Origin of the sequence: Serratia ficaria, from assembly GCF_900187015.1 — a bacterium.
Lineage (GTDB): Bacteria > Pseudomonadota > Gammaproteobacteria > Enterobacterales > Enterobacteriaceae > Serratia > Serratia ficaria.
In genome coordinates this window covers 3574446-3632116 of the sequence record NZ_LT906479.1, presented here as the reverse complement: position 1 = coordinate 3632116, position 57671 = coordinate 3574446, and the positions used below count along the sequence as shown (strand labels likewise).

Sequence of the window (57671 nt, the reverse complement as noted above, 5' to 3'; positions counted from 1 at the left end):
ACCTGATCCTGTCGGCGGCCAGCTTCGCCGAGAGCGACGGCACCCTGGTCAACCAGGAAGGCCGCGCGCAGCGCTTCTTCCAGGTTTACGACCCGGCCTATTACGATGACGCCAAGAAGAATCAGTTCACCGTGATGCTGGAAAGCTGGCGCTGGATGCACTCGCTGCACTCCACCTACACCAGCCGCCACGTGGACTGGACCCAGCTCGATGACGTGATTGCCGCCTGCGTTGAGGCGTTGCCGCAGCTGCAGGGCATCGTCGACGCGGCGCCGGACGCGGCCTTCCGCATCCGCGGCCAGAAGCTGGCGCGCTCTCCGCATCGCTCCAGCGGCCGTACCGCCATGCGCGCCAACATCAGCGTGCACGAGCCGCGTCAGCCGCAGGACAAAGACACCATGTTCTCCTTCTCGATGGAAGGGAACAACAGCCCGCTGGCCGATCGTCAGCAGATCCCGTTCGCCTGGGCGCCAGGCTGGAACTCACCGCAGGCGTGGAACAAGTTCCAGGCCGAAGTGGGCGGCAAGCTGCGCCACGGCGATCCGGGCGTACGCCTGATCGAAGCGGGGGAGGGCAGCCTGGGCTACTTCACCGAGGTGCCTGCCGCGTTCAATGTGGCCGATGGCTGGCGCGTCGCGCCTTACTACCATCTGTTCGGCAGCGATGAAATGTCGCAGCGCTCCAACGTGATCCAGCAACGCATGCCGGAAGCCTACGCGATGGTCAACCCGGCCGACGCCGCCGCGCTTGGCGTTAACGCCGGTGCATTGGTGGAGTTCAGCTGTGCGGGCCAGACGCTGCGTCTGCCGGTGCGTCTGAGCGAAACCCTGACCCAGGGCCAGGTTGGTTTGCCGCTCGGCTTGCCAGGGATCCCGCCGATTTTGGTGGGTGCAACGGTTGAAAATCTGCGGGAGGCGGCACGATGAGCTGGTTTACCCCTGAGGTGATCGACATCCTGATCGCCATTCTTAAAGCGGTAGTGATCCTGCTGGTGGTCGTGGCCTGCGGCGCCTTCATGAGCTTCGGCGAACGCCGCCTGCTCGGCCTGTTCCAGAACCGCTACGGACCTAACCGCGTCGGCTGGGGCGGCTCGCTGCAGCTGGTCGCCGACATGATCAAAATGTTCTTCAAGGAAGACTGGGTACCGAGATTCTCCGACCGGGTGATCTTCACCCTGGCGCCGATGATCGCCTTTACTTCCCTGTTGCTGGCATTCGCCATCGTGCCGGTCAGCCCGACCTGGGCGGTGTCCGATCTCAACATCGGTATTTTGTTCTTCCTGATGATGGCCGGCCTGGCGGTATACGCCGTGCTGTTCGCCGGCTGGTCGAGCAACAACAAATACTCGCTGTTGGGCGCGATGCGCGCCTCCGCGCAAACCCTGAGCTATGAAGTGTTCATCGGCCTGTCGCTGATGGGCGTGGTGATGCAGGCTGACTCGTTCAACATGCAGGCCATCGTTGAATCTCAGGCGCACGTCTGGAACGTCATACCGCAGTTCTTCGGCTTCGTGACCTTCGCGATTGCCGGGGTTGCGGTGTGTCACCGCCACCCGTTCGACCAACCGGAAGCCGAGCAGGAACTGGCCGACGGTTACCACATCGAATATTCCGGCATGAAGTTCGGTCTGTTCTTCGTGGGGGAATACATCGGTATCGTCACCGTGTCCGCCCTGATTGTGACGTTGTTCTTCGGCGGCTGGCAGGGTCCGTTCCTGCCGCCATTCATCTGGTTCGCACTGAAAACGGCCTTCTTCATGATGATGTTCATTCTGATTCGTGCTGCCTTGCCGCGCCCGCGCTACGACCAGGTGATGTCTTTCGGCTGGAAAGTGTGCCTGCCGCTGACGCTGCTGAACCTGCTGGCAACCGCCGCGGTCATTTTGTACAACGCTCAATAAGGGGTGAATAAACCATGACATTGAAAGAGTTATTGGTTGGTTTCGGCACCCAGGTGCGCAGCATTTGGATGATTGGCATGCATGCCTTCGCCAAGCGCGAAACCCAGATGTATCCGGAAGAACCGGTTTACCTGCCGCCGCGCTACCGCGGCCGCATCGTGCTGACGCGCGATCCGGACGGCGAAGAGCGCTGCGTCGCCTGTAACCTGTGTGCGGTTGCCTGCCCGGTCGGCTGTATCTCGCTGCAAAAAGCGGAACAGAAAGACGGCCGTTGGTACCCGGAATTCTTCCGCATCAACTTCTCGCGCTGCATCTTCTGCGGCCTGTGCGAAGAGGCTTGCCCGACCACCGCTATCCAGCTGACGCCGGATTTCGAACTGGGCGAGTACAAGCGTCAGGATCTGGTGTACGAAAAAGAAGATCTGTTGATCTCGGGGCCGGGTAAATATCCGGAATATAACTTCTACCGGATGGCCGGTATGGCGATTGACGGCAAAGCCAAAGGCGAAGCCGAAAACGAAGCCAAACCGATCGACGTCAAAGGTCTGTTGCCCTAAGGAGCCAGCAAGCATGGAAATCGCATTTTATCTGGCAGGCTTGATTGCGGTGGTCGCGACGATTCGCGTGATCACCCATACCAACCCTGTGCATGCGCTGCTGTATCTGATCGTCTCGTTATTGGCGATCTCGGCAGTCTTCTTCTCCCTCGGCGCCTACTTCGCCGCCGCGCTGGAAATCATCGTTTATGCGGGCGCCATCATGGTGTTGTTCGTGTTCGTGGTGATGATGCTGAACCTCGGCAACGTGCAGCAGCAAGAGCGCGACTGGATGAAGCCGAGGGTATGGATCGGGCCTGGCCTGATGTCGCTGGCGTTGCTGGTGGTGCTGATTATCGCTATCCGCAGCGTCTCCGATCAGGGTATCAGCGGCGAGATGGTGGACGCGAAGGCGGTGGGCATCAGTCTGTTCGGTCCTTACGTGTTGGCGGTTGAGCTGGCTTCAATGCTGCTGTTGGCGGGCCTGGTTGTCGCCTTCCACATCGGCCGTGAGCACAAGCCCGGCGAAGTGCTGAGCAACGCGCCGGCGAGTGGCGAAATGGCGAGAAGAAAATCGGAGGAGCAAGCATGATCCCTCTTCAACACGGCCTGATCCTGGCGGCTATCCTGTTCGTGCTCGGGCTGACCGGGCTGCTGGTGCGCCGCAACCTGCTGTTTATGCTGATCAGTCTGGAAGTGATGATCAACGCCGCGGCGTTGGCGTTTATCGTGGCGGGAAGCTATTGGGGCCAGGCGGACGGGCAGGTGATGTACATCCTGGCGATCAGCCTGGCGGCAGCCGAGGCCAGTATCGGCCTGGCGCTGTTGCTGCAGCTCTACCGTCGTCGTCATACCCTGAATATCGATACTGTCAGTGAGATGCGCGGATGAACCTATTATATTTAACAATTCTGCTACCGCTGATCGGGTTCCTGCTGTTGGCATTTTCCCGCGGTCGCTGGTCCGAGAACACCTCGGCAACCGTCGGCGTGGGCTCCATCGGCCTGGCCGCGCTGGTGACGGTTTATGTGGCGATGGACTTCTTCGCCCAGAAAGCCGCCGGCGTGCAGCTGTTCGAACAAAGCCTGTGGACCTGGATGTCGGTCGGCAATTTCAATATCGGCGTAACCCTGACGCTGGACGGCCTGTCGCTGACCATGCTGTCGGTGGTGACCGGCGTCGGCTTCTTCATCCACATGTTCGCGTCCTGGTACATGCGCGGTGAAGAGGGCTACTCGCGCTTCTTCGCCTACACCAACCTGTTTATCGCCAGCATGGTGGTATTGGTGCTGGCGGACAACCTGCTGCTGATGTACCTGGGTTGGGAAGGCGTGGGCCTGTGCAGCTACCTGCTGATCGGTTTCTACTACAAGGATCCGGCCAACGGCGCGGCGGCGATGAAAGCCTTCATCGTGACCCGCGTCGGCGACGTGTTCCTGGCGTTCGCGCTGTTCATTCTCTACAACGAGCTGGGCACCCTGAACATCCGTGAACTGATGATCCTGGCGCCGCAGAAGCTGGCGGTAGGGGATACGGCCATCACCTGGGCAACCCTGATGCTGCTGGGCGGCGCGGTCGGCAAATCGGCGCAGCTGCCGTTGCAAACCTGGCTGGCGGACGCGATGGCGGGCCCGACCCCGGTTTCCGCTCTGATCCACGCGGCGACCATGGTGACCGCGGGCGTTTACCTGATCGCCCGCACGCACGGCCTGTTCCTGATGGCGCCGGAAGTGCTGCACCTGGTGGGCATCGTCGGTGCGGTGACCCTGCTGCTGGCCGGCTTCGCCGCGCTGGTGCAGACCGACATCAAACGCGTGCTCGCTTACTCCACCATGAGCCAGATTGGCTACATGTTCCTGGCGCTGGGCGTACAGGCGTGGGACGCGGCGATCTTCCACCTGATGACCCACGCGTTCTTCAAGGCGCTGCTGTTCCTGTCGTCCGGTTCGGTGATCCTGGCCTGCCATCACGAGCAGAACATCTTCAAGATGGGCGGCCTGCGCAAGAGCATTCCGCTGGTTTACGCCTGCTTCCTGGTGGGCGGCGCGGCGCTGTCGGCCTTGCCGCTGATTACCGCCGGCTTCTTCAGTAAGGATGAGATCCTGGCGGGCGCGATGGCGAACGGCCACATCAACCTGATGATTGCCGGTCTGGTCGGTGCGTTCATGACCTCGCTGTACACCTTCCGCATGATTTTCATCGTGTTCCACGGCGAAGAAAAAATCAAAGCGCATGCCGGTAAAGGCATCACTCACCACCTGCCGCTGCTGGTGCTGCTGGTGCTGTCCACCTTCGTCGGCGCGATGATCGTGCCGCCGCTGCAGGGCGTACTGCCGGACACCACCGAGCTGGCGCACGGCAGCGTGCTGCAGCTGGAGATCGCTTCCGGCGTGGTGGCTGTGGTCGGCATCTTGCTGGCGGCCGCGCTGTGGCTGGGCAAACGCAGCCTGGTCACCCGCATCGCCAACAGCGCGCCGGGCCGCTTCTTCTCGACCTGGTGGTTCCATGCCTGGGGCTTCGACTGGCTGTACGACAAAGTCTTCGTCAAACCTTATCTGGGCATTGCGAAGCTGTTGCAGCGCGACCCGCTGAACTCGCTGATGAACCTGCCGGCCATCTTCTCCCGCTGGGGGAACCGTGGCCTGACGGTGAGCGAGAACGGCCAGGTGCGTTGGTATATAGCGTCTATGGGTGTGGGTGCAGTGGTCGTATTGGCTCTGTTGATTTTGGTGTAACAGAACAATTCGAATACGGTTATCGGGCGTAGCGCTCCTTATAGTCAGCGCTATGTACAATGTTTTTGCTTTATACCCAAGGATTTCGGGGTGTGGCCAGGCGGCAAGTGCGTGAATCCCCGGGAGCTTACTGAAGTAAGTGACCGGGGTGAGCGAACGTAGCCAACGACGCCACAGCGTGAAAGACAAAGGTAGAATAAGGGACACAAAACGCCATGCTATTACCTTGGCTAATTCTTATCCCCTTTATCGGCGGTCTGCTGTGCTGGCAGCTGGAGCGCTTCGGTACTAAGGTGCCGCGCTGGATAGCGCTGATCGCAATGGGGCTGACGTTGGCGCTTTCCCTGCAGCTGTGGTTGCAGGGTGGCTACACATTGACTACGCCGAAAGGCATTCCGCAGTGGCAGAGCGAGTTCCTGCTGCCGTGGATCCCGCGCTTTGGCATTTCCATCCACCTGGCGCTGGACGGCCTGTCGCTGCTGATGGTAGTGCTGACCGGCCTGCTGGGCGTGCTGGCGATCCTCTGTTCCTGGCGTGAAATCCAGAAATATCAGGGCTTCTTCCACCTCAACCTGCTGTGGATCCTGGGCGGCGTTATCGGCGTGTTCCTCGCCATCGACATGTTCCTGTTCTTCTTCTTCTGGGAAATGATGTTGGTGCCGATGTACTTCCTGATCGCCCTGTGGGGTCACAAGGCGTCGGACGGTAAAACCCGCATCACCGCGGCCACCAAGTTCTTCATCTATACCCAGGCCAGCGGCCTGGTGATGCTGATTGCGATCCTGGGCCTGGTGTTCGTGCACTACAACGCCACCGGCGTGTGGACCTTCGATTACGAAGACCTGCTGCAAACCCCGATGTCCCACAACGTGCAGTATCTGCTGATGCTGGGCTTCTTCATCGCCTTCGCGGTGAAAATGCCGGTGGTGCCGCTGCACGGCTGGCTGCCTGACGCGCACAGCCAGGCGCCGACCGCCGGCTCCGTCGACCTGGCGGGGATCTTGCTGAAAACTGCGGCCTACGGCCTGCTGCGTTTCAGCCTGCCGCTGTTCCCGGAAGCTTCGCACGAGTTCGCGCCCATCGCCATGTGGCTGGGCGTGATCGGCATCTTCTACGGCGCCTGGATGGCGTTCGCGCAGACCGACATCAAGCGCCTGATCGCCTACACCTCGGTTTCCCACATGGGCTTCGTGCTGATCGCCATCTACACCGGCAGCCAGCTGGCTTACCAGGGCGCGGTGATCCAGATGATCGCGCACGGCCTGTCCGCCGCCGGTATGTTCATCATCTGCGGCCAGCTGTACGAGCGTCTGCATACCCGCGACATGCGTCAGATGGGCGGCCTGTGGGGGCGCATCAAGTTCATCCCCGCGCTGTCGCTGTTCTTCGCCGTGGCGACGCTGGGGATGCCGGGCACCGGTAACTTCGTCGGTGAGTTCATGATCCTGTTCGGCAGCTACCAGGTGGTGCCGGTGATCACCGTGATCTCTACCTTCGGTCTGGTGTTCGCTTCGGTTTACTCGTTGATCATGATGCAGCGCGCCTACTACGGCAAAGCCAAATCTGACCAACCGTTGCCGGGCATGACCGCGCGCGAACTGTTCATCATTCTGCTGTTGGTGGTATTGCTGGTTCTGCTGGGGTTCTACCCGCAGCCGATTCTGGATACCTCACATGCGGCGATGAGCAACGTGCAACACTGGTTTGGTTCGTCAGTTTCAGCAATTTCAACAACAAGGCCGTAATTCGCCATGACAATAACTCCTCAACAACTGATCGCACTGTTGCCGCTGTTGATCGTCGGATTGACGGTGGTGGTTGTGATGCTAGGCATTGCGTGGCGACGCGACCACTTTATCAACGCCACCCTGACGGTGATCGGTCTCAACCTGGCACTGCTTTCGCTGTACTTTGTCGGCCAGGCCGGCCCAATGGACGTCACCCCGCTGCTGCGGGTTGACGGTTACTCGATGTTCTATACCGGGCTGGTGCTGCTGGCGAGTCTGGCGACCTGCACCTTCGCCTACCCGTGGCTGGTCGGTTACCCGGACAACCGCGAAGAGTTCTACCTGCTGGTGCTGATTGCCGCGCTGGGTGGCATTCTGCTGGCGAGCGCCAACCATCTGGCGTCGCTGTTCATCGGTATCGAACTGATCTCGCTGCCGCTGTTCGGCCTGGTGGGCTATGCCTACCGCCAGAAGCGTCCGCTGGAAGCCGCCATCAAGTACATGCTGCTGTCCGCCGCCGCCTCGTCATTCCTGCTGTTCGGCATGGCGCTGCTGTACGCTGAGTCCGGCGACCTGTCGCTGGCCGGCCTGGGCAAAAGCCTGCAGGAAAACATGATGCACCAGCCGCTGATCCTGGCCGGCATGGGCATGATGATCGTCGGCCTGGGCTTCAAGCTGTCGCTGGTGCCGTTCCAGCTGTGGACGCCGGACGTGTATCAGGGGGCGCCTGCGCCGGTCTCGACCTTCCTGGCCACCGCCAGCAAGATTGCGATCTTCGCGGTAGTGATGCGCCTGTTTCTGTACGCCCCGGCGGCCGACAGCGAGGCGCTGCGCCTGGTGCTGTCGATCATCGCCTTCTGTTCGATCCTGTTCGGCAACCTGATGGCCATCAGCCAGACCAACATCAAGCGTCTGCTGGGCTACTCGTCGATCGCTCACCTGGGCTATCTGCTGGTGGCGCTGATTGCGGTGCAAACGCATCAGCTGTCGCTGGAAACCGCCGGGGTTTACCTGGCCGGTTACCTGTTCAGCAGCCTGGGCGCGTTCGGCGTGGTCAGCCTGATGTCCAGCCCGTACCGCGGGCCGGATGCGGATTCGCTGTTCTCCTACCGCGGCCTGTTCTGGCATAAGCCAATCCTGTCCGCGGTGATGACGGTGATGATGCTGTCGCTGGCCGGTATCCCGATGACCCTGGGCTTCATCGGCAAGTTCTTCGTGATTGCGATGGGCGTCAGCGCGCACCTGTGGTGGCTGACCGGCGCGGTGGTGGTGGGCAGTGCCATTGGCCTGTACTACTATCTGCGCGTCACCGTCAGCCTGTTCCTCAGCGCGCCGGAATCGCTGCAGCGCGATACCCCGAACAACTGGGCGTTGACCGCCGGCGGCGTGGTGGTCTTGATCTCCGCGGCGCTGGTGCTGCTGCTGGGGGTTTATCCGCAGCCGCTGATTACCCTGGTGCAGATGGCGCAGCCGATGTTCTGATCGGGGTTCAGACAGCAAAAAGGTCGCTTCGGCGACCTTTTTTTGTCAGCCCTAAACCACCTCCTGGGGAGGTGGTTTAGGGCTGACAATCAAACTCTGCATGTAGCCAGATGGCCAGCATGACGATGCAAGAGATGAACATCGTCTCAGGCCAACGGGTGAACCCCGTCGCAACAGATAGCGCAGAAAGTAAGCCGGCAAACCTGACGAAACCACGTTTAGCCATGGACTAAATAACCTCGGCGTAAAAAAGGCCCATCTGCGTGGGCCTTATTGGGGGGATACCCTGGTGTTGGAGTGTTTACCTATTAATACCATTGATTCGATCGAAATTGACAATCGATTACACAGATCAATATTTCGATTTCGATCGGTTTTGGCGATCAACTAGGCCCACCGTACAAACAAAAAAAAAGCCGGCATTTCGCCGGCTTAATTTTCATGTAACTATTTATTTTCTATCTTTTTTGTCGGATATAAACCAAGTTAAACCGTAGATGGCCAGGGCAGCAATGAAGATAACCACCGGCCACACGACACGCATAATGCCTTCGCTCAGGAACCCAGTCATGAACATCCCTAACACACCGACGGATATCACCAGCGCCCCGGAGACCTCAGCAATAACCTTCCTGATGACTCTAAATATTTTCGATAGCACTGATAAATTTCTCCGTGTTTTGCGGATTATTGCGCAGTTCGCGCCCAGCAGCGATGTAAGGCTTCAACGGCTCTTCAAAGAGGAAGTACAGCATATCGTAGTCATGCACCGACAAGCGCCGCCACAGGCCAGGGTTTTCATGCTGCAAGCGACGCGAGGTAGAGCATGCGCGGGAGATAAGCCCTTGGGTTACTATGCCACCCAGCATAGCGCCTGTGGTTCCACGCACGGCTAATTTCGTCATCACCGGCAAGAGCATGCCGCCTAAAACTTTGGTGCCCAGGTAGGTAGATATGGCGATTTGCAGGGCTGCACGAGAGGCGAATGTAATACCGCCACCAACCAATTTATCATGGATTTTTTGCAGTGTTGGCTGGGGGAGACGGTCGAGAACATCATTGACAATGAGTTCAGCAACTTTTCTTATCGTATTCCTGTCGCGGATCAGATTCCGGAGAGCGCGCATGACCCGTAAGTCATCAGCCATATTCCTGCGCTGCGTGAATGATCTGCCGTCCGACAGGCCGAAATCCTGTAGCGTTCGCTCAACACCGAGGTAGATATCTTCAGGTATGGAGATTAGGCCTGAGGCAATCGCCTGGACGGTCATCTTAGCATCCATTGCTTTTCCTTATTGGTTATCCTCCCGTTACGATAACCAATGGCTCCAGTCGATTCAATTACCTTGCGGCGTTTTGTTTCGGACTGTCCAGTATCGCCTATTTTTTGAGGTGTTCGCAGTCCGGATTCTATTGCAATTCAGTCCGAAATTTTTCGCCGCGCTACAGGGGCGGGGATTATAAGATCGTCTGCGCCGGGCGGCAGCGATATAGCACCGCCAGCTTTTCCCGGGTTTTCTTCTGCGGTTTAGAATCTACGGCTTCCCATTGGGACACGGCCGATTGGGTGGTACCCAAGCGTTCGGCCACCTCATGCTGCGACAAGCCGCGGAAAAGTCGCCACGCGGCGATCAGGCTGACGTCTTGATCCAACATGATGGCGACCACCTCGTGAGGCACCGTCTCATCGTCGTTCTCGTCAGCTTGATAGGAAATGGCTTTATATTCATCTCGCTGGTTCACCAGCTTTTTATATTCATCGAGAGGCAGCACCACATACAAGGGTTTGCCCGATTCATCATGGATATACTGCAACTTGGCCATCTGGCACACCTCGGGTCATGTATTTCTACTTATCGCGGCTCAGTAAGTCGTCGATGTTCTGCGCTTGATCTGCTGGATTAGGCACACTGTCGGTTTACCATCGATTATATCGAAAATAACGCGATAACTGCCGACGCGTAGCCGGTATTGATTATCGATGCCCTGCATTTTTTTAATGTCTACTCTGGCGGGGGGAAACGTACTCAGCACATCGACTCTGTCTTTAATGGCTGAGCGATCCTGTAAGGCAGCGTCATCAATTGTTTAAGTGCCTTGCGCGACCAGTCAATCTTTACCATCGTTCCCTCGGCGTCGGCGGCACGTCCTGTGCGAAAATTAGATAATAAGATTATTATCTAATAATGACAATGCAAATAGAGCAAGAAAGGGAACGGGGGTCAGGCATGCTCCCCCCGAGTGGGCGCCATCAGCCGGGGTTGCGGGTGAACGACTCTTCCAACGCGCTTACCACCGCGCGCACCCGGGCGGCGCGCTGCAGATCGGGGTGCAGCACCAGCCAGATATCCACCCAGTCCTTATTCTCCGGCAAGATGCGCACCAGGTCCGGATCCTTGTCCGCCAGGAAGGCGGACAGCAGGCCGATGCCCAGCCCGTTGCGGGTGGCCGAGCGCAGCAGCAGCTGCGAATTGCACTGCAGCACCACGTTGGGGTCGAGCAGCGCTTCGCCGCAAAAATCGTTCCAGTGGCGCGGCACCAGCTCGCGTGGGAACATCAGCAGGTCGTGGCCGCGCAGATGATCGCCCTGGGTCGGCATGCCGTGCCTGTCGAGATAATCCTGAGTCGCGTACAGCCCCATTTCGATGGTGGCCATGCGTTTGATGATCAGCTCATCGGCATCCGGGCGTGCGCCGCGGATCGCCAGGTCGGCGCCGCGATACGAGATATCGGAGATATTGACCGCCGTCAGCAGCGTGACGGTGATCGACGGATACCGTTCGCGCAGCTGTTTCAACGCCGGAATGACAAAGGCTTCGGCCAGGGTATCGGTGGTGGCGATGCGCACGTTGCCGCGCAGGCTGTCGTCTCCGCTGGTGGCCTTGCGGCCTATCGCCTGCACCGAATTTTCCATATTCATCACGTCCGCCAGCATCTCTTCGCCCAGCGGGCTGAGGGAGAAGGCCTTCGGCGTGCGGATAAACAGTTTTGAGCCCAGCGCCTCTTCGAAGGCGGCGATACGCCGCCCGACGGTGGCCTGGTCGACGTGAAGTTCGTTGGCGGCTTTCCGTAGCGTACCGCAGCGGGCGACGGCCAGAAAGAAGCGTGCATCATCCCAATTCATCATGCCATTTCCTTTATGCCGGCTGGTCGGGGGCGATCATTTTCACCCGGCGCACAGGCCGGTTTATGCTGAAAATAACGCCGGTATATCATAATTATTTATTCTGTTTCAGGCTGTTAATAAATGCATCAGCCTGCCGCTGAACGTCAATGTTACCTTAACGCCAGCATCGGCGATGCACTAATGAATCACCCCGATGCATTCTTGGCTATTCTGCGCGTCATGGCCGGGCGGTATGATGCATGCCTTTTCGTTCAGAGCAGGGTAATCATCAGGCTGTTGCCTGAGAGGCCCGGGAGTAATGATGTCAAATACCGCCGCCGTTGAAGAAACGGCTAAAACGCAGCTGGGCGCGTCGCATTGCGCCATTCTGCTGTTTTTGGCGCTGGCGCTCATGTCGGCGCTGCTGAACAGCAGCGCCCCTACGCCGCTATATCCGCTTTATCAACATCAGTTGGGGTTGAGTTCAGTCAGCCTGACGATGATCTACGGCGCCTATGCCGCCGGCGTGCTGATTTCGCTGTTCGGCGTGGGCAACATGGCCGGCAAGGTGAAAGATCTGCGCGGCATGATCGTGCCGGCGCTGTTGGTGGTGCTGGCCGGCGCCTGGCTGTTCGCGCTGGCGGATTCCTTCTTCATGCTGCTGATGGCGCGGCTGCTGGCCGGGATCGGCACCGGGGCGCTGACCGGCGCGGCGAACATTGCGCTGGTGCGCTTCGGGCCGAAAGACGGCGGCAAAAGCGCCGCCCTGATCGCGACGTTGTCCTTCACCACCGGCCTGGCGCTGGGGCCGATTTTTAGCGGCGTCGCATTGCAAACCGGCTTTCACGCCACCTCGACGCCGTTCGTTATCATCATGGGCGTGGCCGCCGTCGCCGCCCTGGGGGTGATGCTCAAATGGCCGCGCGCGCCGGAGACCGCCGCGGCAGCGGGGGGGCAACTGGGGGAGCCGGCCGCGAAAAGCGCATTGGCCGACGGCCTGCGCGCCACCGGCGGCAGGTTTTTCCTCTGCGCCGGCGCCTTGTTCATCTGTTGGGCGATAGCCGCCAGCATTCTGGCGATTGGCCCGAGCGTGTCGGAAAAGCTGCTGGGCATGCACAGCCGCGGCGCCTTCGGCTATGCGATCGCGGTTTACCTGATCATCGCCGGTATCAGCCAGCTGCTGAGCCGCCGCATCAACGCGCGCCACTCGCTGCTGTGCGGCTGCCTGACGCAGGCGCTGTCGGTGGGCATATTCGCCGCAGCGATCCAGCTCCATTCATTGGGGCTGGCCGCCGTCGGCATGGCGATTGCCGGTTACGCCTACGGGGCCATTTTCGTCGGCAGCGCCACCCTGGTGAACCTGATCTCGCCGCCGGCCAGCCATGCGCGGCTGATATCGTTGTTCTATGTTATCGCCTATATCGCCAATTGGGTGCCGATCCTGTTGGGCGTGGTGATCGACCATGCCGATCTGCAGCTGGCGGCCAACCTGCTGTTCCTGGCCAGCGCCGCAGTTTGCCTGCTGTTGAGCCTAATGGTGACCCGTGCGGGGTTCTCGCGCTGATGCTGGTTCTGTTTTGTGATTTACAGCACTATTTTGAAATTTAGTTTTCCGTTATTGCATTGTTTGTGTGACTCATATCACTTGATGTTGCCGGTTTTCGCGTAAACTGCGCGCTTTCTCTGCTGCGGGTCGGTGTATGAACGTTCTTTTCGCCATTGCTGTGACTACCGGGATCCTTTCCGGCGTTTGGGGATGGGTGGCCGTCAGCCTGGGATTGATCGGCTGGGCCGGTTTCCTCGGCTGCACCGCCTATTTCGCCTGCCCGCAGGGTGGGTTGAAAGGGTTGTTGATCGCCACGCTCACCTGCTGCAGCGGGGTCTTTTGGGCGATGGCGATCGTTCACGGCAGCAAACTGGCGCCGGAATGGAATATGCTGGGTTACCTGTTGACCGGCGCAGTGGCTTTTCTGATGTGCATCCAGGCCCGGCAGCAGTGGCTGAGCTTCGTGCCCGGCACCTTTATCGGCGCCTGCGCCACCTTCGCCGGCGGCGGCGACTGGCCGCGGGTGACGATGTCGCTGCTGGTGGGATTGCTGTTCGGCTATGCGATGAAAAACAGCGGCCTGTGGCTGGCGGCGCGCGGCGAAAAGGCGCGGCGGTCGCAGGCTACGCAGCGAGGCGCCGAATCAAATAGTGCCGCCGAGTGAGATGCGGTAGTGCAGGTCGACGCGCTCGATGCAGGGCACGCCTTTAATGCGTTTCAGCAAGATTTCGGTGGCCACCTTGCCCATATCAAAACGCGGGGTGATCACGCTGGCGATGCCCGGGGTGGTGGCCTGGCCGATCTCCAGGCCGTGAAAGCCAGACAGGGCGATATCCTGCGGCACCCGCAGCCCCAGCCGCAGGCAGGCCTGCAGCACGCCTACCGCCAGATCGTCGTTGGTGCACAGGATGGCGTCCAGCTCAGGATAGAGGCGGCGCGCCGTCGCCAGCATGTCGGCGCCGACCGACACCGAAGAAACCCGGTGCGGGGTGATCTGCCGCGGCGTCAGCCCCTGGCTTTCCATCGCCCGGCAATATCCCTGATAACGCTTGTTGTCGCGCGCGTCTGACATGGCGCCGAAATAGACCACCTGCCGCTTGCCGCTGGCGAGCAGCGCTTCGGTCATGTCGTAACCCGCCTGATGGTTGTCGAAACCTACCGCGATCCGCCCCGGCGGCCCGTCCAGATCCATCACCTGCGCCACCGGGATTTTCGCCGCGGCGAGGTATTTCTCCGCCCGCAGGGTATGCGCCGAATCGGTGAGGATCAGCCCGGCTATCGGGTAAGCCAACAGCTGGGCGATATGTTCTTCTTCGCGTTGCTGGCTGTAATCATAGTTCACCACCAGCGTCTGATAGCCTTGTTCCAGCGCGATGGATTCGATGCCCGCCAACAGGTCGGCGAAGATTTGATTATTGAACGACGGGATCAGCACGCCGATGCGCGGTTTCTGATTGGCGCGCGCGCCGTCGCCGTCGGTAAAGTTCACTTCCTGCATCACCTGAGCAATGCGCGCGGCGGTGTCGGCCGCCACCTTTTCCGGCGTACGCAGATAGCGGCTGACGGTCATTTTGGTCACGCCGGCGAGCAGCGCAATATCCTGCAGCGTAACGCGTTGGTTTTTCATTCGGCGCCTTAACGGGGTGAGGCATGGCTGATAGGCCATGTTAACAAATCGATCCGGTGATAACAATCGATGCCGATAACTATAAAAATCATATAATTCAATAAGGTGTAAGACATTGCCGGCGCAATTCACTGCGCGGCTTCACGTTAAGGGTAACAGGGTTTAGTAACATGATTTTAAGTGATCTCAATCACGTTTTTACCGGTAACAATCCGCTGAGATAGACGCCTGTCCTAATCAGAACGAGATTGCCGGGGAATGTTATGAACAACCTGTTTTCGCTGGATAATAAAAAAATATTGATTACCGGCGCTTCGCGCGGCATCGGTTTCCTGCTGGCGCGCGGTTTGGCGCAGTATGGCGCGCATATCCTGGTCAACGCGACCACCGAAGAGAACGCCCTGCGCGCGGTCGACAGCCTGCGCAGCGAGGGATTCGGCGCCGACGCGGCGGCTTTTGACGTTACCGACACCCAGGCGATCCACGCCGCCATCGAGCGCATCGAGGAGAAGGTCGGCGCGATCGACGTGTTGATCAATAACGCCGGCATCCAGCGTCGCCATCCCTTTACCGATTTCCCGGAACAAGACTGGGACGACATTATCGCCGTCAATCAGAAGGCGGTGTTTATGGTGTCGCAAGCGGTAGCGCGCCATATGGTTCAACGCCAAAGCGGCAAGATTATCAATATCGGTTCGATGCAGAGCGAGCTGGGCCGCGACACCATCACCCCTTACGCCGCTTCCAAAGGGGCGGTGAAAATGCTGACGCGCGGCATGTGCGTTGAGCTGGCGCGCTACAATATTCAGGTGAACGGCATCGCCCCCGGCTATTTCAAAACCGAAATGACCCAGGCATTGGCCGACAATCAGGAATTCACCGCCTGGCTGACCAAGCGCACCCCGGCGGCGCGCTGGGGCGATCCGCAGGAACTGATCGGCGCGGCGGTGTTCCTGTCTTCCAAAGCGTCCGATTTTGTCAACGGCCACCTGCTGTTTGTCGATGGCGGCATGTCTGCGGCGGTGTAACGCGCCCACTTTGGAGAGCTGAGATGAAAATTCAAACCCAGTCCTGCGTGGTCAACGGCAAATATGACGTGGCGGTGGTGGCGCAGGAGGTGAATTACCGGGGGCAGGGCACGCTGGTGAAAATCAGCCGCGGCGGCATCTGCGGATCGGACCTGCATTACTATCAGGAAGGCAAAGTCGGCAGTTTTCAGGTGCGTCAGCCGATGGTGCTGGGGCACGAAGTGATCGGCGAGGTGGTCGCCAGCGATTCGCCGCGGCTGACGCCGGGGCAGAAGGTGGCGCTCAACCCCAGCAAACCCTGCGGACAGTGCAAGTACTGCCTGGCGCAGCAGCAAAACCAGTGCACCGGGATGCGCTTCTTCGGCAGCGCGATGTACTTCCCGCACGTCGACGGCGCCTTTACCCAGTACAAGATCGTGGACAGCGCGCAATGCATCGCCTTCGACGCCGATCGCGACGACAAGGTGATGGTGTTCGCTGAACCGCTGGCGGTGGCGATCCACGCCGCGAAACAGCCGGGCGACGTGGCGGGCAAGAAAGTGTTCGTGTCCGGCGTCGGTCCGATCGGCTGCCTGCTGGTGGCGGCGTTGAAAGCGCTGGGGGCCGGCGAGATCGTCTGCGCCGATCTCAGCCCGCGCTGCCTGGCTATCGCCGGCGAAATGGGGGCCGGCGTCCGCCTGCATGCCGCCGAGGCGGATTTCAGCGGTTATCTGCAGGACAAGGGGTATTTCGATATCGCCTTTGAGGTGGCCGGCCATCCGTCTTCCCTGCAGCGCTGCCTGGAAATCACCCGCGCCAAAGGCACGGTGGTGCAGGTGGGCATGGGCGGCAGTTTCCCCGACTTCCCGCTGATGCTGCTGATTGCCAAAGAGCTGAACCTGTTGGGGTCATTCCGCTTCGTCGAGGAGTTTGAGCTGGCGGTGGCCTGGCTGGCGCAAGGAAGGATCGATCCGCTGCCGCTGTTGTCCGCCGAGTTTGACAATCATCAGCTGGCGCAGGCGCTGGAATTTGCCGGCGACAAAAGCCGTGCCGCCAAGGTACAGCTGGTGTTTTAGGGCAAAAGTCTGATGGCCGCGGTCGGCGATCCTTGTCTATAGTTAAGGAATGTTTAATTTTTCAACCACGGAGAACTCACTATGGCGAGAAATACGGATGCCGATCAAACCACGCTCGACGACGATCTGAGAATGTTGACCGACACGCTGGAGGAGGTGCTGCAGTACTCCGGCGATCGCGCCGATCAGGCTTACGTCGACATCAAGGCACACGCCGAGCAGGCGCTGAGTGAGGTCAAGTCGCGGCTGGCGGACACCACCGAGTCTTATTATGCGCGGGCCAAAGACGCGGTGTATCGCACTGACGACTACGTGCGTGAAAACCCCTGGCACAGCGTAGGCATTGGCGCCACCCTGGGGCTGGTGTTAGGCCTGCTGTTGGCGCGCAAATAGCGAAAACGGGCGCAGCGATGCCGCGCCCTCGTCATCACCGCCCCAGCGTCACCTCAACCTGATGGACCTTCCCATCGTCGACCAGCGTGATGGTCGGCTCCGGCTGCACGGCGCCGTCTACGCTGACCTGAGTTTCCCCCTCGCCCTGACGCACCACCAGCCGATATTCGCTGCCGCCTTCGCGGTAACTGAGCGTCACCTGCGGCCAGTCGGCCGGCAGGCGGGTGTTGACGGTGAGCCGATCGCCGCGGCGTTTCAGCCCCAGCAGCGACTCCAGGATCAGCCGATACATCCAACCGGCCGAGCCGGTATACCAGCTCCAGCCGCCGCGGCCGATGTGCGGTTCTACCGCGTAAATATCGGCGGTGACCACGTAAGGCTCGACCTTGTAACGCTCGGCGGCGGTGCTGTCCAGGCTGTGGTTGATCGGGTTAATCAGCGCCATCAGCTGCCAGGCGCGTTCGATATCGCCCATTTCGGCGAACGCCATCACCGCCCACACCGCGCCGTGGGTATATTGACCGCCGTTTTCCCGCACTCCGGGCAGATAACCGCGGATATAGCCGGGGTTGGGGCCGTTGCCGTCGAACGGCGGCGTCAACAGTTTGATCAGCCCGGCCTGTGAATCGACCAGGTGTTTATCCAGCGATTGCATCGCCTGCCGGCTGCGCTGCGGTTCGCCCGCGCCGGACAGGATAGACCAGCTCTGCGCGATGGCGTCGATGCGGCACTCCGCCGCCAGGTGCGAGCCCAGCGGCTCTCCGCCGTCGAAGTAGCCGCGGCGATACCACTCGCCGTCCCAGGCGTGCTGGTGCAGATTGCCCTTCAGCGTGGCGGCCTGCTCGCGGCACTGTGCGGCCAGCTCGGCGTCTTTGCGGCGTTCCGCCAGCGCGGCGTAACGCTGCAGGATATGGAACAGGAAGAAACCCAGCCAAACGCTCTCGCCGCGCCCCTCCAGCCCGACCATGTTCATGCCGTCGTTCCAGTCGCCGGCGCCCATCAGCGGCAGCCCGTGCCCGCCGAAGGTCAATCCGTGTTTCAGCGCCCGCACGCCGTGCTGATACAGCGATTCGCGGGTGGCGCTCTGCGCCGGCTGTTCGTAAGAAGACTCTTCGCCCGGCGCCAGCTTGCGCGCTTCCAGGTAACCGACCTGCTCTTCGAGTATGCCGTGATCGTCGGTGGCGTCCAGATAGTGGCAGATCGCCAGCGGCAGCCACAGATAATCGTCGGAGCAGCGGGTGCGTACCCCGTTGCCCTGCGGCGGATGCCACCAGTGCTGCACGTCGCCTTCGATAAACTGACGCGAGGCGCACAGCAGGATTTGTTCGCGCAGCCGCTGCGGCGCGGCGTGGGTCAGCGCCAGCGTATCCTGCAGCTGATCGCGGAAGCCAAAGGCGCCGCCCGACTGATAATAACCGCTGCGCGCCTGAATGCGGCAGGAGAGGGTCTGGTACAGCAGCCAGCCGTTGGCCAGCAGATCGACCGCCGGGTGCGGCGTACCGATCTGCACCTTGTTCAGCATGCCGTCCCAGTGCGCGGCGACCCGTTGCCGCTCGTCCTGCAGTGCGTCCTCGCTCAGGTAGCGCTGCAGCAATGCTTCGGCCTCGTCGGCGTTTTGCCCCAGCCCCAGTGCGAACACCAGGCTGCGCTGGTCGCCGTCGATCAGGCTGAGCGCCGACTGCACCGCGCCGCAGGGATCCAACCCGGCGCCGACCTTGCCGGACAGCCGGCGCAGCTTCAGCACCGCCGGATTGGCCAGCGAGCCGTTGCGGCCGATAAATTCGCGCCGATCGCCGCTGAAGGAACAGTGCGCACCGGTGACGCCAAAGAAGGCGGTGCGCTCGGAGCCGCTGCCGCCGTAGTGGTTGGTGGCTAAAATACCGCAGCCGCCTTCCGGCGCGGCGGCCTGGGTGACGATATGCATGGCCGATTTGTTGCGCAGGTCGCCGAGGATGAACTCCATATAGCCGGTGGCGGACAGCTTGCGGGTGCGGCCGGAGTTGTTGGTCAGCGTCAGCAGGAACAGTTTCACCGGCGCCTCTTGCGCCACCAACAGGGTGAGCTGGCTGTCGATGCCGCCTTCGCGGTGCTCGAACAGGCTGTAGCCGAAGCCGTGGCGCGTCAGGTAGTGGCCGCGGCCGCGGGCCGGCAGCGGCGTGGGCGACCAGACGTGGCCGCTTTCTTCGTCGCGCAGGTAGAACGCTTCGCCGCCGCGATCGCAGACCGGGTCGTTATCCCACGGCGTCAGCCGGTACTCATGGGCGTTTTCATACCAGGTATAGGCCTGGCCGCTCTCCGAGACCACCGTGCCGAACAGCGGATTGGCGATGACGTTCGACCAGGGCGCCGGGGTTACCTTGCTTTCGTTCATCGCGATGACGTATTCGCGCCCGTCGGCGGAGAAGCCGCCCAGCCCGTTATAGAACTGCAGGTCGTCGATGGCCGGCAGCTGCGGCGAATGCAGATTGCGCGGCAGATTGTCCACCGTCGCCAGCTTCGACGAGGCGGTGACCGGCGACAGCGGCTGCTGCAGGGTTTGCGGCAGCTGCAGGCGCTGATTGAGCTGCTCGGTCAGCCCGCCGCGGCGATCGTCGAGGTAAATGTGAGCGACGCTGAGCAGCAATCGGTGATCTTCCACCGACATGTGTTCGCTGGTGCGCACAAAAATACCGCCCGGCTTGTCGGTCAGCGTGGATTCCATGCCGGCGGCGATCAGGCCCATGATCTGATTTTGCAGATCCTGCCGGTAACCGCCGGAATCTTCGTTGAGGATCACCAAATCCACCAGCAGCCCCTTCAGCCGCCAGTAGTTGTGCGCCTGGATCAGCTGTTGCACCAGCGCGATGTTCTCGCCGTCGCTGACCGTCAGCAGCACGATCGGCAGATCGCCGGAGATCGAATGCCCCCACAGCCCGGACTGGCCGCGGCGATTGCTGATGATTTCGCTGCTGGCGGCGCGCATTTCCTGCGCCGGGAACACCACCGCGCCGGCCAGCCGGTTGAACAGGTTGGCGTCTTCCTCCGTGGCGTTCAGCTGGCGCAATACCACCTGGCTGTGCGACCAGGCCAGTTCGAAGACGCGGTCCGCCAGGTGGCGATCGCGATATTTCTCCAGCATCGCCAGGCTGGCCGCGCGGTCTTCGCACACGCCATAGAAAATATCCAGCGTCAGCGGCACGTTGGGCTCCAGCACCACCCGCTGGCGAATGGCGATGATCGGATCGATGACCGGCCCGGCGCTGTTGGTCAACGGCGCATTCTGATACAGCGCCTGCGGATTGGCCGGCGTGCGGCCGCGGCCGATGAACCTGGCGCGGTCGGTTTCGAACGAGGTCTGGCTGCTGTTGCCCTGCACGGTCATCATATGCAGCAGCCACGGGCTTTTCTCCTTGGGTTCGCGCGGGCGGCGGTGGCACAGAATGGCCTCCTGTTCCGGCAACAGTTCGGTTTGCACGAACAGGTTGCTGAACGCCGGGTGGGCCAGATCGTTGTTCGCCGGCGCCAGCACCACTTCGGCATAGCTGGTGATCTCAAGGGTGCGCGGCTGTTTGCCGCGGTTTACCAGCGTCAGGCGGCGCAGCTCGATATCATCTTCCGGCGAAACCACCACCTGGGTTTTGACCGACAGCGAACCCTGCCGGCGCTGGAACTCGGCGCCGGCGTCGTTGAACACCGCGCGATACCCCTTGGCGGCGGCGCCGATCGGCTGCCAGGTATTGCTCCACACCTCGCCGGTCTGCGGATCGCGCAGATAGCAGAAGGCACCCCAGTTATCGCAGGTGGCGTCTTCGCGCCAGCGGGTCAGGGCCAGGTTCTGCCAGCGGCTGTAGCTGCCGCCGGCCTGGGTCAGCATCAGGTGATAATTGGCGTTGGACAGCAGCTGCACTTCCGGCACCGGCGTGTCGACGCGGCTGAACTCGCGCGCGCTGAAGCTGGCCGGCTGAATGGTGCCCTCGTGCGTTTCGAAGTGGCGGCGGGTGCTGTACAGTTCGACCGCATCCGGCACCCGTTCCTGCAGCAGCAGGCGCGCCGACTGGAACGCCGGGTAATGCGCGAAGCGCTCCACCATCGGCGCATCCAGCAGCAGGTGCGACAGCGCCAGGAAGCTCATGCCCTGGTGGTGCGCCATATAGGAACGAACAATCACGTACAGCTGGCCGCGGCTCAGGCGCGCGGTGGTGTAGTCCAGCGCCTCATAGAAACCGTAGCGCCCCTTGGCGCCGTTTTGTTCCAGCGCGATCAGGTTGCTGCAGGCGGCATGCGGATCGACGATCAGGGCCATCACCGTGGCGTAGGGGGCGATGACCATGTCGTCGCCGAGTCCGCGCCTCAGGCCCAGCCCCGGCACGCCAAAGGCGTGGTACTGGTAGTTTTGCTGGGCGTCGAAGCCGAAATAGCCGGATTCGGAAATGCCCCAGGGCACGCCGCGCTCTTTGCCCCAGGCGATTTGCCGTTCTACCGCCGCCCGGCACATTTGCACCAGCAGCGAGTCGGGGTAGGCGGGCATCACCAGCTGCGGCATCAGGTATTCGAACATCGAACCGCTCCACGACATCAGCGCCGGTTCGTTTTCGATCAGGGTAAACAGCCGGCCGAGCGCAAACCAGCTGCGCTGCGGCACCTGGTTGGTGGCGATGGCGACGTAATTGGTCAGGCGAATCTCCGACGCCAGCAGGTCGTATTTGCTGCCGTCCATGCGGTTTTGGTCGCAGTTGAAGCCGACGGCCAGCAGGTGGGTCGATTCGTCGTACAGGAAGTTGAAGTCCATCCGCGCCATGTTTTCCAGCCGCTGCCGCAGGCTGTCCATCTGCGCCAGGCGTTCCTGCGCCAGCGCGCCGGCGGCGTCGAGCCGGCTCTGCTGCTCGGCCGACAGCGCAAGCGGGACGGGCGGGTTGGCCAGCCAGCGCAGGCTGGGCGCCTGCTCCAGCTCGGGCTGGGTATCGCTCAGCCAGCCGAACCACTGCGCCCATTCTGCGCACAGTTCGCCAAGCTGCTGATGCAGCGCGGCGGCCCAGCGTTTGGTTTCTTCGCCGTGATTCAGCGCCGGCTCCTGCAGGCCGTTGCTGTAGTTGCGCATGGCGTTCAGCTCCGCCAACAGGCCGGCTAGCGGGCTGTTTTGCGCTTGTTCCCAGTGTTTGCGCAGCTTGGGCAGGTTTTTCGGCGCGGCGTCTCCCCAGTGCTGCTCCAGCAGCTCCAGGCTGTCGCCGAGCCCGGCCAGCACCCGCTGCGGGTCGATCACCGGCTGGTTGGCCAGCGCGGGCAGCCCGGCGCACAGCGTCAGCAGGTGGCCGGCCAGGTTGCCGCTGTCGACGCTGGAAATATAGCGCGGGTTCAGCGGCTCCAGGGTGCGGGTGTCGTACCAGTTGTACAGATGGCCGCGGTAGTGCTCCATACGATCCAGGGTATTGAGCGTCAGCGCGATGCGCCGCAGCGCCTCGCTCAACGTCAGGTAGCCGAAGTCGCAGGCGGTGAGGTTGGCCAGCAGCGACAGGCCGATATTGGTCGGCGAAGTGCGGTGCGCCACCACCGGCTCAGGGATCTCCTGGTAGTTGTCCGGCGGCAGCCAGTTTTCCTGTTGGTTGACGAAGGTGTTGAAGAAATCCCAGGTCTGGCGGCTGGTGTGGCGCAGGAAGCGGCGCTGTTCGTCGTTCAACGCCGTTTTGCTGCGCTGCGGTTCCAGGCTGAGGTAACACAGCAGGAACGGCGCCAGGATCCACAGGGTAGCAAACGGCAGGGTGATCAGCAGCGCCATGGGGTTATGCAGACAGGTGAGGATCAGCAGCGCGACGCCGGCCAGCGGGTTGATCCACATCGCCCGGTAGAAGTTGGCCGGCGTCACCTGCTGGCGCGATTTGCTCCGATCGTAGCTGGTCCACTCCTGCAGGTTGCGCCGGGTGACCAGCAGCCGCCACAGGGTGACGGCGATCGCCTTCAGGCTGAACAGCGACTCGTGCGGCAGCGTCGCCAGCCGCAGGCCGACCTGCGCCAGCCGGTGCAGCGCCCCGTTCAGCGCCAGCCGCAGGTGCTGGTGGAACGGCCGGCGCGGCGGCTTGCGCACCACATCCTGCAGCAGCGCCAGCAGGGTCGGCAGCAGCAGAATGATGGCGAATACCGCCAGCCAGTAACGGGTGTTCGGCAGCCAGACGAAGCCGCAGAACAGCAACAGCAGCAGGCTGGGCGCCGCCAGGCTGCGGCGCAGGTTGTCGAACAGTTTCCAGCGCGACAGGGTGCTCAGCGGGTTGGCGCAGCGGCTGCCGTCGGCCGTTTTCACCCGCGGCAGCAGCCAGTTGAGCAGCTGCCAGTCGCCGCGGATCCAACGCGAACGGCGCGCCACGTCGACCAGATAGTTGCTGGGATACTGCTCGTACAGCAATACGTCGCTCAGCAGCCCGGAGCGGGCGTAGCAGCCTTCCAGCAGGTCGTGGCTCAGCACCAGGTTTTCCGGACAGGTGCCCTGCAGGCTGCGTGAGAACACGTCCACATCGTAGATGCCCTTGCCGATAAACGACCCTTCGCCGAACAGATCCTGATAGATGTCCGACGCCATCAGCGTATAGGGATCGTTGCCCGGCGTGCTGCTGCACAGGGCGGCGTAGCGGCCCTGACCGTAGCTGGGGATCTCTTCGGCCATGCGCGGCTGCAGAATGGCGTAGCCTTCCACCACCCGTTGCTTGTCGGCATCGTACTGCGGCCGGTTGAGCGGATGCGCCATGGCGGCGATCAGCTGATGGGCGCTTTCGCGCGGCAGCACGGTGTCGCTGTCGAGCGTGATGACGTATTTGACGTTTTTCAGCACCTCCATCCCGATGCCAACCTGGCTGCAAAAGGCGTTGTCGCGGTTGCGCAGCCAGTCGTTCAGCGCATTGAGCTTGCCGCGTTTGCGCTCCAATCCCATCCACACGCCCTGCTTTTCGTTCCATTGGCGGTCGCGGTGGAACAGGAAAAAGTGGCTCGGCCCTTCGCAGGGGTAGCGCGCATTCAGCGCTTCGATTTTTTCCGTGGCGTAGGCCAGCAGCGCGGCATCGTCGGCATGGTGCTGCTCAGGTCCGTCGTTGAAGTCGGTGAGCAGGGCAAAGTGCAGGTGTTTCATCGCGTTGCCCAGGTAACAGACCTCAAGCGCATTGGTCAGCTTGTCGATGCCGCCTTTGCCGTCGAGCAGGGTCGGTATCACCACCAGCGAGCGGAACTCGGACGGAATGCCGCAGGAAAAATCGAGCCGCGGCAGGGGCTGCGGCGCGCGGCTGCGGGTGGTCACTTCGCTGAGCAGGTTGAGCACAAACTGGCTGACGACGATCGCCAGCGGGAAAAACAGCAGCGCCAATCCCCAACCGATGCCGCTGCCGTAGGCGTGGCGCAGCAGCTCCGCGCAGCAGGCGGTGGTGATCAGGCTGAGGCTGCCGAGCCAGGACAGCAGCGGCGCCTGGCTCAACGCATGGCGCAGCCGGGTGATGCGATCGAGCCGCACCTCGAGCTGCTGTTCCAGCTCCGGCCGGCCGTCGTCGATCAGGTAGTAGCCGATGTGATGCAGGCGCGGATCGGCGGCGGGATCTTCGGCCGCCACGCGCGCCATGTTGAGCACATGCCGGGCCACCTGCACCTCGTTGTGCCGGCTGTGGCGCGCCAGCATCTCGATCACGTGGCGGTAGTGGTCGCGGGTGTCGAAGTGCATCATCGGGTAGACCCCGGCCGGATCCTCGCGCAGCGTTTGATCGACCTGGCTCATGGTCTCGACAAATTCCGCCCAGTCCATTTCGCTCAGTTGGCGCAGGCCGGCGATGCTGTTGCTGACCGACAGCTGGCTGGCCGCCAATTGCTGGTTGAAGCGGTGGATCAGTTCGTCGGAGGTCATGCTGACCTCCGCCAGACGCTGTTCCACCCAGGTGAGCGGCAGCGCCAGCATGGTGCCGTGCCCCTGCAGCCGGCGCACCAGCTCGGCGACGAAGGCGCTGGTGCGCGGCGGGTTGGAGCGCGCCATGTCGGCAATCACCACGATCAGGTTGGCCGGATCGTTTTCCGCCGACTCGAGCATTTTGGTCACCCAGTCGTCGGCCAGGTTGCGTTCCCGCTGCGCCTGCGCCACCTCAACGCTGACGCGCCGCAGGTTCTCGATCAGCGCCAGACGCAGCATGCCGGGCAGCGCCCAGAGCTCACCCAGCGTCAGGTTGGTTTCCTTTTGATAGGCGGCGATATAGCGCGTCAGGCTTTCGGCGTCCCAGCGGCCGTCGCCGTGGGCGATAGCTTCGGCGGCGACGTCGTAAATGCGCGGGCAGTTGTGCGGGGCGGCCAGCTGCGGCAGGCCGCGGCCGAAGGTTTTCGGCAGATGGTGGCGTACCACGCGGATCTGCTCTTCGATCAGATAGTAGTTGTCGAGCAGCCATTCTCCGGCGGGCGTCATGCTGGCCTTTTTACCGTTGCTGAGCTGGCGGCAACTTTCCGCCAACACCCGTTCGTTATCATCCAGACGTTTCAGTAAATAGTAGGGGGTCTTACGTGTTGCCAGCTTGTGTGAGCGCGCCAGACGTTGGCCGTAACGTTCCATTTGGTCGACGGAAAACAGTTCGGCCTTGATGGTGCCGCCGAGGGGCTCGGGTTCACCCTTGCCTCGCCGGTCGGCCGACGGTTTTATCCTGGGTGACTTGCGCTGTTTTTTTAACCAATTGATAAGTATTTCTTTCACACAAAAGCTCCTTACATCTGACCAAAAGGGCAGCCGGTGAAACCGCTGGGAGATCGTGAACATCCTGTTTTTCGCGCTGGGCAGATCTGATATGGGTTCGCAGCAGGCAGGAACATGCCTTCTCAGTATAGCCGCTTAATGCCGCGCTGGCTGTTTTTTGAGCTAATTGTTTAGCGTTAATAAACAGTTGTTGGGTGAGGGCCTTGATTCCGCGCCTTTATTTTTTCGCCCGTCTGCGCGGACGGCCCTTTTTTATCGGCGGGCCTTTGGCCTGGACGGCGGAGCTTGTGATGTTTATGTGATTTTTATGTTTTGTTGTTGTGATGAATCTGCGTATTGACCGGCATAAAGTCGCGGAGATATACGGCGTTCTTGCGCTGGCGCAAAAGTTGGCAAAACAACACCCCATATAATACCGGGCATAACTTTTGGCGCGGCAGCGCCAGAGAGGGCCTCAGCCAACTGACCTGTGAGCGAACTATGTCGACAAGTGTTTTTAATCGCCGATGGGCGGCATTGCTGTTGGAAGCGCTGTCCCGCCATGGGGTGCGGCATGTCTGTATCGCTCCGGGCTCGCGTTCCACGCCGCTGACGCTGGCTGCGGCGGCCAACGGGTCTTTTATCTGCCATACCCATTTTGACGAACGCGGGCTGGGCCATTTGGCGCTCGGCCTGGCGAAGGCGACGCGTGAGCCGGTGGCGGTGATCGTCACCTCCGGCACCGCCGCGGCCAATCTTTACCCCGCGCTGATCGAAGCGGGGCTGACGGGCGAAAGGCTGGTGTGCCTCACCGCCGATAGGCCGCCGGAGCTGATCGACTGCGGCGCCAATCAGGCCATTCGCCAGAATGGCCTCTACGCCAGCCACCCCGCATTGCATCTCGATCTGCCGCGCCCGACGCCGGATATTCCGGCCAGTTGGCTGGTGTCCAGCGTTGACAGCGCCATGGCGCGCCTGCAGCACGGCGCATTGCACATCAACTGCCCGTTTGCCGAACCGCTGTACGGCGGTGATGAACGGCGTTATGCCGAGTGGTCGGCGGCGCTGGGCAGCTGGTGGCAAGACGGCGCCCCCTGGCTGCGCGAGCAGGACGCGCGCGCGGTGCAGCCTGAGCCTGACTGGTTCTTCTGGCGGCAGAAACGCGGCGTGGTGGTGGCCGGGCGGATGAGCGCCGAAGAAGGGGCGATGCTGGCCGAGTGGGCCGCCATGCTCGGTTGGCCGGTGATCGGCGACGTGCTGTCGCAGACCGGGCAACCGTTGCCCTGCGCCGATCTCTGGTTGGCGCGGCCGCAGGCTCAGCGCATTTTGCAGGAGGCGCAGCTGGTGCTGCAGTTTGGCGGCAGCCTGACCGGCAAACGCCTGCTGCAGTGGCAGGAAGGGTGCCGCCCCGAAGAATATTGGCTGGTCGACGCGCTGCCGGGGCGGCTCGATCCGGCCCATCACCGCGGGCGCCGCATCTGCGCGGCGATAGCCGAGTGGCTGCCGCTGCATCCGGCACAGCCGCGCAGCCCCTGGGCCGGCGAATTGGCGCGGCTGGCGGAGCAGGCGCTGGACGCGGCTTCCTCCCATCTGATTCATCGCTTCGGCGAGGCGCAGCTGGCGCATCGGCTGCCTGAGCTGCTGCCGGAAAACGGCCAGCTGTTCCTCGGCAACAGCCTGGTGGTGCGTCTGGTCGATGCGTTGACCCGGCTGCCGGCCGGCTATCCGGTCTACAGCAATCGCGGCGCCAGCGGCATCGACGGCCTGATATCCACCGCCGCCGGCGTGCAGCGCGCCACCGCCAAACCGACGCTGGCGCTGGTGGGCGACCTTTCCGCACTGTATGACCTCAACGCGCTGGCGCTGCTGCGGCAGTGCTCCGCGCCGACGGTGCTGTTGGTGGTCAACAACAACGGCGGCCAGATTTTCTCGCTGCTGCCGACGCCGGAAGACGATCGTCAGCGTTTTTACTGCATGCCGCAGGACGTGGAATTCAGCCACGCGGCGGCGATGTTCGGGCTGCGCTACGCGCGGCCGGAAAGCTGGGACCAGCTGCAGCAGGCGGTGGCTCAGGGGTGGCGCCACGTTGGCGCGACGCTGATCGAGCTGCAGGTACCGCCCAGCGACGGGGCCGAGAGCCTGCAGCAGCTGATACGACAGATGGCGGTGCAATGATGCTGGCGACACGCGTTTTACAGCGGGGCGAGGCGGATCGTCCCTGGCTGGTTTGGCTGCACGGCCTGCTGGGCAACAACAATGAATGGCGGGTGATCGCCGCGCGCTGCCCCGAATGGCCGTCGCTGGCCATCGATCTGCCCGGCCATGGCGATTCGGTCGCCGTGGCTTGCCGCGGCTTTGACGATATCAGCGCGCAAATCAGCGCCACGCTGCAGCTGCATGACATTGAACGCTACTGGCTGGTGGGGTATTCGCTGGGCGGGCGCATCGCCATGTATCACGCTTGCCATGGCCGGCTTCAGGGCCTGCAGGGGGCGATCATCGAAGGCGGCAATCCGGGGCTGGACAGCGAAGCACTGCGCGGCCGCCGCCGCGAACAGGATGCCGCCTGGGCCGAGCGTTTTCGCCATCAGCCGGTCGCCGAGGTGCTGGCGGACTGGTACCGGCAGCCGGTGTTTACCGAGCTCAGCCAGGTGCATCGGCAGGCGCTGATCGCCGCGCGCTCCGGCAATAGCGGCGCGGCGGTGGCCGATATGCTGGAGGCCACTTCGCTGGGCCGGCAGCCCTGTCTGGCGCCGCAGCTGCGGCAGCTGGCGGTGCCGCTGCGGGTGTTGTGCGGTGAGAACGACCCCAAATTTCAACGGCTGGCGCGCGACGCCGGGTTGCCGTTGCGCATTGTGCCGCAGGCCGGACATAACGCGCACCTGGCCAATCCGCAGGCGTTCGTCGCCGAGCTGCAGGATTTTCTCGTTAACCCAGGTTAAGGAACCGAATATGCGCTATCCGAATGAAGAACAGCTGTACGCCGCCGTCGACTGGCGGGATTGCTCCGGCGATTTCACCGACGTTCTGTATCACAAGTCCGCCGACGGCATCGCCAAGATCACCATCAACCGGCCGCAGGTGCGCAACGCATTTCGCCCGCACACGGTAAAAGAGATGCTCGACGCGCTGGCCAACGCCCGCTATGACGACGGTATCGGCAGCATTATTCTCACCGGCGCCGGCGATCGGGCCTTCTGCTCCGGCGGCGATCAGAAAGTGCGCGGCGATTACGGCGGCTACCGCGACGACAGCGGCGTGCATCACCTCAACGTGCTCGATTTCCAGCGCCAGATCCGCACCTGCCCGAAACCGGTGGTGGCGATGGTGGCCGGCTACGCGATCGGCGGCGGCCACGTGCTGCACATGATGTGCGATCTGACCGTCGCCGCGGACAACGCCATTTTCGGCCAGACCGGGCCTAAGGTCGGCTCTTTTGACGGCGGTTGGGGCGCATCCTACATGGCGCGCATCGTCGGCCAGAAGAAGGCGCGTGAAATCTGGTTCCTGTGCCGCCAGTATGACGCCGCCGCCGCGCTGGAGATGGGGTTGGTCAACACCGTGGTGCCGCTAGCCGATTTGGAAAGGGAAACCGTGCGCTGGTGCCGTGAAATGCTGCAGAACAGCCCGATGGCGCTGCGCTGTCTGAAAGCGGCGCTGAACGCCGATTGCGACGGCCAGGCCGGGCTGCAGGAGCTGGCGGGCAACGCCACCATGCTGTTCTACATGACCGACGAAGGCCAGGAAGGGCGCAACGCATTCAATGAAAAGCGCCAGCCGGACTTCAGTAAATTCAAGCGTAACCCGTGATGCGTAGCGCGACGCTGTACCGCTACAGTGTGCCGATGGATGCGGGCGTGGTGCTGCGCAATCAGCGGCTGAAAACCCGCGACGGCCTGCTGGTTCGGCTGCGGCAGGGCGAACGGCAGGGCTGGGGCGAAATCGCGCCGCTGCCGGGGTTCAGCGAGGAAACCCTGGCGCAGGCGGAACAGGCCGCGCTGGCCTGGCTGCCGCACTGGCAGGCGGGAGATGACCCGGTCGACAGCCCGCTGCCGTCGGTGGCTTTCGGCCTCAGCTGCGCGCGGGCCGAGCTGGAGCAGCGGCTGCCGCCGCAGGCGGATTACCGCAAGGCGCCGCTGTGCACCGGCGATCCCGATGCGCTGTTCGAGGCGCTGGCCACGCTGCCGGGCGAGAAGGTCGCCAAGGTGAAGGTGGGGCTGTATGAGGCGGTGCGCGACGGCATGATTGTCAACGTGCTGCTGGAGGCGTTGCCGGAACTGCGCCTGCGGCTGGACGCCAACCGCAGCTGGAGCCGCGCCAGGGCCGACGGCTTCGCCAAGTACGTTAATCCGGCGTTGCGCGATCGCATCGCCTATCTCGAAGAACCCTGCCGGACCCGCGCGGAATCGCGCGCATTTGCCCGAGATACCGGCATCGCCATCGCCTGGGACGAAAGCGTGCGCGAGCCCGACTTCGTGGTGCGGGCCGAGCCGGGCGTGGCGGCGATCGTCATCAAGCCGATGCTGACCGGCAGCCTGGAACGTTGCCGCGGGCTGGTGGATCAGGCCCATGCGGCGGGGCTGACGGCGGTGATCGGCTCGAGCATCGAGTCCAGCCTGGGCTTGACCCAGCTGGCGCGCATCGCCCACTGGCTGACGCCGAACACCGTTCCGGGTTTGGATACGCTGGGGTTGATGCAGGCGCAGCTGCTGCGGCCCTGGCCGGACTGTCGGTTGCCGCTGTGGGGGACATCCGCGCTGGCGTGTCTATGGCGCCGTTGAACGATTGGCCGTGGCGCCATTGGGCGCAGCGCCAACCGCAGGCCACGGCGCTGATCGTTGGCCGGCAGCCGGTGAGCTGGCTGGCGCTGCGGCGCCAGGTGGATGAACTGGCGGCGCATTTTCAGCATCAGGGCGTGCAGGCGGGGAGCGGCGTGGCGCTGTGCGGCAACAACAGTTATCCGTTGCTGCTGGCCTATCTGGCGCTGCTGCAGTGCGGCGCACGGCTGTTGCCGCTAAATCCGGCGCTGCCGGCGGCTCAGCTGACCGCGCTGTTGCCCGAGCTGGCGGTGGCTTTCGCTTTCAGCCCCGACGCGCTGCCGGCGTTGCCGACGTGCGTCATCCCACTGACTTCGCCGTCTACCGAGCCGCGCCGGGCCGACCCGCCGTCCTGGGATCCGCGGCGGCTGGCGACGCTGACGCTGACCTCCGGCTCCAGCGGCATGCCCAAGGCGGCGGCGCACAGCTATGCCAATCACCTGGCCAGCGCCGCCGGCGTGCGGCAATTGATGGACTTCCGGCGGCAGGATCGCTGGCTGCTGTCGCTACCGCTGTTTCACGTTTCCGGGCAGGGCATCGTATGGCGCTGGCTGTCGGCGGGCGCCGCGCTGGTGGTGCGCGACAGGCTGCCGCTGGCCGAGGCGCTGGCGGGCTGTACCCATGCCTCGCTGGTGCCGACCCAGCTGTGGCGGCTGTTGGCGCAGCCGCTGGCGGGGCTGAGGCTGAAAGCGGTGCTGTTGGGCGGCGCGACTATCCCGCCAGACCTGACCGGGCAGGCCGAGGCGGCGGGCATTCGCTGCTGGTGCGGTTACGGCCTGACCGAACTGGCCTCGACGGTGTGCGCCAAGCGCGCCGATGCGCGGCCGGGCGTCGGTTTGCCGCTCGCCGGTCGTGAGATAAAACTGGTGGACGAAGAGGTATGGATCCGTGCGGACAGCCTGGCGCTGGGCTACTGGCGTGATGGCGGCCTGCAGCCGCTGGCGGACGCTCAAGGCTGGTTCCGCACCCGCGATCGCGGCGTGATGGCGCAGGGTGAGCTGCGCATTCTCGGCCGGTTGGACAATCTGTTCTTTAGCGGCGGCGAGGGCGTTCAGCCGGAAGATATCGAACGCCTGCTGCTGACCCATCCGCAGATTACGCAGGCGTTCGTGGTGCCGGTGGACGACGCTGAGTTCGGTCAGCGGCCGGTAGCGGTGATCGACAGCGCAACGCCGCTGACGCTGGGGGCGCTGCTGGCGTGGTCGCAGGGCAAGCTGGCCAACTTCCAGCGCCCGGCGGCGCTGTTCGCCTTGCCCGACGAATTGAAACAGGGCGGCATCAAGATCTCGCGCCGCCGGCTGCAGCAGTGGGTGGCGGCGCAGACGTCGCTCGCATAAAAAAACCGCCCGGGGCGCGGGCGGCTTTAATTCAGACCCTGCGGTTTACTTCAGGCCCAGCGCTTTGGCCACGCCGGCGCCGTAATCAGGGTGCACCCTGGTGAACAGATCGACCTGGCGGCGCTGGATCTGCTCCGGCACCTGCGACAGTTCGCCGGCGATGCGGGTGAACATGCGCTGGTGTTCTTCGGCGCTCAACAGGTTAAACAGCGCACGCGGCTGGCTGTAGTAATCGTCGTCTTCGCGGTGGTTCCAGTGGTCGGCCGCGCCTTCGATGCTCAACGGCGGTTCGCTGAAGTCCGGCTGCTCCTGGAACAGGCCGAAACTGTTCGGCTCGTAGGTGGCGCCGTTGCCGCTGTTGCCGTCCACCCGCATCGCACCGTCGCGGTGATAGTTGTGGAACGGACATTTGGCGCCGTTGACCGGGATCTGATGATGGTTGACGCCCAGGCGGTAGCGGTGCGCATCGCCGTAGGAGAACAGCCGCCCCTGCAGCATCTTGTCCGGCGAGAAGCTGACGCCCGGCACCACGTTGGCCGGGTTCATCGCCACCTGCTCAACTTCGGAGAAATAGTTGTCCGGGTTGCGGTTCAGCTCGAAGAAGCCGACGTCGATCAGCGGATAGTCGCCATGCGGCCACACCTTGGTCAGATCGAACGGGTTGTAAGGGGTTTGCGAGGCTTCGTGCTCCGGCATGATCTGGATCTGCAGCTTCCAGCGTGGGAAATCACCGCGTTTGATCGCCTCGAACAGGTCGCGCTGCGAGCTTTCGCGATCCTTGGCGATGATCGCTTCCGCCTCGTCGTCCATCAGGTTCTCGATGCCCTGTTGGCAACGGAAGTGGAATTTCACCCAGAAGCGTTCATTGTCGGCATTGATAAAGCTGAAGGTATGGCTGCCGAAACCGTGCATGTGACGGTAGGATTTCGGGATGCCGCGGTCGCTGAAATCGATGGTCAACTGGTGCAGCGACTCCGGCAGGTGGGAGAAGAAGTCCCATTTGTATACCGGGTTGCGCAGGTTGGTGTGCGGATCGCGTTTCACCACGTGGTTGAGGTCGGGGAATTTCAGCGGATCGCGCAGGTAGAATACCGGCGTATCGTTGCCCACCAGATCCCAGTTGCCTTCTTCGGTATAGAACTTCATCGCGAAGCCGCGGATATCGCGTTCGGCATCGGCGGCGCCGCGTTCACCGGCGACGGTGGAGAAGCGGATGAACATGTCGGTCTGCTTGCCGATTTCAGAGAAGATTTTCGCGCGGGTGTATTGGGTAATGTCGTGGGTGACGGTAAAGGTGCCGTAGGCGCCGGAACCTTTGGCGTGCATGCGGCGCTCGGGGATCACTTCGCGGTCGAAGTGGGCCAGTTTTTCCAGGAACCACACGTCTTGCAGCAGCATCGGCCCGCGTTTGCCCGCGGTGATCACGTTGTTGTTATCGACAACCGGTGCGCCGGCTGCGGTAGTCAGTCCTTTCTTGCTCATCACTTGCTCCTTATCGTATTGCAACTGAGTTGATACTCGGGCGGTTTAAGCGTTCATCATCATAGTCCTGCCGGTAGGCTTTTCCCCTGACCGGGGTCAAAACCACTACTAGTTGTAGACCTTTAGCCGCCGCTCGGCAAATAGGTGCGAGTTATCGCTGGCGTCAGCGCCGCGAATTTGATTTCTGTTTTCACAAATTTACATTTCTTTGATTAGTTAAGCATTTTTTCGCTTTTATCCCTTAAAGAGTCGTTGTGCTTTGGTATAGACTCGTGACGGTATTATTGGCAGTTGACTCGATCATTCTGAATGGATGACAAAACCAGAGGGAAAGATGATGAAAAAGACTTGGGTCGCGTGCGCGGCAGGCCTGCTGTTGGTGACCGGTTCGGCGAGCGCCGTCAGCCTGTCTGGCGAAGCCGGGGAGCATTATACCAATCTGGGCGTCGGCATGAGCACCGGTTCTTCCGGCCTGGGCCTGACCGGTAACTGGGCGCGCAGCGACCATGACGGCAACGTCGGCAGTCTGGGGTTGAACTTCGGCGTGCCGCTGGGGCCGTTGACGGCGACGGTGGGCGGCAAGGCGCTGTACCTCAGCCCCAAAGACGGAAAAAGCGGCGGGGCGCTGGCGCTGGGCGGCGGCCTGGAATGGGTGATTAACCGCTATTTCAGCCTGCACGGCGAAGGGTACTTCGCGCCGGAGTCGTTGACCAGCGGCGTCAAGGCCTATAACGAGGCCAGCGGCGGCCTGCGCTGGAATGTCTTCCGTCCGCTGAGCGTGGACGTGGGTTACCGCTACATGCAGATGGCAGGCAAGGACGGGCGCCGCGACAACACGCTGGCCGATGGTCCGTACATCGGCGTTGGCCTGAGCTTCTGACGCAGCAAAAAGGGGGCTTGCGGCCCCCTTGTTTCGACAACCAATGAGTTACCCCACCGCGGGCAGCATGCCGCTGGCGATGCCCAGCTGAATGGCAATGACCGTGACCCCGCAGACAAACACCAGCGCCAGCGCCGGCGTGCCGCCCCAGACGCGGTATTGCGCCTGATGCTTCTGACGCGTTTTCCACACCAGCAGCGACGGCAGCAGCAGCGCCAGCACCGACAGCGCGATGGCGGCGAAGCCCAGCGCCAGCACGAAGCCGCGCGGATAGAACAGGGCGAAGGCCAGCGGCGGCAGGAAGGTGATGGCGCCGGTCTGCAGGCGGCCGCGCACGTTATCCCGCCGTTTGAACAGGTCGGCCAGGAAATCGAACAACCCGAGCGCCACGCCGAGGAACGAGGTGGCCAGCGCCAGATCGGCGAACAGATGCACCGCCAGTTCCACGTGCGGTGAGGCTACCGCGTCGCGCACCGCCTGCAGCAAGCCGTTCAGCCCGGCCTGCTGGGCCAGGATGCCGACGAAGGTGTCGGAGCTGATGCTGCCCAGCGTGGCCAGCTGCCAGAAGATGTAGGCCACCAGCGGAATGGCGCTGCCGATGATGAATATCCAGCGCAGCCGGCGAATGTTGCCGCCCATGTAGTTGACGATGCTCGGCACGCTGCCGTGAAAACCGAAAGAGGTGAAGATCACCGGGATGGCGGAGAGCGCCAACCCTTGCTCCAGCGGCAACGTCATCAGGTTGGTTTGGTGAATATTCGGCAGCATCAGACCGAGCATCACCACCAGGAACACCACCTTGGCGCTGAACAGGATGCGGTTGAACAGGTCGACCGAATGGGTGCCGATGCAGACTACGCCGCCGGCCACCAGGGTAAACAGCAATACGCCGAGCGTGGTGGGGAAGTCCTGCGACGTCCACTGGCTGATGCTGGTCGCCAGCAACTCTCCGGCGCCGCTGATGTAGGCGGCGGTCAGGGCGTACATCAAAAACATCATGCTGAAGCTGGTCAGCCATTGGCCGCCGCCGCCGAGGTAGCGTTTGGCGAGGGTGCCGAGGCCGGTATCCGCCTTCTCGTGCTGGTAAACCTCAACCAGCAGCAGCGCGGTGTAACACATCAACAGCCACAGCCCGACCAGTAAAGCCAGGGTAACGCCGAAGCCGACGCCCGCCGCCGCCAGCGGCATCGCGAGCATGCCGGCGCCGATGGAGGTGCCCGCCACGATAAAAACACTGCCAAGAGTGCGATTCTTCACGTTTTTCTCTACCAGCCAAAGATTTTGGAAAATTATAGGTAACTAATTCTGAGTGCGGCAGGATAGTTGATCGACTATTTTGTGTCAAACCGACGTTACGGCTTGTGTTCAATAATGTTTACGGCGGGGTGGGCGGCGCGGCGGCGCTAAAAAATGCCCCTGAGCGAAATTATCCGGCGACGCTTAGTGAAAAGTTATTTACAGGCTTCTATAGTGGAATGACCAGAAAATGTGGGAGAGATCAATGTTAAGGGTGGAGATGCTCAGCACCGGTGACGAAGTGCTGCACGGGCAAATTATTGATACCAACGCCGCCTGGCTGGCGGACTTTCTGTTCCAGCAAGGCATGCCGATGAGCGGGCGCGAAACGGTAGGGGACAGCCTCTCCTCTCTGGTCGAAACGCTGCGGGAGCGCAGCCATATCGCCGATGTGCTGATCGTCAACGGTGGGCTGGGGCCGACCAGCGACGACCTCAGCGCGCTGGCGGCCGCCACGGCCAGCGGCGTCGGGCTGGTCGAACACGCCGAATGGCTGGCGCGCATCGAAGCTTATTTTGCCGAACGCGGCCGGCCGATGGCCGCCTCCAACCGCAAGCAGGCGCAGATCCCGACCAACGCCGAAATGCTGGACAACCCGGTCGGCACCGCCTGCGGTTTTGCGCTGCGGCTGAACAAATGCCTGATGTTCTTCACGCCGGGCGTGCCCTCCGAATTTAAAGTGATGGTCGAACAGCAGATAGTACCGCGTTTGCGCCAGCGATTTACCCTGCCTGAACCGCCGTTGTGCCTGCGCTTGACCACCTTCGGCACCTCGGAAAGCGATCTGGCCGCCGAACTCGACGGCATGCCGTTGCCGCCGCAGGTGGTGCTGGGGTATCGCTCTTCCAGCCCGATTATCGAACTGAAGCTGACCGGCCCGGTCAGCCAGCGCGCAGCGATGGAGCAGGCCTGGGAGCGGGTGCGCGCCGTGGCGGGGGACAACTGTATCTTTGAAGGCACGGTCGGCCTGCCGGCCCTGCTGGCGCAGCGCTTAACGCAGCAGGGGCTGAAGCTGGCGCTGAGCGAGCAGTTCAGCGCCGGGCTGATCAATCTGCAGCTGCAGAGCGAAGCCGCGCCGCTGGCCGGCGGTGAATTGCTGCCCGCCCACTGTGTCGAAACGCTGGAAACCAGCCTGGCGCGCGCCCGTTCGCTGGCGGAGCTGACCGGCGCGCCGCTGGCGCTGGCGGTCAGCGCCATGAGTGACGAGCAGGTCAGCGTGGCGCTGCATACGCCGCGCGGCGGCATCGGCCAGACCGTACGTTATCGCGCATCTCGCCACGGGCTACGCCTGCGCCAGGAGTCGGTGGCGATGCTGGCGCTGGACATGCTGCGGCGTTGGCTGAATGGCGAGCAGGCATGTGGTAAAAACGCCTGGTTGGAGATCGTTGAAGTCATCGAGTAACAATGCTTGATGGTGGTGATATATCCCTTATTAATCATAATATTATAGGGGATATTCGCGGTGGGAGAATGCTGTTACTCTCAGTGCGGGTGCTTGAGACTGTTCGTCTTGGGCATTGTGTGACAAGGCGGATAGATGAAAGCCCCAGACTGACTCTCAATCAGAATGGGGCTGCACATACCGCCTAGACACCGGTATGGTAGCCCCTTCACAGCAAGGAGGCAAGCATGTATAAAAAACATGCGCTATACGCGTTAACTGTTGTATGTATTACGGTTTTGATATTTGGATGGATGATGAAAGATCGCTTTTGCGGGTTGGAAATCTACCAGAAAGATATCACTGTCCTAATGACGTTAACCTGTATGTGAAGCGGTAAATCATAGGGCGGGGGCAACCCCGCCTTCTGGTCTCCTGGCGCGGTTTCAGGCACCCAACCCATTAGATTTCCAGCTCGATATCGGTCAGCGGCATGCAGCAGCAGGGCAGGATTTCGCCGTCGTTGATAAACGCCAGCGGCTGTTGGCGATAGGTCACTTCCCCTTTCACCAGCTTCAGGCGGCAGGCGCCGCAATAGCCGGAACGGCACTGATATTCCACCTGCACGTCGTGCAGTTCCAGCACGTCGAGCAGGCAGCTTTCGCTTTTCGGGCAGGGCAGCTGCGCACCGGCGGTGCGCAGCGTTACGGTTGGCGTCGCCATCGCTTAGAGTTCGAAGTCGCTCAGGTCGTCGGCGTGCACTTCCGAGTCGATCTGGCCGACCAGGTAGGAGCTGACTTCCACTTCCTGCGGCGCGACCTGTACGTTGTCGGACACCAGCCAGGCGTTGATCCACGGGATCGGGTTGGAGCGGGTTTCGAACGGCAGGCCGAGGCCGACCGCCTGCATGCGGATATTGGTGATGTACTCCACATATTGGCACAGAATGTCTTTGTTCAGGCCGATCATCGAGCCGTCGCGGAACAGGTATTCCGCCCACTCTTTTTCCTGCTGGGCGGCCAGCACGAACAGATCGTAGCACTGCTGCTGGCACTCGACGGCGATTTCCGCCATTTCCGGGTCATCGGCGCCCGAGCGCATCAGGTTCAGCATGTGCTGAGTGCCGGTCAGGTGCAGCGCTTCGTCGCGGGCGATCAGTTTGATGATCTTGGCGTTGCCTTCCATCAGTTCGCGCTCGGCGAAGGCGAAGGAGCAGGCGAAGCTGACGTAGAAGCGGATCGCTTCCAGCGCGTTGACGCTCATCAGGCACAGGTAAAGCTGCTTCTTCAGCGCGCGCAGGTTAACGGTAACGCTGTTGCCGTTCACCTGGTGGGTGCCTTCACCCAGCAGATGGTAATAGCTGGTCATTTCGATCAGATCGTCGTAGTAGCCGGAAATGTCTTTCGCGCGCTTGAGGATCTCTTCGTTGGTGACGATATCGTCGAACACCAGCGCCGGATCGTTGACGATGTTGCGGATGATATGGGTGTAAGAACGCGAGTGGATGGTCTCGGAGAAGGACCAGGTTTCCACCCAGGTTTCCAATTCAGGAATGGAGATCAGCGGCAGCAGCGCCACGTTCGGGCTGCGGCCCTGGATCGAGTCCAGCAGCGTCTGGTACTTCAGGTTGCTGATGAAGATGTGCTTCTCATGATCCGGCAGCGCCTGATAGTCGATGCGATCGCGGGACACGTCAACTTCTTCCGGACGCCAGAAGAAGGACAGCTGCTTCTCGATCAGCTTTTCGAAGATTTCATGCTTTTGCTGGTCGAAACGGGCAACGTTAACCGACTGGCCGAAAAACATCGGCTCCAGCAGCTGGTCGTTTTTATTCTGAGAAAAAGTGGTGTAAGCCATAAACCTGAATCCATCGTAATAGAAGGGGCCGGAAAATTCCGGCCCGCTGTGTTAAAGCTTTAGATTTTGCAGGCGCCGCTTTCGCAGTCGTCATCGCCGGCCTTGGTTGGCTGCAAATCTTCCTGTACGTCTTCCGCACCGTCGCGGGTGTTTTGGTAGTACAGCGTCTTGACGCCAAACTTGTAGGTGGTGAGCAGGTCTTTCAACAGCTGCTTCATCGGCACCTTGCCGCCCGGGAAACGGGTCGGATCGTAGTTGGTGTTGGCGGAAATCGACTGGTCGATAAACTTCTGCATCAGGCCGACCAGTTGCAGGTAACCGTCGTTGTTCGGCATTTCCCACAGCAGTTCGTAGTCGTTTTTCAGGCGCTCGTACTCCGGCACCACCTGGCGCAGGATGCCGTCTTTCGACGCCTTGATGCTGATATGGCCGCGCGGCGGCTCGATGCCGTTGGTGGCGTTGGAAATCTGCGAAGAGGTTTCCGACGGCATCAGCGCAGACAGGGTCGAGTTGCGCAGGCCGGTTTCCTGGATGTCCTTGCGCAGGGTTTCCCAGTCGTAGTGCAGCGGCTCGCTGCAGACGGTATCCAGGTCTTTCTTGTAGGTGTCGATCGGCAGGATGCCCTGCGAATAGGTGGTTTCGTTGAACCACGGGCAGGCGCCCTGTTCCTGAGCCAGACGGTTGGAGGCTTTCAGCAGGTAGTACTGAATGGCTTCGAAGGTCTTGTGGGTCAGGTTGTTGGCGCTGCCGTCGGAGTAGCGCACGCCGTTCTTCGCCAGATAATAGGCGAAGTTGATCACGCCGATGCCCAGGGTGCGACGCCCCATGGCGCCACGGTGAGCGGCTTTGATCGGGTAGTCCTGGTAGTCCAGCAGGGCGTCGAGAGAACGCACCGCCAGGGTCGCCAGCTCTTCCAGATCGTCCAGGCTGTCGATGGCGCCCAGGTTGAAGGCGGACAGCGTACACAGGGCGATTTCGCCGTTTTCGTCGTTGACGTCGTCCAGCGGCTTGGTCGGCAACGCGATTTCCAGGCACAGGTTCGACTGGCGCACCGGCGCGATCTGCGGATCGAACGGGCTGTGGGTGTTGCAGTGGTCGACGTTCTGGATGTAGATGCGGCCGGTAGAGGCGCGTTCCTGCATCATCAGCGAGAACAGCTCAACCGCCTTCACGCGCTTCTGGCGAATGCTGTCGTCCTGCTCGTACCGGGTGTACAGGCGTTCGAACTCGTCCTGATCGGCGAAGAACGCATCGTACAGGCCCGGCACGTCGGACGGGCTGAACAGGGTGATGTCCTGGCCCTTGATCAGGCGCTGGTACATCAGGCGGTTCAGCTGCACGCCGTAGTCCATGTGGCGCACGCGGTTGCCTTCAACGCCGCGGTTGTTTTTCAGCACCAGCAGGCTTTCCACTTCCAGATGCCACATCGGGTAGAACAGCGTCGCTGCGCCACCGCGCACGCCGCCCTGCGAGCAGGACTTAACGGCGGTCTGGAAATGCTTGTAGAACGGGATACAGCCGGTGTGGAACGCTTCACCGCCGCGGATCGGGCTGCCCAGCGCGCGGATGCGGCCGGCGTTGATGCCGATGCCGGCGCGCTGCGAAACGTATTTCACGATGGCGCTGGAGGTGGCGTTGATGGAATCCAGGCTGTCGCCGCACTCGATCAGCACGCAAGAGCTGAACTGGCGGGTCGGGGTGCGCACGCCGGACATGATCGGCGTAGGCAGCGAAATCTTGAAGGTGGAAATCGCGTCGTAGAAACGTTTGACGTAGTCCAGACGGGTTTCACGCGGGTAGTTGGAGAACAGGCAGGCGGAGACCAGGATGTACAGGAACTGGGCGCTCTCGTAGATCTCGCCGCTGACGCGGTTCTGCGCCAGGTATTTGCCTTCCAGCTGCTTGACTGCCGCGTAGGAGAAGTTCATGTCACGCCAGTGATCGATAAAGGAGTCCATCTGCTCGAACTCTTCAGCGCTGTAGTCTTCCAGCAGATGCTTATCGTACTTGCCCATCTCTACCATGCGGGTCACGTGAGCGTGCAGCTTCGGCGGTTCGAACTGGCCGTAAGCCTTTTTGCGCAGGTGGAAAATCGCCAGGCGGGCGGCCAGATATTGATAGTCCGGCGCATCGCGGGAGATCAGATCGGCAGCGGCTTTGATGATGGTTTCATGAATGTCGGCGGTTTTGATGCCGTCATAAAACTGAATGTGCGAACGCAACTCTACTTGAGAAACCGAGACGTTGTTTAACCCTTCCGCGGCCCAGTCGATGACCCGGTGGATTTTGTCGAGGTTGATGCGCTCTTTACGGCCATCGCGTTTAGTTACAAGCAGACTTTGGTTCATGTGGTGTTTTACCTGTCCGTATGGTGCCCCTAAGCAGAAGTGTAGTAGCTCTGCTCAGTATGTAAACACTATATATAGGGGTTGTATGTCGGTGAGGTAACAAGATAGTGAGAAAACAGGGCGTTTGCAAGTGAACAAAACCGGCCTAATTTGTGGATAACTTGGGGGTGAAATGTGACTTCCTGTTCTGAGTGCGCGCTGTGACTGGCGCGGCAAGCTTGTCAATATCCGGGATAAGATTTTACTGAGGATTTGAAAAACGTGATCGTTTGCCGCTTTATTAAACGTTAGAAAAAAACGGCATATTGATCTGATTTAATATTCTAAAAAACTGTTTACATCGCGCATTTTGATCGAAAATCGGGAAACTGGGTATTTTTCCTAACGCCGATACGGCACCTGGCCCCGGAGCGCCAGGGCCGGCGCGGCTCAAGGCGATTAACCTTCGTGTTGCGTATGAACCATATAGTTCACATCAACGTTGCGGCCAAGCTTGAAACGATCGGTGATCGGGTTGTAATGCAGGCCGATCATGTGCTTTTCGCGCAGCGGCGTGCCGTCGACCCAGCCGATCAGTTCGGAAGGGCGGATGAACTTCTTGTGGTCATGGGTGCCCTGCGGCACCATCTTCAGAACGTATTCCGCGCCGATCACCGCCATCAGCCAGGCTTTGGTGTTGCGGTTGATGGTGGAGAAGAACACGTGGCCGCCCGGCTTCACCAGATGGGCGCAGGCGCGCACCACCGAGGCGGGATCGGGAACGTGCTCCAGCATTTCCATGCAGGTGACCACGTCGTAGCGCTGCGGGTTCGCCTGGGCGTGGCTCTCGACGGTTTCCTGCACGTAGGTGACGTTCACGCCGCTCTCCAGCGCGTGCAGCCTGGCGACCTGCAGCGGCTCGCCGCCCATGTCCAGGCCGGTCACCTGCGCGCCTTCGCGCGCCATGCTTTCAGCCAGAATGCCGCCGCCGCAGCCGACGTCGAGCACCTGCTTGTCAAAAATGCCGTCGGCGCGCTGCATGATGTAGTTCAGGCGCAGCGGGTTGATGCGGTGCAGCGGCTTGAATTCGCCTTCCAGATCCCACCAGCGGGAGGCGACGGCCTCGAACTTGGCGATTTCCTGTTGGTCAACGTTTTGCGCGCGGCTGGATGATTCTGCATTCATGGGCTTGTCTGGCTCCTTGTTCTCGTTGCGCGGATTATACATGTTCCGGCGCAGCCCCGTCTGCGCCGATGCGTTTTTACCGCACTTATCTGCATAATTTCCGCGAAACAGCGGCGGTTATTTTCCCGTAAAGCGTGCTTTGTGATATAGTTTTACACCTTTGCCACTATGGCAGCGGGCAGATGAATCATTAGTAGAGGGATAGCAGCTCCATGAGCGACCTTGCCAGAGAAATCACACCGGTAAACATCGAAGACGAGTTGAAAAACTCGTATCTGGACTACGCGATGTCCGTTATTGTCGGACGTGCGCTGCCAGATGTTCGTGATGGACTGAAGCCGGTTCACCGCCGCGTTCTGTACGCGATGAGTGTATTGGGTAACGACTGGAATAAACCATACAAGAAATCGGCCCGTGTCGTCGGGGACGTGATCGGTAAATACCACCCGCACGGTGACAGCGCGGTTTACGACACCATCGTGCGTATGGCTCAGCCGTTTTCACTGCGTTACATGCTGGTGGACGGTCAGGGTAACTTCGGTTCCGTCGACGGCGACTCCGCCGCGGCGATGCGTTATACCGAAGTGCGCATGTCCAAGATTGCTCACGAACTGCTGGCGGATCTGGAAAAAGAAACCGTCGACTTCGTGCCTAACTACGATGGCACCGAGCAGATCCCGGCCGTTATGCCGACCAAGATCCCGAACCTGCTGGTCAACGGCTCGTCGGGCATCGCCGTGGGCATGGCCACCAACATTCCGCCGCATAACCTGTCAGAGGTCATCAACGGCTGCCTGGCCTACATCGATGATGAAAACATCAGCATCGAAGGCCTGATGGAACACATTCCGGGGCCGGACTTCCCGACGGCGGCGATCATCAACGGCCGCCGCGGCATCGAAGAGGCCTACCGCACCGGGCGCGGTAAAGTCTACCTGCGCGCGCGCGCGGAAGTGGAAGCCGACGCCAAAACCGGTCGCGAAACCATCATCGTTCACGAGATCCCGTATCAGGTGAACAAGGCGCGTCTGATCGAGAAGATCGCCGAGCTGGTGAAAGAAAAACGCGTCGAAGGCATCAGCGCGCTGCGCGATGAATCCGACAAAGACGGCATGCGCATCGTCATCGAAGTCAAACGCGACGCGGTGGGCGAGGTGGTGCTGAACAACCTGTACTCGCTGACCCAGCTGCAGGTGACCTTCGGCATCAACATGGTGGCGCTGCATCAGGGCCAGCCGAAGCTGCTGAACCTGAAAGACATTCTGCAGGCCTTCGTGCGTCACCGCCGTGAAGTGGTGACCCGCCGTACCATCTTCGAGCTGCGTAAAGCCCGCGATCGCGCCCATATCCTGGAAGCGCTGGCCATCGCGCTGGCCAACATCGACCCGATCATCGAACTGATCCGTCGCGCGCCGACCCCGGCGGAAGCCAAGGTGGCGTTGGTAGCCCAGCCGTGGGATCTCGGCAACGTCAGCGCCATGCTGGAACGCGCCGGCGACGACGCCGCCCGCCCAGAGTGGCTGGAGCCGGAGTTCGGCATCCGCGACGGCAAGTATTTCCTGACCGAGCAACAGGCGCAGGCGATCCTGGATTTGCGTCTGCAGAAACTGACCGGCCTGGAGCACGAAAAGCTGCTGGACGAATATAAAGAGCTGCTGAACTTTATCGCTGAGCTGATCTTTATTCTGGAAAGCCCGGACCGCCTGATGGAAGTGATCCGCGAAGAGCTGGTGGCCATCAAAGAGCAATACAACGACGGCCGCCGCACCGAAATCACCGCCAATACCTCAGACATCAATATCGAAGACCTGATCAATCAGGAAGACGTGGTGGTTACGCTGTCGCACCAGGGCTATGTGAAATATCAGCCGCTGTCCGACTACGAAGCCCAGCGCCGCGGCGGCAAAGGCAAGTCAGCCGCCCGCATCAAGGAAGAAGACTTTATCGATCGCCTGCTGGTGGCCAACACCCACGATACGATCCTGTGCTTCTCCAGCCGTGGCCGCCTGTACTGGATGAAGGTGTATCAATTGCCTGAAGCCAGTCGCGGCGCGCGCGGTCGCCCTATCGTCAACCTGCTGCCGCTGGAAGCCAACGAGCGCATTACCGCCATTCTGCCGGTGCGCGAGTATGAGGAAGGGCGCCACGTGTTTATGGCGACCGCCAGCGGCACCGTGAAGAAAACCGCGCTGACCGAGTTCAGCCGTCCGCGCAGCGCCGGCATCATCGCCGTTAACCTCAACGAGGGCGACGAGCTGATTGGCGTCGATCTGACCGACGGCAGCAACGAAGTGATGCTGTTCTCCGCCAACGGTAAAGTGGTGCGCTTCCCGGAAACGCAGGTGCGTTCGATGGGCCGTACCGCCACCGGCGTGCGCGGCATCAACCTGGGCGAAGGCGACAGCGTGATCTCGCTGATCGTGCCGCGCGGTGAAGGCGATATCCTGACCGTGACCCAGAACGGCTTCGGTAAACGCACCGCGGTCACCGAGTACCCGACCAAATCGCGCGCCACCCAGGGGGTTATCTCCATCAAGGTGAGCGAGCGCAACGGTCAGGTGGTTGGCGCCGTGCAGGTGGAAACCACCGATCAGATCATGATGATCACCGATGCCGGTACGCTGGTGCGCACCCGGGTGTCGGAAGTCAGCGTGGTGGGCCGTAATACCCAGGGCGTGACGCTGATCCGCACTGCGGAAGACGAGAACGTGGTCGGCCTGCAGCGCGTAGCCGAGCCGGTGGAAGACGAAGAGCTGGACAGTCTTGAGCCGGGCGCGGAAGCGGCGGAAGAAGACGCGACGCCGCTGGACGACGGCGACGATGCGGATATCGCAGATGATGCAGATGATGACAACGCCTAAAGGCTGAAACATCATTGAGACAAAAGGGCCTGGCAGCGATGCTAGGCCCTTTTTCAGTTATATGGTTTAATTGGCGGGCCAAACCGCAGGCTGCGGTTCCGTTGTGAACGCGCGCGCCGCCACTTACTTTCGTATGGTATCCGATTGAAATATTTAGCCTCTTTCCGAACTACGCTGAAAATATCCCGCTATTTGTTCCGGGTGCTGGCGATTATGCTGTGGTCGTTGGGGGCGCTGCTCACCACCTTTTATATTCTGAACATCCTGCATCAAAAAGAATCGGACATCCGGCAAGAGTACAATCTGGATTTCGATCAGGCGCAGGGTTATATCCGCCACTCTGCCGATATTATTCGCGACATCAAGTACATGGCGGAAAATCGCCTCAATGGCTCGGTCAGCAGCATCGATATGTTCAGCGGCGTTTTTCCCGGTAAAGGCAGCCCGCCGCAGTTTTACCCGCTGTATCCGGAATCCAACTGTACGCTGAATACCGCCTACCGCACCTCTTTGGATTCGCTGAGCGGGCTGATCCAGTATTGGAAAGAGAACTTCGTCGCCGCTTACGACCTCAACCGGGTGTTCTTTATCGGCGGCGACAGCCTGTGCATGGCGGAATTCGGCGGCGGCAACGCGGTGACCAACCGCGAGAACGTGCTGAAATCCCTGCACGAACGCATCCTGAAGTACCGCAACGCCAAGAACCAGGACAAGGACAACAACCTGTACTGGATCAGCCCGAGCCAACAGCGGCCGGACGTCGGCTACCTGTATGTGCTGACGCCAATCTATATCGGCAACAAGCTGGAGGCGCTGCTGGGCATTGAGCAGACCATAAGGCTGGAGGATTTCGTCACCGCGGGCAATCTGCCGATCGGCGTCACTCTGCTGGATGAGAACAACGAGCCGGTGCTGCGTCTGGCGGATGGCGAAAGGTACGCCGCGTCGCTCAACAGCTACCCCGACGAGCATGCGTATTTCGGCTATGTCGACAACTACCGCGATCTGATCATGAAGAAGGCGCTGCCGCCGTCGACGCTCAGCATCGTCTATGCGCTGCCGGTGAAGAGCGTGGTGGAGCGTTTCAAGGTGTTGATCCTGAATGCGCTGCTGCTGAACCTGCTGTCGGCCGTGGTGCTGTTCACGCTGGCCTGGCTGTTTGAACGCAAAATGTTCCTGCCGGCGGAGGAAAACGCTTTCCGGCTGGAGGAGCATGAGCAGTTCAACCACAAGATTGTCGCTTCCGCACCGGTGGGCATCTGCATCCTGCGCATCAGCGACGGCACCAACATTCTGAGCAACGAGCTGGCGCACAATTACATCAACCTGCTGACGCACGAAGACCGGGATCGCATAACGCGCATCATTTGCGAGCAGCAGGCGAACTTTGTCGACGTCATGACCAGCAATAACAATAATTTGCAAATCAGCTTCGTGCACTCGCGCTACCGCAACGAAGACGTGGCGATCTGCGTGCTGGTGGACGTGAGCGCCCGCGTGAAAATGGAAGAGTCGTTGCAGGAGATGGCGGCGGCGGCGGAGCAGGCCAGCCAGTCCAAGTCGATGTTCCTGGCCACCGTCAGCCACGAGCTGCGCACGCCGCTGTACGGCATTATCGGCAACCTCGACCTGTTGCAAACCAAGGCGTTGCCGCAGGGCGTCGACCGCCTGGTCAATGCGATGAACAACTCTTCCGGCCTGCTGCTGAAGATCATCAGCGATATTCTCGATTTCTCAAAAATCGAATCCGAGCAGCTGAAAATTGAACCGCGCGAGTTTTCCTGCCTGGAGGTGATCACCCATATCGCCGGCAACTATTTGCCGCTGGTGGTGAAAAAGCGGCTGGGGCTGTACTGCTTTATCGAACAAAACGTGCCGGAGCGCATCTATGGCGACCCGGTGCGGCTGCAGCAGGTGCTGTCCAACTTGCTGAATAACGCCATCAAATTTACCGATACCGGCTGCATCGTCCTGCAGGTGTGCACCCGCGGCAGCTATCTGGAATTCAGCGTGCGCGATACCGGCGTCGGCATTCCGGAAAAGGAGATCACCCGCCTGTTCGATCCGTTCTTCCAGGTCGGCACCGGCGTTCAGCGCCATTTTCAGGGCACCGGTTTGGGGTTGGCGATCTGCGAAAAGCTGATCAACCTGATGGACGGCGATATCGCCGTCGAATCCGAACCCGGCCTGGGCAGCCTGTTCAGCATCCGCATTCCGTTGTTCAACGCCCAGTTCCCGATCCCGCAGGCCAGCGACACCTGGCAGGGCAAAACGCTGTGGCTGGATATCCGCAATCAGCGGTTGGAGAGCTACCTGATGGAGATCCTCGGCGGCTACGGCGCCAGGGTGCTGCGCCATGAAGGGCAGGATACCGCCGCCGGCGAGGTGATGCTCAGCGACCATCCGATCATGGTCAATACGCCGCTGCTGGCGCAGATCCAGTTCTCGACCGAGCACATTGGCCCGTCGTTGGAAACCCGGCCGGGCTATTGGATGCACAGTACCTCCACACCGCGCGACACGCTGGCGTTGCTCAACCGGCTGTTCGGCGTCGGCGGTGAAGGCGGCCAGGCCCTGATGCAGCTGCCGGTACCGACCAAGGCCAGCGCGGTGGACAATGGCGATATCCATTTGCTGGTGGTCGACGATCACCCGATCAACCGTCGGCTGTTGTCCGATCAGCTCAGCTCGCTGGGTTATCAGGTCGTGACCGCCAACGACGGCGTGGATGCGCTCGGCGTGCTGGAGCACCAGGATGTCGACATCGTGCTGACCGACGTCAATATGCCGAACATGGACGGTTACCGCCTGACCCAGCGCCTGCGGCAGATGAACTTCACTGCGCCGGTGATCGGCGTGACGGCGAATGCGCTGGCGGAAGAGAAGCAGCGTTGTATCGAAGCGGGGATGGATAACTGTCTGTCGAAGCCGGTAACGCTGGAAACGCTGGAGCAGACGCTGGCGTATTACAGCCAGCAGGTGCGGCGCGACCGTACCGATGCCTGAAAAGCAAAAGGCACGGCGGATGCCGTGCCTTTTTTAGGCTGAGCGCCTGGGCGATCAGTCTTTGTCCAGCGGCGTCATGCTGACGGAGGACAGGTAATTGAGCAGCGCGATGTCGTTTTCGACGCCCAGCTTCATCATCGCCGATTTCTTCTGGCTGCTGATGGTCTTGATGCTGCGGTTGAGCTTCTTGGCGATTTCGGTGACCAGGAAACCTTCGGCGAACAGGCGCAGCACTTCACTCTCTTTTGGCGAGAGGCGCTTGTCGCCGTAACCGCTGGCGCTGATCCGCTCCAGCAGTTTGGAGACGCTTTCCGGCGTGAACTTTTTGCCTTTCTGCAGGGCGGCCAGCGCCTTGGGCAAATCGGTTGGCGCGCCCTGTTTCAGCACGATGCCTTCGATGTCCAGATCCAGCACGGCGCTCAGGATCGCCGGGTTGTTGTTCATGGTCAGCACGATGATCGACAACTGCGGATAGTGGCGTTTGATGTATTTAATCAGCGTAATGCCGTCGCCATATTTATCACCCGGCATCGAAAGGTCGGTGATCAGTACGTTGGCGTCCAGCTTGGACAGATTGTTGATCAGTGCGGTTGAGTCTTCAAACTCCCCAACGACATTCACCCATTCAATTTGCTCAAGTGACTTCCGGATGCCAAACAGTACGATAGGATGGTCATCAGCAATAATTACGTTCAGGTTATTCATGTTGTTGGTTACCTTGCTCCAGCAGTCTGCTGACGAAAAAATCAATCTGACTGATGTTATTCTCGATCTCGAGCGCATCACCGTCCGCGATGTGCTGTTCTAACGACTCACACAGTTGCTTGCCGGGAAGCAGATTTAACATGGCAAACACGCCTTTCAGGCGGTGTGCGGTTTGCGACAGAGCGTTGAAATCACTGCTGCCCGCCTCAGTATACAGTTTTTTGACATCAGCGGGTACTGTATCGACAAACAGACCATAGTAATCGCTTGATTTCAATTGTTTTTCATAGAGTTGGATGTCATCGGCGGTCAGCGAAAGCAGGTTTTCCTCCTGCTCCAGCGCCGCCATTTGCTGCTCGATCAACATCAGCACGGCGTCGATCATTGCGCCGCTCAGGTTATAGTTTACCCGGATGTAACGTTTTTCCAGCTGTTGCCAGCCCGCTTCATCGCTGGTCAGCAGCAGGGTGTAATCATCCGCCCGCCGCGGGTTATCGGTCAAGAGTACGTCGTAATCGCGGTTGATCTGGCGATCGTCGGCCACGATGCAGCTGGCGCCGTAGGCCTGCAGCAGTTGGGTGACGATGCCGCGCACTTCTTCCGAGGTAATGTCCAGCAGGGCGGTCACGCCGTCGAGCAGCTTTTCCTGCTCTTCCGCTTCTTTCTTTTCCATCTCCATGGCGACGCGGATGGTATAGCGGGTGCCGATATCCACCTTGCTGCGAATATCCAACTGGCCGTTGAGCTTTTTGCACAGCTGATTGCACAGGAAGAAGGTGATGCCGGAGCCCTGATTAAAGCGATCCACCAGTGTTTGGCTGAGGAACGGGTAGTTGAGGTTGCTGATTTCCTCGTTGGAGATGCCGGAGCCGGTATCGTTAATGTGGAATATCAGGCGGTCCGGGTGCTCGGGCTCATGGTCGACCACCAGCGAAATCTTGCCGCAGGCGGTAGTGATGATGGCGTAATGCACCAGCAGCGAGATAACTTTGCGCAGCGCATTGGCGTCGCCAATGTAATTTTGCGCGACATCCAGGTGGAAATGGTTGAACAGCGCCAGCCCTTTCTGATTGATGGCGGGCAACGCCTCCAGCAGCAGCTCGTCGATCAGCGCCGCCGGGTTGAATGGCTGCCGCGACGGCTGCCAGTCCTGCGTTTCCAGGCGGGTGAGCAGGGTGATGTTTTCAATCAACCCCAGCACCGAGGACGACTCCGCCGTCAGCTGATTCAGCAGCGCCTGGCGCTGCTCTTCATCCGGCTGGTGGCGCAGGCGATCGGCCAGATCGTGCATCTGGCGCACCGGCTGGTTCAGTTCGATGCCCAGGTTATGCAGCATCAGCTTGCGCGCCTGGACGTTTTTATCGTATTCGCGCCGCGCCTGCTGCAGCCGTTTATTGACCATCACCTCTTTGTCCTGATCGTTCAGCAGGAACAGGTAGGTTTCCGGCGACAGCTGGCTGCGGAAGATGCGGATTTCATAGACTTCATTATTCACCGTGGCCTGGATCACGCCGTGGTGCTGCTCGGCCATATGGGCGATTTTTTGCAGGCTGAGGTGCGGCAACAGGTGCTCGGCGATTTTATTGCTGGCGATCACCGCATTGCTGGCGAAGTTGTAGACCAGCAGGCCGGAGGGCAGGCTGGCGATGATCTCCTGATTCAGCGCGCGTTCGGCTTCCAGCTCCACCGCCATGCTCTCGCTGGGGCGGATGTATTGGCGGCGGATGAAATAGATGCTCATCATCGACAGCCCCAGCAGCAGCAGGTTGATGACGATCAGCCAGATATTGTTGCGCAGCAGATCGATGGCCAGATTGAGGGCCGAAACGCGATAAACCACCTTCAGCGGCGCATTGGGCAGCGCCGCGCTGAACTCTACCCAGCTGCCGTCCATCGCCACGCCGGTGCCGAGGGCGGTTTCCGCCGGTATGACGCTGTCGTCCAGGTCGACATCGTCGGGCTGCAGCAGGAAGCTTGAGCGCGCCATATTGGTCGGGATGATGTCGTTGATCGGCAGATCGAAGGCGATCACCGTGGCCAGATGCCCCGGCTGGTTAAAGGTGGTGCGGATCGAGAACGAGTAGGCGTTCTGGAAACGTTGCTTGCGTAAAGCGGAGAAGCTCTCGCGTTCGTCGAGCATGTTGGCTTGCTGCAGCATTTCGGCGCGCCGATCCTCCGCCGACGTGGTCAGATAGCTTTCCCTGAAGCGCGAGGCCAGCTCTTTCAACGGCTGGGTGGTGATCAGGCTGAGGCTGTTATCCTGGCCGTTGAGATAATACATGGCGTAATTCTCGGTTTTGGCGCCCCAGTAGGTATCCAGATAGGCCGAGATATTGGCGATCATCGCCAGCGTGCCGTCGTCGTGGCTGCCGAAAATCACCGCATCGGTTTTCTTGTGCGGCTTTTCGACGTAGTAGACATCCGGGCGCAGCCGGGTTTCCTGCAGGCTGGGATCGAGGCTCAGCGACGGCGCGTTGCCGAACTTGTCATAGACCTGGTAGGTCATATAACGGTAAGTGTCGATGCGTTTCTGCAACGCGGTGGCGATGTTGTTCAGCGCGTATTTCTTTTCCGTCAGCCAGGCGTTGGTGTAGTTGTAGCCGTACAGGCCAATGCCGATCAGCAGCAGCACGATAAACAGCAGGAAGCTGCGGGTAATATTGTTTGAGCTGATGGTCAGTTGTTTGTTTTGCATAGATGGCTGCGCATTCCTGAATCAGCGGGTGATGGCTCTGGCGCTGGCGGTGACCGCCAGCAGCAGCGCGGCGACGCAGGCGAAGGCCACCGTCAGGTTGGAGAACTGAGCGATAAAACCAATTAACGCCGGCCCGGCGAGGATGCCGGCATAGCCCACGGTGGTGACGGAGGCGATCGCCAGGTTGGCCGGCATATCGTGCTGATTGCCCGCCGCGCTGAACAGGATCGGCACCACGTTGGAGGCGCCCAGGCCGACCAGCATAAAGCCGATCAGCGAAACGGTGGCGTGATTGAAGACGATGGCCAGGCTCAGACCGATTGCGGCGCACAGGCTGCCCAGCAGCAGCACCCGATACCTGCCCAGGGCGTTCACCACCCGGTCGCCGTTCAGCCGGCCGATCGTCATGGTAATGGAGAACAGGGCATAGCCCAAGCCGGCCTGGCTGTGTTCGACGCCGCGCAGGGTGGTCAGGAACAGCGCGCTCCAGTCGAGCATCGAGCCTTCCGCCAGGAACATGATAAAGCACAGTATGCCGATGAACATCACCCAGCCGCGCGGCAGCACGAACATCGGCCCGCCTTCGCTGGCGCCGCTTTCGCGCAGCAGGTTGCGGCTGGCGAGCGCCAGCAGAGCGAAAACCACCAGCACGGTAGCCAGCGTCGCCAGCAGCGGCGACAGCCCCAGCCACAGCAAGATGCTGACGCCGCCGGCGCCGGCAATGCCGCCCACGCTGAAAAATCCGTGAAAGCCGGACATCATCGCTTTGCCGCTGGCGCGTTCGACGATCACCGCCTGCACGTTCATCGCCACGTCTATCATACCGATGGCCGCGCCAAACAGCAGCAGCGCCACGGCCATGCCGCCGATGGAGTCCATCAGCACCAGCAGCGGCAAATCGATGCACAAGGCTAGCCCGGCCAGCAGGATCACCGGGCGGCAGCCCAGTTTGCCGGTCAAAAAGCCGGTGAGCGGCATCGCCAGCATCGAGCCGGCGCCAATGCACAGCAGCAGCAGGCCCAGCGAGCCGTCGTCAAGGCCGATGCGCGCCTTGGCGAACGGCACCAGCGGCGCCCAGGCGGCCATGCCCAGGCCGGCGACAAAAAAAGCCAGGCGCGTGGCGATCTGTTGAGGAACGCCGGGAGTTTGCTGTTCATTGCACAAGGTGGAAGTCATGTAGGCGTCAGGATCTATGGTGAAAATGCCGGCTGAAAGTTATGGACTGTTTTTATCACAATACGCGATCCGGGTCGAAAAGATTCGCGCTGTCATCGCGCTGCGCTCCGCCCCGGCGCACCAGCCACAGGGCGATCACCTGCACGATATAGTCCTTCTGCCGTTGATCCAGCGCTTGCCCCTGGGGGATGCCGTGCCATTTGGCCAGGCAGCCGAAGCCACAGCCGGTCGGGTTGGAATATCATCAATGAGCTTATTGCGGACATGCTGGTTTTTTTCAGGCTGCCAGAAGCGCGGCGGCGCTGCCAATATAACCTTAAATCATCCCGTTAAGCGGGGAAACGGCGGCGGAGAATTTTTTGCCAAAGCAAATGCGGTTAACTTGTAGCCTAAAATAGCCAGAAAAATTAGCTATTAGTGCGGAAGTTAATTAGCGGAATAATATCATCGGGTTATTTGTTTTGGTCGGGATCGGCGCGGTTGCCGAATTGTGAGGTAAATGTGGAGAAAATAAAAACCGGCCATAAGCCGGTTAAAAGGTATAGAAATTATCTTTCGATAATGAAGGTAATAATGAAAATAATGATGATAGCGAGGTGATTATAGCGTCGGAGCTCAGCGGGCGTTTTGGCACAATGTGCTTATTGGTCGCCAAGATTGTATGGTTAGCTTTTTTTTCTTAAAGTTTTGTATAACTGCATGATTTTTTGTCTGTTAATCTATTTTTTATCATTATGTGCTTTATTTTGTTTGTCTGTAATGTTTTGTGAAAGTTCGCGCGTATTTACATTTTGAAACCTTTCATAATTACAATGAAACACTATCGGATACTTGGTATCATTTTCTTTCTGGATTAATATAAACCTTGTTACCAGAATGGTAATGCACAGTCGCGCTAATAATGCTCAGAAGGGCAGTGGCCATAGCTCGACATAATTAATGAGGATAATAACGATGAAACTTCGAGTACTCTCCCTGATGGTACCCGCACTGCTGGTTGCAGGCACGGCTGGCGCGGCGGAAATCTACAACAAAGACGGTAATAAACTGGATTTGTTCGGTAAAATCGATGGTCTTCACTATTTCTCCGATGATAACGGGTCCGACGGCGACCAGTCTTATATGCGTTTCGGCCTGCGTGGCGAAACTCAGATCAGCGACCAACTGACCGGTTACGGCGAGTGGGAATATCAGGCAAACCTCAACCGCGCTGAAAGCGAAGACAACAACAACTTCACCCGCGTTGGCTTTGCGGGCCTGAAGTTTGGCGATTACGGCTCTCTGGACTACGGCCGTAACTATGGCGTGCTGTACGACATCGGTGCATGGACCGACGTTCTGCCTGAGTTCGGCGGCGACACCTACGGCGCGGACAACTTCATGTTCCAACGCGCTAACGGCGTGCTGACCTACCGCAACAACGACTTCTTCGGTCTGGTGGACGGCCTGAGCTTTGCCCTGCAGTATCAGGGTAAAAACGACAGCGCCACCGAGTCCAACAATGGCCGTGACGTGCTGGCGCAGAACGGCGACGGTTACGGCATGTCCGCGACCTACGACCTGGGCTACGGCATCAGCGCCGCGGCGGCTTACTTCTCTTCCGACCGTACCAACGAGCAGAACGGCAACAACAACCCGGGCATCCTGGGGCGCGGCGACAAGGCTGACGCCTACAGCGGCGGTCTGAAATATGACGCCAACAACGTCTACCTGGCGGCGATGTACACCCAGTCTTACAACGCCACCCGCTTCGGCAGCAGCGGCAGCACCACCTACGGCTACGCCAACAAAGCGCAGAACGTTGAAATCGTGGCGCAGTACCAGTTCGACTTCGGCCTGCGTCCTTCCGTGGCTTACCTGCAGTCTAAAGGCAAAGACATCGACCGCGGCTGGGGCGACCAGGATCTGATGAAATATGTTGACGTGGGCGCGACCTACTACTTCAACAAAAACATGTCCACCTATGTTGACTACAAAATCAACCTGCTGGACGACAGCGACTTCACCAAATCCGCCGGCATCAACACCGACGACGTGGTTGCCGTGGGCCTGGTTTACCAGTTCTAAGCGACAGCGTGTGAATATGACAGCGCGGCCTTCGGGCCGCGTTTTTTTTGCCTGCGATAGGGCACGGATTGATCTCTGAGCGGCACCGATTGCCATTCTGGCGCGGTGGCGATGGCCTAGGCTGTAGCTGTAGAGACGAACCGGAGGTCATATGCAACTTAAAATCGAACGGGTAATTGAAACCGTGCTGTACGTGCGCGATATCGAGCGCGCCGACGACTTTTACCAACGAGTGTTGAAGCTGCCGACGATGGTGGCTAACGAACGCTTCCGCGCCTACAACGTGGGCGGCCAAAGCGTGCTGCTGCTGTTTATCGAAGGAGATTCGCTGAAGGGGGCGCATTACCCTGAAGGCTATATCCCGGCGCATGACGGCGCCGGGCCGCTGCATATCGGTTTGGCGGTGACGAAAGAACAGCTGCCGCACTGGGAGCGGCAGCTGGCGGCCAATGGCGTCGAGATCGAAGGACGGATGCGCTGGGAGCATGGCGGAGAAAGCATTTACTTTCGCGATCCCGACGGCCATCTGCTGGAGCTGGTAACGCCGGGCATCTGGGCCAACTACTGAGCGAACCCGCCTTTGGCCAGGGTTTGCAGCATTTCTTTCAACAGCCGCAGCGCTTCCTGCGGCTGCCGCTCAATCTGAACCTTCACGATCGCCCCGTCGATCAGCATCGCCAGCATGGCCGCCCGTGGCTGTTGCTCCGGGCCTTCGGGCAGATGACGGGCAATTTCGTCGGCCATCTGCCGTTTGTGCTGCTGCGCGAGGCGCAGGCTTTCCGGCAGCATGTCCGCCAGCTCCACCGCCGTATTGATGAACGCGCAGCCACGATAGTGCGGATCGCCGAACCACTCCTCCAGACAGAGCGGCAATGCCGACAGCAGGCCGCCGGATTGAGCGACATGCCGCGCCAGAGAGCCGCTGAACCACGCCAGCCACTGCTGGTGGCGGTAGTTCAGGAAAGCCTGAATCAGCTCGTTCTTGCTGGGAAAGTGGCGATAGAAGGTCACCTTGGTGACGCCTGATTCCTTGATGATCCGATCGATGCCGGTGGCGCGGATCCCTTCCCGGTAAAACAGATCGTGCGCCGTCAGCAGGATGCGCTGGCGGGCGGGGGGCGCCTTGGGGGCAATCGACATGGCGGTTCTCCTGAGATTTTAGCTGCAATGATTGTAGACAACTCTGTCTACGTGCGCTAGCGTAAACGTGTAGACAGAGTTGTCTACATAATTTCAACCGAGGAGATCCGCATGAGCATCAAACCCCCATTGCCGCCCTTTAGCCGCGAATCGGCGATCGAAAAAGTCCGCCTGGCGGAAGATGCCTGGAACAGTCGCGATCCCGAGCGGGTTGCGCAGGTTTACTCCCCTGACACCCATTGGCGCAACCGGGCGGAATTCGTCGAGGGTCGCCAGGCGGTGTGCGCATTCTTGCGGCGTAAGTGGGCGAAAGAGTTGGAATACCGCTTAATCAAGGAGCTGTGGGCCTTTGACGGCGCGCGCATCGCCGTGCGTTTCGCTTACGAATGGCGCGACGACTCCGGCAACTGGTATCGCAGCTTCGGGAACGAGAATTGGGAGTTCAATCAGGACGGGCTGATGATCAACCGGCACGCCTGCATCAACGACATGCCGATCCGCCAGCAGGATCGCCGCTTCCATTGGCCGCTCGGTCGTCGCCCGGACGACGTTCCCGCCCTGAGCGATTTTGGATTCTGAACGCCGTTAAGCGCCGCTGCAGTGTCGAAGACGGGGGAGGCGAGCGTCAGCCGCAATTTTCGCTGTGTGGCCCGCCGCGTCATCCGCAGAAAAAACGCACCGATAGATAAAGTGAAATTTGTCGAAAAGTCTTTCTTCTTCTAGACTTAGGAGACAATAAACGCACTCCAAGAGGACAAGCTATGACGAAGAAGCTGGTTTTAGCCGTTTGCACAGCGGCGGCATTTTCCATTCTTGCTGGCTGTACTGCGTATGACCGAGCCACCAGTTATGTTAATGAACCGGTGGTCAGCGACGTAAAAGTAGGGATGACTAAACAACAGGTGCGGGCAATCGCCGGCCCTCCGTCCACGACGGCGACCCTGGTTCATGCGCAGGGCACCTGCGATACCTATGCGGTAGCGCCGCGCGACGGCAAGGTGCAGACCTATTTTGTCAGTTACAACGACACCGGCCACGTGATGAACAAGGGCTATCAGTCCTGTTCGGAGTACGACTCGCAGCCTAAATAATCGGCATCTCGCTGAGCAAAAAAGCCCCGCTTTCGCGGGGTTTTTCATTTTTTCACCGCTAGCGGCCTGAAGTTTAAGCAAATGCGCTTTCGGCAGCATTTTTTTTCATGAAAACGGTAGACATTTCATAACGGTACCGTTAATATCTGCGCCCATTGGAAGGATGGCCGAGTGGTTTAAGGCAACGGTCTTGAAAACCGTCGAGTGTAACAGCTCCCAGAGTTCGAATCTCTGTCCTTCCGCCAAATTTAGCCGGCTTAGCTCAGTAGGTAGAGCAACTGACTTGTAATCAGTAGGTCACCAGTTCGACTCCGGTAGCCGGCACCATAAAAGAAGCCCCAGCAGCGATGCTGGGGCTTTTTGCTTTTTGTCATTGCCGGCTGGCGGTTCTCTGCAAGCGCCTAAAGAAAAACCCCGACAGCGCTGTCGGGGTTTTGGCATCGGAGGGTCCGCATGGTTACGGCATGGCTATCGCTTTTGCCTGCTGGCGACCGATAATGGTCTTGCCCAGTTTGATGCCCGGTTTCTCAATAAAGCGATACAACAGCGTCGCGATCCCGTAGGTGACAGGAACAAT

44 protein-coding genes, 2 tRNA genes and 1 pseudogene (2 of these 47 cut by a window edge) are annotated in these 57671 nt (G+C 60.6%); 30 read left to right on the top strand and 17 right to left on the bottom strand.

Features of this window, described 5'->3' with window-relative positions; all coding sequences use genetic code 11:
* From nuoG to nuoN, 8 genes are all read left to right on the top strand, one after another.
* Positions 1-926 carry the 3' portion of an NADH-quinone oxidoreductase subunit NuoG gene (nuoG, locus tag CKW09_RS17115; protein ID WP_095100232.1) on the top strand. The gene continues 1813 nt to the left of window position 1, outside the view, so 926 of the gene's 2739 nt are visible here — the last part of the coding sequence; its start codon lies off the left edge, out of view; it ends in the stop codon at positions 924-926.
* Positions 923-1900: an NADH-quinone oxidoreductase subunit NuoH gene (nuoH, locus tag CKW09_RS17110; protein WP_004936022.1), complete on the top strand. Its 978-nt coding sequence runs from the start codon at positions 923-925 to the stop codon at positions 1898-1900. Before nuoG ends, nuoH begins: the two co-directional genes overlap by 4 nt.
* Before the next feature lie 14 nt (positions 1901-1914).
* Complete coding sequence (gene nuoI / locus CKW09_RS17105; RefSeq protein ID WP_061795803.1) at positions 1915-2457, top strand: NADH-quinone oxidoreductase subunit NuoI; 543 nt, start codon at positions 1915-1917, stop codon at positions 2455-2457.
* A gap of 13 nt (positions 2458-2470) precedes the next feature.
* Positions 2471-3028: an NADH-quinone oxidoreductase subunit J gene (gene nuoJ, locus CKW09_RS17100; protein WP_061795804.1), complete on the top strand. Its 558-nt coding sequence runs from the start codon at positions 2471-2473 to the stop codon at positions 3026-3028.
* Positions 3025-3327: an NADH-quinone oxidoreductase subunit NuoK gene (nuoK, locus tag CKW09_RS17095; RefSeq protein WP_004936014.1), complete on the top strand. Its 303-nt coding sequence runs from the start codon at positions 3025-3027 to the stop codon at positions 3325-3327. Before nuoJ ends, nuoK begins: the two co-directional genes overlap by 4 nt.
* Complete coding sequence (nuoL, locus tag CKW09_RS17090; RefSeq protein WP_061795805.1) at positions 3324-5171, top strand: NADH-quinone oxidoreductase subunit L; 1848 nt, start codon at positions 3324-3326, stop codon at positions 5169-5171. Before nuoK ends, nuoL begins: the two co-directional genes overlap by 4 nt.
* Before the next feature lie 215 nt (positions 5172-5386).
* On the top strand, positions 5387-6916 hold the full coding sequence (gene nuoM, locus CKW09_RS17085; protein ID WP_061795806.1) for an NADH-quinone oxidoreductase subunit M: 1530 nt from the start codon (positions 5387-5389) through the stop codon (positions 6914-6916).
* A gap of 6 nt (positions 6917-6922) precedes the next feature.
* On the top strand, positions 6923-8380 hold the full coding sequence (gene nuoN / locus CKW09_RS17080; RefSeq protein ID WP_061795807.1) for an NADH-quinone oxidoreductase subunit NuoN: 1458 nt from the start codon (positions 6923-6925) through the stop codon (positions 8378-8380).
* 641 nt (positions 8381-9021) lie between these two features.
* Here the strand turns inward: nuoN and CKW09_RS17070 are convergent.
* The 4 genes and pseudogenes from CKW09_RS17070 to CKW09_RS17055 form a co-directional block, all read right to left on the bottom strand.
* Positions 9022-9663 carry a hypothetical protein gene (locus CKW09_RS17070; protein ID WP_181907831.1) on the bottom strand — a complete coding sequence of 214 codons (642 nt, stop codon included), beginning with the start codon at positions 9661-9663 and terminating at the stop codon, positions 9022-9024.
* Between the two features lie 175 nt (positions 9664-9838).
* Positions 9839-10204, bottom strand: a complete 366-nt coding sequence (locus CKW09_RS17065) for a helix-turn-helix domain-containing protein (RefSeq protein ID WP_095100226.1) — start codon at positions 10202-10204, stop codon at positions 9839-9841.
* 39 nt (positions 10205-10243) lie between these two features.
* A pseudogene (locus CKW09_RS24965) lies at positions 10244-10503 on the bottom strand (type II toxin-antitoxin system RelE family toxin).
* A gap of 128 nt (positions 10504-10631) precedes the next feature.
* Positions 10632-11507: a LysR family transcriptional regulator gene (locus CKW09_RS17055; RefSeq protein WP_095098545.1), complete on the bottom strand. Its 876-nt coding sequence runs from the start codon at positions 11505-11507 to the stop codon at positions 10632-10634.
* Between the two features lie 301 nt (positions 11508-11808).
* Between CKW09_RS17055 and CKW09_RS17050 the strand changes: the two genes are divergently transcribed.
* Together CKW09_RS17050 and CKW09_RS17045 are read left to right on the top strand one after the other, a co-directional pair.
* Complete coding sequence (locus tag CKW09_RS17050) at positions 11809-13050, top strand: MFS transporter (protein ID WP_095100224.1); 1242 nt, start codon at positions 11809-11811, stop codon at positions 13048-13050.
* Positions 13051-13186: 136 nt separating this feature from the next.
* Positions 13187-13696, top strand: coding sequence for a DUF1097 domain-containing protein (locus CKW09_RS17045; protein WP_095098544.1), 510 nt, complete (start codon positions 13187-13189; stop codon positions 13694-13696).
* Here CKW09_RS17045 and CKW09_RS17040 read toward each other — a convergent pair.
* Complete coding sequence (locus tag CKW09_RS17040) at positions 13676-14659, bottom strand: LacI family DNA-binding transcriptional regulator (protein WP_061795811.1); 984 nt, start codon at positions 14657-14659, stop codon at positions 13676-13678. The two genes, CKW09_RS17045 and CKW09_RS17040, sit on opposite strands and share 21 nt — an antisense overlap.
* A 263-nt stretch (positions 14660-14922) precedes the next feature.
* On the opposite strand from CKW09_RS17040, the gene idnO reads away from it, so the two are divergent.
* The 3 genes from idnO (at position 14923) to elaB (ending at position 17135) form a co-directional block, all read left to right on the top strand.
* Complete coding sequence (gene idnO, locus CKW09_RS17035; protein WP_061795812.1) at positions 14923-15687, top strand: gluconate 5-dehydrogenase; 765 nt, start codon at positions 14923-14925, stop codon at positions 15685-15687.
* Between the two features lie 23 nt (positions 15688-15710).
* Complete coding sequence (idnD, locus tag CKW09_RS17030) at positions 15711-16742, top strand: L-idonate 5-dehydrogenase (RefSeq protein ID WP_061795813.1); 1032 nt, start codon at positions 15711-15713, stop codon at positions 16740-16742.
* Between the two features lie 81 nt (positions 16743-16823).
* Positions 16824-17135 carry a stress response protein ElaB gene (gene elaB / locus CKW09_RS17025; protein WP_061795814.1) on the top strand — a complete coding sequence of 104 codons (312 nt, stop codon included), beginning with the start codon at positions 16824-16826 and terminating at the stop codon, positions 17133-17135.
* 34 nt (positions 17136-17169) lie between these two features.
* Here the strand turns inward: elaB and CKW09_RS17020 are convergent, their stop codons facing one another.
* The gene (locus CKW09_RS17020) at positions 17170-25812 is read right to left on the bottom strand and encodes a glycoside hydrolase family 94 protein (protein WP_095098541.1); all 8643 of its coding nucleotides are present in this window, start codon (positions 25810-25812) and stop codon (positions 17170-17172) included.
* Positions 25813-26292: 480 nt separating this feature from the next.
* On the opposite strand from CKW09_RS17020, the gene menD reads away from it, so the two are divergent.
* From menD to menE, 5 genes are read left to right on the top strand one after another with little or no spacing between them, the layout of a single operon-like run.
* Positions 26293-27966, top strand: a complete 1674-nt coding sequence (gene menD, locus CKW09_RS17015; RefSeq protein ID WP_095098540.1) for a 2-succinyl-5-enolpyruvyl-6-hydroxy-3-cyclohexene-1-carboxylic-acid synthase — start codon at positions 26293-26295, stop codon at positions 27964-27966.
* On the top strand, positions 27963-28733 hold the full coding sequence (gene menH / locus CKW09_RS17010; RefSeq protein WP_061795818.1) for a 2-succinyl-6-hydroxy-2,4-cyclohexadiene-1-carboxylate synthase: 771 nt from the start codon (positions 27963-27965) through the stop codon (positions 28731-28733). Before menD ends, menH begins: the two co-directional genes overlap by 4 nt.
* A 10-nt stretch (positions 28734-28743) precedes the next feature.
* Positions 28744-29601: a 1,4-dihydroxy-2-naphthoyl-CoA synthase gene (gene menB / locus CKW09_RS17005; RefSeq protein WP_095098538.1), complete on the top strand. Its 858-nt coding sequence runs from the start codon at positions 28744-28746 to the stop codon at positions 29599-29601.
* Positions 29601-30572 carry an o-succinylbenzoate synthase gene (gene menC, locus CKW09_RS17000; RefSeq protein WP_095098536.1) on the top strand — a complete coding sequence of 324 codons (972 nt, stop codon included), beginning with the start codon at positions 29601-29603 and terminating at the stop codon, positions 30570-30572. Before menB ends, menC begins: the two co-directional genes overlap by 1 nt.
* Positions 30560-31945 (top strand): o-succinylbenzoate--CoA ligase, encoded by a 1386-nt coding sequence (menE, locus tag CKW09_RS16995; protein WP_061795821.1) that lies wholly within the window; start codon positions 30560-30562, stop codon positions 31943-31945. The genes menC and menE overlap by 13 nt, the downstream gene beginning before the upstream one ends.
* A 45-nt stretch (positions 31946-31990) precedes the next feature.
* Here menE and katA read toward each other — a convergent pair whose 3' ends face one another.
* A complete protein-coding gene (gene katA, locus CKW09_RS16990) occupies positions 31991-33427 on the bottom strand; it encodes a catalase KatA (RefSeq protein WP_061795822.1) in 1437 nt (478 codons plus the stop codon).
* 337 nt (positions 33428-33764) lie between these two features.
* Between katA and CKW09_RS16985 the strand changes: the two genes are divergently transcribed.
* Positions 33765-34307 carry a YfaZ family outer membrane protein gene (locus CKW09_RS16985; protein ID WP_061795823.1) on the top strand — a complete coding sequence of 181 codons (543 nt, stop codon included), beginning with the start codon at positions 33765-33767 and terminating at the stop codon, positions 34305-34307.
* A gap of 48 nt (positions 34308-34355) precedes the next feature.
* Here CKW09_RS16985 and tyrP read toward each other — a convergent pair whose 3' ends face one another.
* Positions 34356-35564, bottom strand: a complete 1209-nt coding sequence (tyrP, locus tag CKW09_RS16980; protein ID WP_061795824.1) for a tyrosine transporter TyrP — start codon at positions 35562-35564, stop codon at positions 34356-34358.
* A 244-nt stretch (positions 35565-35808) separates the two neighbouring features.
* On the opposite strand from tyrP, the gene CKW09_RS16975 reads away from it, so the two are divergent.
* On the top strand, positions 35809-37005 hold the full coding sequence (locus CKW09_RS16975) for a nicotinamide mononucleotide deamidase-related protein YfaY (protein WP_095098533.1): 1197 nt from the start codon (positions 35809-35811) through the stop codon (positions 37003-37005).
* Positions 37006-37232: 227 nt separating this feature from the next.
* Positions 37233-37376 (top strand): Hok/Gef family protein, encoded by a 144-nt coding sequence (locus CKW09_RS24995; protein ID WP_095098523.1) that lies wholly within the window; start codon positions 37233-37235, stop codon positions 37374-37376.
* A 70-nt stretch (positions 37377-37446) separates the two neighbouring features.
* On the opposite strand, the gene yfaE is transcribed toward CKW09_RS24995, so the two are convergent.
* The 4 genes from yfaE to ubiG all read right to left on the bottom strand — a co-directional run bounded on the left by yfaE (position 37447) and on the right by ubiG (position 42353).
* Positions 37447-37707, bottom strand: coding sequence for a class I ribonucleotide reductase maintenance protein YfaE (gene yfaE, locus CKW09_RS16965; protein WP_061795826.1), 261 nt, complete (start codon positions 37705-37707; stop codon positions 37447-37449).
* A gap of 3 nt (positions 37708-37710) precedes the next feature.
* A complete protein-coding gene (gene nrdB, locus CKW09_RS16960) occupies positions 37711-38841 on the bottom strand; it encodes a class Ia ribonucleoside-diphosphate reductase subunit beta (protein WP_095098519.1) in 1131 nt (376 codons plus the stop codon).
* Between the two features lie 59 nt (positions 38842-38900).
* Positions 38901-41189 carry a class 1a ribonucleoside-diphosphate reductase subunit alpha gene (nrdA, locus tag CKW09_RS16955; protein WP_061795828.1) on the bottom strand — a complete coding sequence of 763 codons (2289 nt, stop codon included), beginning with the start codon at positions 41187-41189 and terminating at the stop codon, positions 38901-38903.
* A 438-nt stretch (positions 41190-41627) separates the two neighbouring features.
* On the bottom strand, positions 41628-42353 hold the full coding sequence (gene ubiG, locus CKW09_RS16950; RefSeq protein WP_061795978.1) for a bifunctional 2-polyprenyl-6-hydroxyphenol methylase/3-demethylubiquinol 3-O-methyltransferase UbiG: 726 nt from the start codon (positions 42351-42353) through the stop codon (positions 41628-41630).
* A gap of 212 nt (positions 42354-42565) precedes the next feature.
* Between ubiG and gyrA the strand changes: the two genes are divergently transcribed.
* Together gyrA and rcsC are read left to right on the top strand one after the other, a co-directional pair.
* On the top strand, positions 42566-45214 hold the full coding sequence (gyrA, locus tag CKW09_RS16945; protein WP_061795829.1) for a DNA topoisomerase (ATP-hydrolyzing) subunit A: 2649 nt from the start codon (positions 42566-42568) through the stop codon (positions 45212-45214).
* A gap of 144 nt (positions 45215-45358) precedes the next feature.
* On the top strand, positions 45359-48220 hold the full coding sequence (rcsC, locus tag CKW09_RS16940) for a two-component system sensor histidine kinase RcsC (protein ID WP_095098515.1): 2862 nt from the start codon (positions 45359-45361) through the stop codon (positions 48218-48220).
* A gap of 54 nt (positions 48221-48274) precedes the next feature.
* Here rcsC and rcsB read toward each other — a convergent pair whose 3' ends face one another.
* Genes rcsB through CKW09_RS16925 form a run of 3 tightly spaced genes read right to left on the bottom strand, consistent with a single transcriptional unit; the run spans position 48275 to position 52796 of the window.
* On the bottom strand, positions 48275-48925 hold the full coding sequence (gene rcsB / locus CKW09_RS16935; RefSeq protein ID WP_061795831.1) for a response regulator transcription factor RcsB: 651 nt from the start codon (positions 48923-48925) through the stop codon (positions 48275-48277).
* Positions 48918-51620, bottom strand: a complete 2703-nt coding sequence (gene rcsD, locus CKW09_RS16930; protein ID WP_061795832.1) for a phosphotransferase RcsD — start codon at positions 51618-51620, stop codon at positions 48918-48920. Before rcsD ends, rcsB begins: the two co-directional genes overlap by 8 nt.
* A gap of 21 nt (positions 51621-51641) precedes the next feature.
* Positions 51642-52796 (bottom strand): MFS transporter, encoded by a 1155-nt coding sequence (locus tag CKW09_RS16925; protein WP_095098511.1) that lies wholly within the window; start codon positions 52794-52796, stop codon positions 51642-51644.
* A 16-nt stretch (positions 52797-52812) separates the two neighbouring features.
* Here CKW09_RS16925 and CKW09_RS25035 point away from each other — a divergent pair, with 16 nt between their 5' ends.
* The 3 genes from CKW09_RS25035 (at position 52813) to CKW09_RS16910 (ending at position 55431) form a co-directional block, all read left to right on the top strand.
* Positions 52813-53184: a hypothetical protein gene (locus CKW09_RS25035; RefSeq protein WP_445263841.1), complete on the top strand. Its 372-nt coding sequence runs from the start codon at positions 52813-52815 to the stop codon at positions 53182-53184.
* 566 nt (positions 53185-53750) lie between these two features.
* The gene (locus tag CKW09_RS16915) at positions 53751-54863 is read left to right on the top strand and encodes a porin OmpC (protein ID WP_061795834.1); all 1113 of its coding nucleotides are present in this window, start codon (positions 53751-53753) and stop codon (positions 54861-54863) included.
* A gap of 151 nt (positions 54864-55014) precedes the next feature.
* Complete coding sequence (locus CKW09_RS16910; RefSeq protein ID WP_095098507.1) at positions 55015-55431, top strand: VOC family protein; 417 nt, start codon at positions 55015-55017, stop codon at positions 55429-55431.
* Here the strand turns inward: CKW09_RS16910 and CKW09_RS16905 are convergent.
* Positions 55425-56003: a TetR/AcrR family transcriptional regulator gene (locus CKW09_RS16905; RefSeq protein WP_095098504.1), complete on the bottom strand. Its 579-nt coding sequence runs from the start codon at positions 56001-56003 to the stop codon at positions 55425-55427. The two genes, CKW09_RS16910 and CKW09_RS16905, sit on opposite strands and share 7 nt — an antisense overlap.
* 111 nt (positions 56004-56114) lie before the next feature.
* Here CKW09_RS16905 and CKW09_RS16900 point away from each other — a divergent pair, with 111 nt between their 5' ends.
* From CKW09_RS16900 to CKW09_RS16885, 4 genes are all read left to right on the top strand, one after another.
* On the top strand, positions 56115-56582 hold the full coding sequence (locus CKW09_RS16900) for a nuclear transport factor 2 family protein (protein ID WP_061795837.1): 468 nt from the start codon (positions 56115-56117) through the stop codon (positions 56580-56582).
* Between the two features lie 182 nt (positions 56583-56764).
* Positions 56765-57094 (top strand): osmotically-inducible lipoprotein OsmE, encoded by a 330-nt coding sequence (gene osmE / locus CKW09_RS16895; protein WP_061795838.1) that lies wholly within the window; start codon positions 56765-56767, stop codon positions 57092-57094.
* A gap of 157 nt (positions 57095-57251) precedes the next feature.
* A tRNA-Ser gene (locus CKW09_RS16890) sits at positions 57252-57339 on the top strand.
* A 6-nt stretch (positions 57340-57345) separates the two neighbouring features.
* Positions 57346-57421 (top strand) — tRNA-Thr (locus CKW09_RS16885).
* Positions 57422-57551: 130 nt separating this feature from the next.
* Here the strand turns inward: CKW09_RS16885 and CKW09_RS16880 are convergent.
* Positions 57552-57671, bottom strand: partial view of an acyltransferase family protein gene (locus CKW09_RS16880; RefSeq protein WP_061795839.1) — the final stretch only. It continues 1059 nt past the right edge of the window; the window shows 120 of its 1179 coding nt (coding positions 1060-1179); the start codon falls outside the window, past its right edge; it ends in the stop codon at positions 57552-57554.

Coding starts and splice junctions, on each gene's coding strand:
- rcsB (WP_061795831.1), bottom strand. CDS start 48,925: ATGAATAACCTGAACGTAATTATTGCTGATGACCATCCTATCGTACTG.
- CKW09_RS17045 (WP_095098544.1), top strand. CDS start 13,187: ATGAACGTTCTTTTCGCCATTGCTGTGACTACCGGGATCCTTTCCGGC.
- nuoH (WP_004936022.1), top strand. CDS start 923: ATGAGCTGGTTTACCCCTGAGGTGATCGACATCCTGATCGCCATTCTT.
- CKW09_RS16985 (WP_061795823.1), top strand. CDS start 33,765: ATGAAAAAGACTTGGGTCGCGTGCGCGGCAGGCCTGCTGTTGGTGACC.
- CKW09_RS17055 (WP_095098545.1), bottom strand. CDS start 11,507: ATGATGAATTGGGATGATGCACGCTTCTTTCTGGCCGTCGCCCGCTGC.
- menH (WP_061795818.1), top strand. CDS start 27,963: ATGATGCTGGCGACACGCGTTTTACAGCGGGGCGAGGCGGATCGTCCC.
- katA (WP_061795822.1), bottom strand. CDS start 33,427: ATGAGCAAGAAAGGACTGACTACCGCAGCCGGCGCACCGGTTGTCGAT.
- elaB (WP_061795814.1), top strand. CDS start 16,824: ATGGCGAGAAATACGGATGCCGATCAAACCACGCTCGACGACGATCTG.
- CKW09_RS16975 (WP_095098533.1), top strand. CDS start 35,809: ATGTTAAGGGTGGAGATGCTCAGCACCGGTGACGAAGTGCTGCACGGG.
- CKW09_RS17070 (WP_181907831.1), bottom strand. CDS start 9,663: ATGGATGCTAAGATGACCGTCCAGGCGATTGCCTCAGGCCTAATCTCC.
- idnO (WP_061795812.1), top strand. CDS start 14,923: ATGAACAACCTGTTTTCGCTGGATAATAAAAAAATATTGATTACCGGC.
- menD (WP_095098540.1), top strand. CDS start 26,293: ATGTCGACAAGTGTTTTTAATCGCCGATGGGCGGCATTGCTGTTGGAA.
- CKW09_RS17065 (WP_095100226.1), bottom strand. CDS start 10,204: ATGGCCAAGTTGCAGTATATCCATGATGAATCGGGCAAACCCTTGTAT.
- menC (WP_095098536.1), top strand. CDS start 29,601: ATGCGTAGCGCGACGCTGTACCGCTACAGTGTGCCGATGGATGCGGGC.
- nuoJ (WP_061795804.1), top strand. CDS start 2,471: ATGGAAATCGCATTTTATCTGGCAGGCTTGATTGCGGTGGTCGCGACG.
- CKW09_RS17040 (WP_061795811.1), bottom strand. CDS start 14,659: ATGAAAAACCAACGCGTTACGCTGCAGGATATTGCGCTGCTCGCCGGC.
- CKW09_RS16925 (WP_095098511.1), bottom strand. CDS start 52,796: ATGACTTCCACCTTGTGCAATGAACAGCAAACTCCCGGCGTTCCTCAA.
- osmE (WP_061795838.1), top strand. CDS start 56,765: ATGACGAAGAAGCTGGTTTTAGCCGTTTGCACAGCGGCGGCATTTTCC.
- CKW09_RS17050 (WP_095100224.1), top strand. CDS start 11,809: ATGTCAAATACCGCCGCCGTTGAAGAAACGGCTAAAACGCAGCTGGGC.
- nuoI (WP_061795803.1), top strand. CDS start 1,915: ATGACATTGAAAGAGTTATTGGTTGGTTTCGGCACCCAGGTGCGCAGC.
- rcsD (WP_061795832.1), bottom strand. CDS start 51,620: ATGCAAAACAAACAACTGACCATCAGCTCAAACAATATTACCCGCAGC.
- ubiG (WP_061795978.1), bottom strand. CDS start 42,353: ATGAATGCAGAATCATCCAGCCGCGCGCAAAACGTTGACCAACAGGAA.
- nuoM (WP_061795806.1), top strand. CDS start 5,387: ATGCTATTACCTTGGCTAATTCTTATCCCCTTTATCGGCGGTCTGCTG.
- nuoK (WP_004936014.1), top strand. CDS start 3,025: ATGATCCCTCTTCAACACGGCCTGATCCTGGCGGCTATCCTGTTCGTG.
- CKW09_RS16915 (WP_061795834.1), top strand. CDS start 53,751: ATGAAACTTCGAGTACTCTCCCTGATGGTACCCGCACTGCTGGTTGCA.
- nrdA (WP_061795828.1), bottom strand. CDS start 41,189: ATGAACCAAAGTCTGCTTGTAACTAAACGCGATGGCCGTAAAGAGCGC.
- CKW09_RS16910 (WP_095098507.1), top strand. CDS start 55,015: ATGCAACTTAAAATCGAACGGGTAATTGAAACCGTGCTGTACGTGCGC.
- nrdB (WP_095098519.1), bottom strand. CDS start 38,841: ATGGCTTACACCACTTTTTCTCAGAATAAAAACGACCAGCTGCTGGAG.
- idnD (WP_061795813.1), top strand. CDS start 15,711: ATGAAAATTCAAACCCAGTCCTGCGTGGTCAACGGCAAATATGACGTG.
- nuoL (WP_061795805.1), top strand. CDS start 3,324: ATGAACCTATTATATTTAACAATTCTGCTACCGCTGATCGGGTTCCTG.
- nuoN (WP_061795807.1), top strand. CDS start 6,923: ATGACAATAACTCCTCAACAACTGATCGCACTGTTGCCGCTGTTGATC.
- menE (WP_061795821.1), top strand. CDS start 30,560: ATGGCGCCGTTGAACGATTGGCCGTGGCGCCATTGGGCGCAGCGCCAA.
- CKW09_RS25035 (WP_445263841.1), top strand. CDS start 52,813: ATGGTGAAAATGCCGGCTGAAAGTTATGGACTGTTTTTATCACAATAC.
- gyrA (WP_061795829.1), top strand. CDS start 42,566: ATGAGCGACCTTGCCAGAGAAATCACACCGGTAAACATCGAAGACGAG.
- CKW09_RS16900 (WP_061795837.1), top strand. CDS start 56,115: ATGAGCATCAAACCCCCATTGCCGCCCTTTAGCCGCGAATCGGCGATC.
- yfaE (WP_061795826.1), bottom strand. CDS start 37,707: ATGGCGACGCCAACCGTAACGCTGCGCACCGCCGGTGCGCAGCTGCCC.
- menB (WP_095098538.1), top strand. CDS start 28,744: ATGCGCTATCCGAATGAAGAACAGCTGTACGCCGCCGTCGACTGGCGG.
- CKW09_RS24995 (WP_095098523.1), top strand. CDS start 37,233: ATGTATAAAAAACATGCGCTATACGCGTTAACTGTTGTATGTATTACG.
- CKW09_RS16905 (WP_095098504.1), bottom strand. CDS start 56,003: ATGTCGATTGCCCCCAAGGCGCCCCCCGCCCGCCAGCGCATCCTGCTG.